The following is a 55,249-nucleotide window of genomic DNA, read 5'->3' on the forward strand; positions in this document are numbered from 1 at the left end:
GCATGAGCAGATTGTTCGCTGCCATCCCGCCCGCGACCCGCAACGACTGTGCCCGCAACCCGGCATCGGCGTTCATGGCCTCGACGACATCGCGGGTCTGCCAGGCGGTGGCCTCCAGCACCGCGCGGGCCAGGTGGCCCTTGGTGACGTACGAGGTCAGCCCGATCAGCAGCCCGCGCGCGTCACTGCGCCAGTGCGGCGCGTAGAGCCCGGAGAACGCGGGGACCAGGTAGCAGCCGCCGTTGTCGTCGACCGTGTTGGCGAGGGTCTCGATTTCGGGCGCGGTGGCGATCAGTCCGACGATGTCGCGCAGCCACTGCACCAGCGACCCGGTGACCGCGATCGGGCCTTCCAGCGCGTAGACCGGGTCGGGTCCGACCTGGTAGCCGATGGTGGTGAGCAGCCCGTGTTCGGATCGGATCAGGTCGGCGCCGGTGTTCATCATCAGGAATCCACCGGTGCCGTAGGTGCATTCGGTCTCGCCGGGCGCGAAACAGGTCTGGCCGAACAGTGCCGCGTGCTGGTCGCCGAGGGCAGCGCCGATCCGGACGCCGGGCGCGACCGTGCGCGCGGTCCCGAAGTCACCGGTCGACGGTTCGATGCGGGGCAGCATCGCGCGCGGAATATCGAAGAACCGCAACAGTTCCTCGTCCCACTGCCGGGTGGCCAGATTCATCAGCAGGGTGCGGCCCGCGTTGGTGACATCGGTGACATGGATGCCGGTGAGATTCCAGATCAGCCAGGACTCCATGGTCCCGAACAGCACCTCGCCGCGTTCGGCGCGCGCCCGCAACCCGTCGACATGGTCGAGCAGCCAGCGCATCCGCGGTGCGGCGAAGTAGGTGGCCAGCGGCAGCCCACTCAGCTCCGTGATCCGATGCGCGCCGGGCGCTTTCCGCAATCGCTCGACGAGCTCCTCGGTACGGATGTCCTGCCAGACGATGGCGGGCCGCACCGGCACTCCGGTCTCGCGATCCCACACCACGGTGGTCTCACGCTGATTGGCGATCCCGATCGCCGCCACCTGCGCGACCGTGATTCCGGCATCGTGCAGCGCGGCGGGCACGATCCGCTCGACGGTCCGCCAGATCTCGAGCGCGTCCTGCTCGACCCACCCCGACCTCGGATACCGCTGGCGGTGCGCGCGCTGAGCCAGCCCCACCAGCCGCGCGTGCCGGTCGAACACGATGCAGCGGGTCGAGGTGGTGCCCTGATCCAGGGCGAGCACATACCGTTGCGTCACCGGAGTCTCCCGTTGGTCGCGCCGCGCCGAGATCCCGATGGATCGCCAGCTGGCCCTTGCCTGTCCGCGGCAGCACTGACCGGCAAGGCCCGGTTCGGCACGGTGGCGCGGATCATCGTGCCGCGCCGAGATCGCGGTGCACGGCCGCAGCGGCGGCGCGCACCTGATCGACGGCGGCGGGCCGGATCTGTAACCGGTTGTCGCACAGTCGATCGGTCGGTCCCGAGATGCCGATGGCAGCCACCACCAGTCCTCCTCTGGCCCGGATCGGCGCGGCGACACCCGCCTCGCCGGTCCGATACTCCTCGACCTCGCTCGCCCAGCCGGTCCGCCTGACCTCGGCGATCGCGCGGTCCAGCGCTGTCGGGTCGACGATAGTGCGACGCGTGAAGGATTGCAGCGCACCGGGTTCCGTCGCCGCGTCGTAGGCGAGCAACACCTTGCCCAGCGCGGTCGCGTGCGCGGGCAGCACCTCACCGACGGCGAGTACCTGCTCGGTGTTGTCGGGCCGGAAGACGTGATGCACCACCGTCACTCCGGCAGGCCGCGCCACCGCCATCCGCACCGATTCACCGGTCCGCGCTGCCAGCGCGTCGGCCCGGTGGATCGCCCGCGAACGCAGCTCGTTGACATCGAGATGGTCGCTGCCGAGCTCGCCCAGCGCGGGCCCGAGCAGATACCGGCCCGTCGCCGGATCCTGGTCGACGAAGCCCACCCCGAGCAAGGTCCGCAGGATGCCGTGCGCGGTGGGTTTGGCCAGGTCGAGCGCGGCCGCGACCTCGCCGACAGCCATCGGCCCCGACCCGCGCGCGAGCAGCCGCAGCACGGCCGCGGCTCGCTCGATCGACTGGATCGGACCCGGCACCGCCCGAACCTATCAGCCAACCGTTCAGCATTGTCGAACGGCAGCCGTGGCGGCCGGGTCACGCCGTTCCTAGCGTGGGTTCCGGACTCGATGGTGAGTTCTCGAAAGGACCACGATGAATCGGTATGTGGGCGCGATCGACCAGGGCACGACCTCGACGCGTTTCATGGTTTTCGACCGGAACGGCGCCGTCGTCGCCCGGCATCAGCTCGAACACGAGCAGATCATGCCGCGCGCGGGCTGGGTCGAACACAATCCGGACGAGATCTGGGAACGCACGCGCACCGTCGTCAAGACCGCGCTCGCGACGGCCGATCTGACCGCCGCCGACCTGGCCGCGATCGGCGTCACCAATCAGCGCGAGACCACCATCGTGTGGAACCGCCGCACCGGCCGCCCGTACTACAACGCGATCGTCTGGCAGGACACCCGCACCGATCGCATCATCGCCGCACTCGAGGCGGCCGGGCACAGCGAGCGCATCCGCGACAAGACCGGACTCCCGCCCGCGCCCTACTTCTCGGGCGGCAAGCTGCGCTGGATCCTCGACAATGTCGAGGGTGTGCGCGCCGACGCCGAACGCGGTGACGCCCTGTTCGGCACCCTCGACACCTGGCTGATCTGGAATCTCACCGGCGGCATCCGGGGCGGCGTGCACGTCACCGACCCCACCAACGCCTCGCGCACCATGCTGATGGACCTGGAGACCCTGCGCTGGGACGACGAACTCCTGCGTATCTTCGACATCCCGCGCGCCATGCTGCCCGCCATCGCGCCGTCGTCGAACCCGGCCGGTTTCGGCACCACCAATCCCGACGGCCCGTTCAAGGGCGCGGTGCCGATCGCGGGCGTCCTCGGTGACCAGCAGGCCGCCGGCGTCGGGCAGGTCTGCTTCCAGCCGGGCGAGGCCAAGAACACCTACGGCACCGGCAATTTCCTGATGCTCAACACCGGCGCCGACATCGTGCGCTCCACGCACGGCCTGATCACCACCGTCGCTTACCAGTTCGGCGACGACAAGCCCGTCTACGCGCTGGAGGGCTCGATCGCGGTCACCGGCTCGGCCGTGCAGTGGCTGCGCGACCAGCTCGGCATCATCGCCGGCGCAGCGCAGATCGAGGACCTGGCCGAACAGGTCGACGACTCCGGCGGCGTGTACTTCGTGCCCGCCTTCTCCGGGCTGTTCGCGCCGTACTGGCGACCCGACGCGCGCGGGGCTGTCGTCGGCCTCTCGCGCTACAGCAACAATGCCCACTTGGCCAGGGCGACACTGGAATCCATCGCCTATCAGACCCGCGATGTGGTCGAAGCCATGCAGCGCGACTCCGGCGTGCAGCTGGCGACCCTGCGCGTCGACGGCGGCGTGACCATGAACAAACTGGCCATGCAGATCCAGGCCGACCTGCTCGGCGTCCCGGTCTCGCGGCCGGTCGTCGCCGAGACCACCGCGCTCGGCGCCGCCTACGCGGCAGGCCTGGCGGTCGGGGTCTGGAACTCCACCGACGAACTGCTCGCGAACTGGCACGAAGACGTCCGCTGGTTCCCCACCTGGTCCGACGAGCAGCGCGAACGCGGCTACCGCCGCTGGCTCAAGGCCGTCGAACGCACCCTCGACTGGGCCGAAATCGACTGATGAACCACAACAAGGAGCAAGTCGTGTCCGTTTCCCTGGACCCCACCTACCGCGCCAAGGCGATCGCGGCGCTCGGCGACAGCGAGATCGACGTGCTGGTGATCGGCGGCGGTGTCACCGGCGCCGGTGCCGCGCTCGATGCCGCCTCGCGCGGCCTGTCGGTGACCCTCGTCGAGGCCCGTGACTTCGCCGCCGGTACCTCGAGCCGCTCGTCCAAGCTCATCCACGGCGGCCTGCGCTACCTGGAGCAGATGGACTTCGCGCTGGTTCGGGAAGCGCTGAAAGAGCGTGGGCTGCTGCTGAATACGCTCGCCCCGCACCTGGTGCATCCGGTGCCGTTCCTGTTCCCGTTGCAGCACCGCGTGTGGGAGCGCGCCTACATCGGCGCGGGCATCGCCCTCTACGACACCCTCGGCGGCGCGCGCACCGTGCCCATGCACAAGCACCTGACCCGCACCGGCGCACTGGAACTCGCGCCCGCGCTGCGCTCCGACGCGATGACCGGCGCCATCCGCTACTACGACGCCCAGGTCGACGACGCCCGCCACACCATGATGATCGCCAGGACCGCCGCCGACCACGGCGCGACCGTGCTGACCCGCACCAAGGTCACCGGGCTCGTCCGTGACGGTGAGCAGGTCGTCGGCGCGCACGTGCTCGACCTGGAAACCGGTGCCGCCCACACGATCCGGGCACGCAGCGTGATCAGCGCGACCGGTGTGTGGACCGACGACATGATCAAGATGACCGGCGTCGACTTCCCGTTCCACGTCCAGATGTCGAAGGGCGTGCACATCCTGGTGCCGCGCGACCGGCTCGACCTGCACACCGGCCTGATCATGCGCACGGAGAAGTCGGTGCTGTTCGTGATCCCGTGGGCCGAGCACTGGATCATCGGCACCACCGACACCGCGTGGTCGCTGGACAAGAACCATCCCACGGCCACCGCCGCCGACGTGCAGTACATCCTCGACCACGTCAACGCGGTGCTGCGGGAGCCGCTGACCAGGGCCGACATCGTCGGCACCTACGCCGGACTGCGCCCGCTGATGACGGGTGCGACCAAGGAGACCGCCAAGCTCTCGCGCGAGCACGCCGTCGCCGAGCCCGCGCCCGGCCTGTACGTCATCGCGGGCGGCAAGTACACCACCTACCGGGTGATGGCCGCCGACGTGGTCGACGCCGTCACCGCCCGCCTCGGTGGCGACATCCCCGCCTCGGCCACCGCGCAGCTGCCGATCGTCGGCGCGGAGGGCTACCGCGAAATGCTGGCCGAGGCCGCCGAACTGGCCGCCACGGTGGGTCTGCCCGTCGATGTCGTCGAGCACCTGCTCGGCCGCTACGGCGCGCTGGCCACCGACATCTTCGCTCTCGTCGGCGCCGATCCCGCACTGCGCCAGCCGATTCCGGGTGCGCCGGACTACCTCGCCGCCGAGGCCGTCTACGCGGTCACCCACGAGGGCGCGCTGCACCTCGACGACCTGCTCACCCGCCGCACCCGCATCTCCATCGAGGTTCCCGATCGCGGCCTCGCCGCGGCGCCGGAGATCGCCCGCCTGATCGCGCCGCTGCTCGGCTGGGACGACGAGACCACCAACGCCGAGATCAACCGCTACTACGACCGGGTGCACGCCGAACTCGCCGCCAACGAGGCGAGCGACGACATCTCCGCGAACACCGCGCGCTTGGTCGCCGTTCGGTGACGGGCTGACCCGGTCTCGGGCGCGGAAGCCACGGTTTCCGGCGGGCGCGGCCACGACCTACCGCTTACCTTCAGGTCTGTATGTAAGAGGTAGGATCGGCCGATGACCAGCACCGCAGCCGACAAACCGCCGCGGCGGACGCAGGAGCAGCGCAGCAGCGAGATGCGCACGCGCCTGCTCGACGCGACCATCGACTGCCTGGTCGAATACGGATACGCGGGCACGACGACGCCGCGGGTCGCCGAACTCGCCGGCGTCACCCGCGGCGCGCAGGTGCACCACTTCGGCTCCAAACACGATCTGGTTGTCGCCGCGATCAAGCATCTGGCCGAGCGGCGGGTGGCGGCCGCTATGAGCGAGATGACGCAGGTCAGGGTCGGTGACGATCCGGTCGGCGCCGCGCTCGAGTTCCTGTGGGACCTGCATCAGGGGCCGCTGTTCATCGCGACGGTGGAGCTGTGGGTGGCCGGCCGGACCGATCCGGTGCTGGCCGCCGCCATGGAGGAGGTCGAACCGCTGGTCAACACCGCGGTGCTGCAAGCGGTCGCCGAGCTGATCCCGGACGATCTGCGCCGCAAGGGCGCCCGCGACTTCGCCTACACCGCGATGGACGCGCTGCGCGGCATCCTCGTCGCCAATTTCGTCGTCCCCGACCCCGAACGGGCGCACCGCCGTTGGCGTCGCGCCATGGTGGACCTGCGTGCCGCGGCGGCTGCCGTGATCGCCGCAGGTTCTCGCTGATCGCGAGCGCCGCGGGTCGATAGCGGCGGCAGATCCGGGGCACACGATGGGTGGTGTCGGCTCCGGGTTGGGCCGGTGGGCGCCCCAAGCGCCGCGGTCCGCTGCGCGTCGGCAGCGATCGGTTCCGCCGACGGGCGCCGGATGACTAGCGTGAGCCCATGGAATCGCACATCGAGCCCTCGCAGGCACCAGCGCCGGCGGTGGTGTCATGAGCCGGGGCACCATCGTGATCACCGGCGCCAGCTCCGGCCTCGGCGCGGAGATGGCCCGCCAGTTCGCCGCCATCGGCTATGACCTCGGATTGTGTGCCCGCCGCACCGAACGGCTCGAGGAACTGCGCGCGGAGATCCTCACCGAGCATCCCGATCGTGTCGTCTCGGTGCGACAGCTCGACGTCACCGACGACGCTGCCGTGTTCACCGTCTTCGACGAGTTCGCGGCCGAATTCGGCGTCATCGACCGCGTGGTGGTGAACGCGGGCCTGGGAAAGGGCGCGCCACTCGGCACCGGCAAGCACGCCGCCAACCGGGAGACCGCGGTCGTGAACTTCCTCGCCGCACTGGCCCAGACCGAGGCCGCGATGAAGATCTTCCGCGCCCAGGGCACAGGCCATCTGGTGATGATCTCCTCGATCTCCGGCCTGCGCGGCATGCCCAAAACGCTGACCACCTACGCCGCCACCAAGGCCGGAGTCGCCGCACTGGCCGAGGGCCTGCGCGCGGAAGCTGTTCCCGGCGTCGACGTCTCGGTGATCTACCCCGGCTACATCCGCTCGGAGATGAACGACCGGATCGAACACGCGCCGAAGCTCATGGTCGATACCGAAACCGGCGTCCGGTCCATGGTCGCCGCCATCGAGAAGCGCCGCGCCAAGGCCTACGTCCCGGACTGGCCCTGGATCCCGATCGGCTTCGCCTTGCGCACCCTCCCGCTGCCGCTGGTCCGCAAGCTTCTCTGACGGCAAACCCGGCGCCGCCACGACTGTCGCGCGGCTCGACGGTGACCTGAGTCACGAAATCCCATTGTGAAGATACATGCAGGGCTGTATGTTTATGGCCAAGCGTGAGGATGGGAGTTCAATGGTGAACAAGGTCTACGTGGTCGGCGTCGGGATGACGAAGTTCGAGAAGCCGGGCCGCAAGCAGGTCGAGGAGGCCGACGGGACCACCCGGGCCTGGGATTATCCGGACATGGCCCGCGAGGCGGGGACCAAGGCGCTGGCCGACGCGGGCATCGACTACGCCGAGGTGGAACAGGCCTACGTCGGCTACGTCTACGGCGAGTCGACCTCGGGACAGCGCGCGGTCTACGAGCTGGGTATGACCGGGATCCCGGTGGTCAATGTCAACAACAACTGCTCCACGGGTTCCACCGCGCTCTACCTCGCGGCACAGGCGATCCGGGGCGGGCTGGCCGAGTGCACGCTGGCGCTGGGCTTCGAGAAGATGCAGCCGGGCTCGCTCGGTTCCACCTGGGACGACCGTGAGCAGCCCATGAGCAAGCACGTGATGGCGCTCGCGGAGATCTCCGAGGTGCTGTTCCCGGTGGCGCCGTGGATGTTCGGCGCGGCAGGGCGCGAGCACATGAAGCGCTACGGCACCACCGCCGAGCACTTCGCCAAGATCGGCTACAAGAACCACAAGCACTCGGTGAACAACCCGTATTCACAGTTCCAGGACGAGTATTCGCTCGACGACATCCTCGGCTCGCGGATGATCTACGACCCGCTCACCAAACTGCAGTGCTCGCCGACCTCCGACGGCTCGGGCGCGGCGATCCTGGCGAGCGAGGCGTTCGTCGACCGGCACGACCTGTCGGCCCAGGCGGTCGAGATCGTCGGGCAGGCGATGACCACCGACTTCGCCTCGACCTTCGACGGCACCGCCAAGAACCTCATCGGCTACGACATGAATGTCATCGCGGCGCGGAAGGTCTACGAGCAGGCCGGGCTCGGCGCCGAGGACTTCCAGGTGATCGAGCTGCACGACTGCTTCTCCGCCAACGAACTGCTGCTCTACGAGGCGCTCGGCCTCTGCGGCGAGGGCGAGGCGGGAAAGCTGATCGACGATGGCCAGACCACCTACGGCGGCAAGTGGGTGGTCAACCCGTCGGGCGGGCTGATCTCCAAGGGGCATCCGCTCGGCGCGACCGGCCTGGCCCAGTGCTCCGAGCTCACCTGGCAGCTGCGCGGCACCGCGGGTAAACGCCAGGTCGACGACGTCACCGCTGCCCTGCAGCACAACATCGGCCTCGGCGGCGCCGCCGTGGTCACCGCCTACCAGCGCGCGGTGCGCTGACCCGCACGAGGAGTACCGCAATGGGACATATCGAAGCCACCAAGACCGTCACCGCCACTCCCGAAGCGCTCTGGGCCGTCGTCTCGGACCCGCAGACCTGGGACAAGTGGTTCACCATCCACGAGAAGTTCATGGAGGAGCCGCCCGCCGTGCTGGTCGAGGGCGCCGGGCTGGTCGCCAAGATCGTCATGCTCGGCATGGCGAACAAGATGGAATGGACGGTCAAGGCCGTCGAGGTGCCGAACCGGCTGACTCTCACCGGGGCCGGAATGGCCGGTGTGCGTACCGAATTCACCTTCGACATCAAGCCCGAGGGCTCCGGCAGCGTCATCCTGGTGTCCGGCGACTTCGAGGGCGCGCTGATCAAGGGCGCGCTGGGCAAGGCCGTGGAGAAGGACGGCCGCACCCAGCTCGACAAGTCCCTCGACCAGCTCGACGCGCTGGCCTCGGCGTAGGGCGGCGGGGATGACAGCGCAGGCATCGGGACGCGTCGTCGAGTTCGACGACGCGGGCCTGGAAAAATGGAGCGACGCGGAGCGATTCGCGGTGACCGCGGACCGGATCGCCGAATACGCCGCGGCGACCAATGATCCGATCGAGGCGCACCGCACCGGCGAGGTCGCGCCGCCGGTATTCGCCATCGTGCCGGTGTTCGAAGCCATGATGATGCCCGTCATCGACGTGGCGCCGATGGACATCTTCGGCCGCGTCGTGCACGGCGAGCAGGACTTCCACTTCCACCGGCCGATCCGGCCCGGCGAGGAACTGGTCTCGCGGGCCAAGGCGGTCGGCTACACCAGCAAGTCCACCGGAACGACCATCACCATCCTGGTCGAATGCCGCGACGCCGCGGGCGAACTGGTGAATGAGCAGTACCTCACCGCCTTCTTCCGCAACATCGACGCTGCCAAGTCGGTGGGGGAGCAGGCGCCGTCGCACCGGTTCGACGACAGTCTGCGGGCGAGTGCGCCGTCGGCGGTCGTCGACCACCACGTCGACGACGACCAGACCTTCCGGTACTCGCCCGCCTCGGGCGATCCGGTGCCGCTGCACCTCGACGAGCAGGTCGCCAAGGACGCCGGACTGCCCGGCATCATCGCGCACGGCCTGTGCACGATGGCCATGGCCTCCTGGGGCGTGCTCACCGCGACCGCCGGTTCGGATGTGCATCGGCTGCGGCGCTTCGCGGTGCGCTTCGCCAAGCTCGTGTTCCCCGGTGACGACCTGCAGACCCGGATCTGGCCCGTCACCAGCGCCGACGGCGTCACCACCTACGCGTTCGAGACGGTGCGCGGCGAGGATGTCGTGCTCAGCGACGGCCTCGCCGTGATCGCGGACTGAACCCCCTCACATACAGGAGTCACCCATGAGTTCCCTGGCAGGCAAGGTCGCCGTGATCACCGGCGCCGGCCGCGGCATCGGCCGCGAGCACGCGCTGTTGTTCGCGCGGGAAGGCGCGAAGATCGTCGTCAACGACCTCGGCGGCAGCAACGCCGGCGTCGGCGCCGACGTCGGTCCGGCGCAGCAGGTCGCCGACGAGATCCGGGCCGCGGGCGGCGACGCGGTCGCCAATACCGACAACATCGCGACCTGGGACGGCGCGCGGAACCTGATCGCCCAGGCGGTGTCGGAGTTCGGCGGGCTCGACATCGTGGTCAACAACGCGGGCATCCTGCGCGATGTCTTCGTCGCCGCGATGGACGAAGCCCAATGGGACGCGGTGATCGCCGTGCACCTCAAGGGGCACGCGGCCGTGCTGCATCACGCGGCCGCCTACTGGAAGGCGCAGAGCAAGGCGGGCAATCAGCCCAACGCGGCCGTCGTCAATACCGCGTCGGCCTCGGGTGTCACCCTGCCCAACGCGGGCCAGGCCAACTACGGCGCGGCCAAGGCGGGGATCGCCGCGCTGACCCAGGTAGCGGCCGAGGAACTGGGCCGCTACGGCGTGCGGGTCAACGCGATCGCGCCGATCGCCCGCACCCGGCTCACCCTGGCCACCCCCGGCATGGGTGAGATGTTCGCCGCCGAGGCCGCCGCGGCCGAGGAATCCGGCGGCTTCGACGCCTTCAGCCCGGCCAATATCTCGCCGCTGGTCGCCTACCTGGCCTCCGACAAGTGCCCCATTACCGGCAAGGTGTTCGCGGTGCAGGGCGGCGCCATCTCGGAGCTGGCCGGCTGGCACGACGTGAAGACCATCGAGACCGAAGGGCCGTGGGCGATCGACGACATCGCCGTGCGGCTGCCCTGAGCGGGAGACGACGATGATCGAATGGTCCGAAACCGATCTGATGATCCGCGACGCCGTGCGGACCTTCATCGACAAGGAGGTACGCCCGCATCTGGACGCCCTCGACAGCGGTGAGATGCTGCCGTACCCGATCCTGCGGAAGCTGTTCAGCCAGTTCGGGATCGATGCGATGGGTGAGGACGCCGTCGCCAAGATGCTCGCCAAGGAAGCGGCGGGCCCGCGGGAGAAGTCCGGTGGCGGCGGTGGATCGCCGTTCGCCGGGCAGCAGTCGATGATGGCGGTGCTGATCAGCGAACTGTCCGGTGTCTGTATGGGATTGGTGTCCGCGCTCGGTGTCAGCATCGGGCTCGGCGCCACCACCATCATGTCGCGGGGCACCCTGGCACAGAAGCAGCGCTGGCTCGCCGACATCGTCACCCTGCGCAAGGTGGCGTCCTGGGCGATCACCGAACCCGACTCGGGCTCGGACGCGTTCGGCGGCATGAAGACGCGCGTCGAACGCGACGGCGACGACTACATCCTCAACGGGCAGAAGACCTTCATCACCAACGGCCCGTGCGCCGACGTGATGATCGTCTACGCCAAGCTCGACGAGGGCGACGGCGCCGACAAGCGCCACCGCAAGGTGCTCACCTTCGTGCTGGACAAGGGCATGGAGGGCCTCACCCAGGGCAAGCCGTTCAAGAAGATGGGCCTGCATTCCTCGCCGACCGGCGAACTGTTCTTCGACAATGTCCGGCTCGGCCGCGACCGGCTGCTCGGCGAGACCGAGGAACACCGTGGCGGTGACGGACGGGAAAGCGCCAGAGCCAGTTTCACCGCCGAGCGGGTCGGCGTGGGGTTCATGGCGCTGGGGATCATCGAGGAATGTCACCGGCTCTGCGTCGACTACGCCCGCAACCGCACGCTGTGGGGTCAGGAGATCGGGCGCTTCCAGTTGATCCAGCTCAAGCTGGCGAAGATGGAGATCGCCAGGATCAATGTGCAGAACATGGTGTTCAACGTGCTCGAGCGGGGTAAGGCGGGCAAGCCGCCGAGCCTGGCCGAAGCGTCGGCGATGAAGCTCTACTGCTCCGAGGCGGCCACCGAGGTGGCGATGGAGGCGGTGCAGCTGTTCGGCGGCAACGGCTACATGAGCGAGTACCGGGTGGAGCAGCTCGCCCGCGACGCGAAGTCGCTGATGATCTACGCGGGCAGCAACGAGATCCAGGTGACCCACATCGCCAAGGGTCTGCTCGGCAAGTAGGCGCGACAGGGCCCGGCTGCGAATGCTGTTCGCGCGGCCGGGTTCTCGCGGGTTCAGATCGCGCGCAGGTGCCCGCGGCTGGCGTAGATGTGCTCGGCGATGAGCGTCGCGATCCGGTCGGGTGCCTCCAGCATCGGCACGTGGCCCACGCCGTGCACCAGGATGCGGTCGGCGGAGTCGGGGAGTTCGCGCAGGTAGCGGGTGGCGTAGACGCGGTTGGGGATGATCCGGTCGTACTCGGCGAGCAGCATGCGCACGGGGGTGGTGAGCTCGCCGAGGTCGTCCATCCCCGGGGCGCGGAGGCTGCCGAGGATCAGCGGGATCATCGCGTCGCAGTGCAACACCGCCGTGATGGTGGTCGCCAAGTCGCGGCGCGAGACGGCGCCGGTGTTCTTGGCCAGCAGTAACGCGGCCACGTACTGGATGAGCGGATTGTTGATCGCCACCCCGCCGAGCAGCTTGCCGATCTCGACGAACGGGATCATCGAGGCGAACTTCAAGCCGACCCTGACCTGGCTGATCGAGGGTGAGGCCCAGCCGCCCGCCGCGGCCACGGTGGTCAGGGTGCGGGCCCGGCCGCGTCTCGCCAGCTCGAGGCCCACCCAGCCGCCTAGCGAATTTCCGGCGATATGGCAGGTGCGCCAGCCCAGCGCGTCGAGCTGGTCCTCCATCTGATCGGCCAGCGCGTAGACGTCCAGAAACCAGCCCTCGACCTTGGGTCCACCCCAGTGCCCGGCGAAGGCAGGGGCATAAACCTCGCAATTCGACGACATTCGCCGCGCGACCTGCTCCCAACAGTGCGGCGACAACATGAACCCGTGCAACAGCAGGACCGGATCACCGGACCCGAGATGCAAGGCCTTGACAGGCGCGGCGGGGACAGTGGACTTGGCGGTGCGTGACGTCATCGTCATTCACCCCTTCCTGGACGACAGTGTCCGGGGGGAGCATTCCTGACTAGCCATTGTACGGTCGTTCGGTGCCGATAATCCTCTCGACTGTGAACGTCAACGGCGTGCGCGCCGCCGCGACCAAGGGCATGTTGTCGTGGCTGGACGCGACCGAAGCCGACATCGTGTGCCTGCAGGAGACCAGGGCGACCGACGCGCAGGTCGCTACCGCGCTGGCGCCCGCACTCGACGCGGGGTGGGTGCTCTCGCACGCGGAACCGGAGTCCAAGGGGCGGGCCGGTGTCGGGATTCTGTCGCGGCGCGCGCCCGACGCGGTACGGATCGGGTTCGGTAGCAGCGAGTTCGCCGACTCGGGGCGGTATATCGAGGCCGACTTCGATGACGTCACCGTGGCGAGCGTGTACGTGCACTCGGGCGAGGAGAACACCCCGAAGCAGGACGAGAAGTACCGGTTCATGGCCGAGCTGGGCGCCTACCTGAAGACCCGCACCGGGGAGTTCGTGGTGAGCGGGGACTGGAATATCGCACCCGCCGAGGTCGACCTCAAGAACTGGAAGGGCAACCAGAAGTCGGCGGGCTTCCTGCCCGAGGAACGCGCCTGGATCGCCGACCTGCTGGCCGCGGGCTACGTCGACGTGGTGCGCGCCCTGCATCCCGATGTCGCGGGCCCCTACAGCTGGTGGTCCTACCGCGGCCGCGCCTTCGACAACGACTCCGGATGGCGCATCGACTACCAGCTCGCCCTCGGCGACCTGCGTTCCCGCGCCAAGCAGGCCGTCGTCGAACGCGCCGACGCCTACGACCAGCGGTGGTCCGACCACGCTCCCGTGACGGTGCAGTACCGGTGAGCACGCAGCTTGCCCGGCTCCGGGTTGCTCAGATCAACCAATGGTCTGTTCAACCACCCAAGCTGCATACCCCGGGTGTGCGCCGGTAAGTGGCACAGCCAACACCTGGGGAGTGTCGTACGGGTGTTCGTCGTCGGCTCGGCGGATGATCGCGTCGACCAGTGATGCACGGGTGTGGATCAACACCAGGGCTTCGGCGTCGTCCTGGACCTCGCCGTTCCACGAGTAGATCGACCGCACCGCCGGGACGATGTTCCCGCACGCGGCCAGCCGGTCTGCCACCAGACGTCGGGTGAACTCGGCTAGCCACTCTGCGGTTTCAGCGGTAATCGTGACGGTGACTAGAGACTCTTCGGCCATGCGGTCAAGTTTCCATCAGTAGCCCTGAGTAGGTCTATCAACGGTTCCGCGAGCCGCTGGTGCCGAACGATCGCGCCCCATCCACGAATCACGAGCCCGGCAGCGGATTGGCCCACCCACGAACCGGCCAGCGCGAGCCCTTGCGGGTGCAGCGCGAAGTACAACGATCCTTTGGACCTCACCGCGCCCTCGGTCGCGACGTACCAACCCATCAGGGATTCGTTGTCCCACAACCGAAGCTCGCCACGCCAGGTGTACGAACCTTCGTCTACCGGACGGGCACGGGCTCCGTCCAGCTCGAGGAACGAACCGTCTTGCATCATCCCTAGTTCGTGTACGTCTATCCGCTCGCCGGTGTCTCCCCAGGTCTGCCAAGCGGCCCACCAATCGCCGGACAGGTCGAGCGTGCGGGATACACGTCCAGCTAGTTCGTTGACGGAGACACCGAGGACATCGGCAAGCTTGGTGCCGGTGATGAGGTCCGGCGTCAGCTCGCCGGACTCGTATCTACTGATCGTTTTCTGATCTACCCCAACAAGCCGCCCGAGAGCCGCTTGGGACATGTCCAGCTGCTTCCGGCGACGCCGGATCACATCGCCTGTCGTGTTCATGGTTCCAGCGTATTTCAGGCGCATATGTCTAGCGTAGGCGGTTTCGCCTTATACGGAGCAGAATCGTTGACAGCACCCCGGCGCACGGTGGCGGGCCCTGAGCGTCGGGTGTGCAGCCAAACAACGCACCGGAGGGAACCGTGCCACTACTCGGTAGCGGAGACGGCCAGGTCCACAGCGGCCCTGCTTCCGTCCATCCACGGGCGGCCATGACTTGCGTCCGTGCTCGAGCGGGCGCGCTGGTGACGTAGATTCGTCTGTCATGACTGACCACGCTCCCGTGACGGTGCGGTACCGGTGAATCTCTCGCGCAAAACCCTCGGGCTGCTCGGCGGCCTCGTGCTCATCGTCCTCGCGGTGGGTTTCACCCTGCTCACCGGACGCGGCGGCGACGGCACCACCACGGTGGCGACCACCACTCGCGCGGTCGCCGGGATCACCACCACCAAGGCCGCGCCGAAACCGGGCCCGCCCATCGGGAATGCCAGCGCGGCGCCGGGCAACGGGGCGGCGGGCGTGCCCGATCGCGCCTACACGACCCTCCTCGAGATCGATGGGGGCCGCTGGCCGGATTCGGCGAACGCGCCGGGGACCAAGGGCGGTGAGCAGTGGATGAACCGGGGAACCAAACTGCCGCCGAAGGATTCGGCGGGCAAGCCGGTGACCTACCAGGAGTGGGACGTCAATCCCAAGCAGCGCAACCGGGGTCGCGATGCCGAACGCATCGTCACCGGCAGCGACGGTACGGCCTGGTACACCGGTGATCACTACGAGACCTTCACGAGGATGCGCTGATGCGAATGACGTTGTCGCAGTTTCTTGCTCGTCCCACCACTGAGGCCCCGGCCGCGCCGCAGCCCGTGTTCGGCGCGCTGGCCGTCGACGCTGCCGCGTTCAGCGGCGTCCGCTACGACTCGCCCGCCGACTATCGCGTCCGCGAACTCCGCGGCCCCAAGATGCGCACCACCGCCGCACTCTTCGACGAATTCGCCGCGGCCTTCCAGTTCCCGTACTACTTCGGCGCGAACAAGGACGCCTTCGACGAATGCCTGCGTGACCTGGACGATTTCGTCGGCGACGCGCCCGGTTACGTCGCGGTGGTGCGCAATTCGGCCGACCTGCTCGCCGAGGAGCCCGCCGAGCGCGACTGGTTCGGCAGCGCCATGCGCGACTGCGCCGCCTACTGGTCCCGCCGCGACGTCGCCTTCCGGGTCGTCCTGCAGGGCGACCCGGAAACCTTCGGCGCCGTCGCTCTCACGGAGTGATCCAGAGCTTCCACTGCCACCTGAATTGGTGGCTGCCGGTGACCGATCGGTCTGGTTACCGTCGTCGCGGGAGCAGTCGCCCCGAGGCTGCCCGTGAGGAGAGACATCGATGAAGCAAGTACTGGTGAGCGCGAGCATCTTGACCGCGATCATGGCGGCGAGCACCGGAATGGCGACGGCCGAAGCCGATTCGGCGCCGGAAAGCTTCGGCCAGGCCGGCGTTGCGCGGATCGCCGATCCGTCCTCGGGCTCCAGCGATGTGCTCGGCAACCTGCTGCACGCGCTGTCGACCGGTTCCGCCGCAGACTGCGTTGTCATTCTCGACGGGTGCGTGCCGGTCTAGGTCACGCGGGTCGGCTGTCCGTCAGCGGTAGCGGCCTGCCAGATCGTCACCGAGGAGCACGAATACCTCGGTGACCTGGTCGATCAGTTCCGCGCGGGAGAGGTCGAGGTCGCCGGCCAGCCAGGTGGTCAGGGTCTGGGTCAAGCCGCCGATGAGGTAGATCGCGCGGAAGTCGACCAGGTTCTGCGGGACCTCGACCCCGTAGAAACCGGTGCCTTCCGCGGCGACGAGCCGGGCGAAGGCCCGCACCGTGCGGGCGGTGCGCGCCCGCAACTCCGGGGTCGCCATGCCCGCGATCAGCGCGGCCTGTGCCTTGCGCGGATCGTCGGTGAGCACCGAGATGCCCGCGTCGATCGCGGCGTGCGACTGCGACCGGCTGTCGGGGGGCGCGGTGGTCAACGCCGCCACGATCGCACCGGTCAGTTCCTCGGCGATGCGGTCGAGCAGGGCCTCCAGCACGCTTTCGCGATGCTCGAAATTCTCGTAGTAGTAGCGCTCGTTGAGACCGGCGCGGGCGCATAGCCCGGCGACGGTGAGCTTGGCCTGCCCCTCTTCGGCGACGATGTCGAGCGCCGCGTCCAGCAGGGCGGTACGGCGCTGGGCCTGTCGCTGTTGCGCCGAGACGCCGCCGTATGTCCGTTGTGCTGTCACAGCATCCATTCTGCGTGCTGCCCTCCGGCGCCGGTTTTCTGGTAGAGACTCTTGCCAGATTAACAAATCTGGTGGATTCTATTGCCAGATGCACTCGACGAGGAGGCGCAGCATGGCCGCACGGCAGGGCGAACCCGGATATTTCGCCGACGATTCGATGATCCGACGGGTGATGAGCAAGCGGGCGGTGGGTCTGACCTACGGCGTGCGGGCCCTGGTGATCGGCGCGGTCCATCCGCTGCTGTTCGTCGGCACCAGCGAGCACACCGCGCATCGCGCGACGCCCTACACCCGGCTGGCCGTTACCGGCGCCCTGTTCGAGGCGGTCTTCCTCGGCAGCAAGGCCGAAGCCGATCGCGCGCTGGCCTTCACCCGGCGCAAGCACGACAAGGTCGTCGGCGCCCTGCCCGAGGACGCGGGCGAACACCATCCCGCCGGCACCGCCTACGCGGCCCACGATCCGCACCTGATGTTCATGACCATGGCCTTCACCTTCGACTCGGCCGAGGCGATGTACGACCGGCTGGTGCGCGAACTCACCGCCACCGAACGCGAGGACCTCTACCAGGACTACGTCCGCTGGGGCGAGCTGTTCGGCATGCCACGCGACGCGGCACCCGCCGACTACCCGGCCTTCCGCCGGTACTTCGACGGCTACCTGAACTCCTCGGAGCTGTTCCTCACCGACGAGGCCCGCCTGGTCGGTTCCTACCTGGCAGGTCACCGCAAGGCCTACCGGCTGCGCCCGCCGGCCGAGCAGGTCGGTTCGGCGCTGTATCTGCTGGTCCAGGGCAGTCTCCCGGACCGGATCCGGCGGATGTACGGCATCGAGTGGGGGATCGCCGATCAGCTCGCCTACAGCACGCTGTGCCGGAGCCTGCGCACCGCGCACGTCGCCCCACCGCTGGCGCCCCGGGTCCTGGCCGGTGCGCTCGCCGGGCCGAGCACGCCCTCGTACCAGCTGCTCGCCCGTCGCGAACAGCGAATGGTCAAGGCGGGCAAGCCGAGCATGCCCGGCGTCGATCCGCGCAACTGGGTGCAGCGCAATTCCGCTTGAGGGCCATGGAAAGATCAGGGGCATGTCCAGTCCTGCCCCGGCCGCGACGGCCGAACGCAAGCAGCGGGTGCTGTCGGGCATCCAGCCCACCAGCGACTCCTTCCACCTCGGCAACTACCTGGGTGCGCTGCAGTACTGGGTGACCATGCAGGACGACTACGACGCGCTGTACTTCATCCCGGATATGCACGCCATCACCGTCAGCCAGGACCCCAAGGCGCTGCGGGCCCGCACCAAGGGCGCCGTCGCGCAGCTGCTCGCGCTCGGCGTCGACCCGGCCAAGTCCACCCTGTTCGTGCAGAGCCAGGTGCCCGAGCACGCCGAGCTGACCTGGGTCCTCAGCTGCATCACCGGTTTCGGTGAGGCGAGCCGGATGACCCAGTTCAAGGACAAGTCGGTCAAGCAGGGCGCGGAGAACGCGACCGTCGGCCTGTTCACCTACCCGGTACTGATGGCCGCCGACATCCTGCTCTACCGCCCGCACCAGGTGCCGGTCGGCGAGGATCAGCGCCAGCATCTGGAGCTGACCCGAAACCTGGCCCAGCGCTTCAACACCCGCTTCAAGAAGACCTTCGTGGTGCCGGAGCCGCACATCGTCAAGGGCACCGCGAAGATCTTCGACCTGCAGGATCCGACCGCGAAGATGAGCAAGTCGGCCTCCACCGACGCAGGCCTCATCAACCTGCTCGACGATCCGAAGGTCACCGCGAAGAAGGTCAAGTCGGCGGTCACCGACACCGAGCGCGAGATCCGCTACGACCCCGAGCACAAGGCGGGCGTGAGCAACCTGCTCGTCATCCTGAGCTCGCTCACCGAAACTCCGATCGTCACGCTGGAGGAGAATTTCGCGGGCAAGGGTTACGGTGATCTCAAGGCCGACGTGGCCGACGCGCTGGTCGAATTCGTCACCCCCGTCCAGAAGAAGGTGCAGGAGTACCTGTCCGATCAGGCCGAACTGGATCGGATTCTCGCCGCGGGGGCCGAGCGGGCGCGTGAGATCGCAGGCAACACACTGGCTCAGGTGTACGACCGGGTGGGCTTCCTGGCTCGCTGACCCGGTGCGCGCCTGAGGTTTTCGGCTGAAGGGGCGCGTGCCATGCAGGTCGTCGACAAGATCTCGGCCGCGGTCGAGAAGCAGATCGGGCGCAGGCCCTGGCTGGATCATCTGGTCAGGGCAGGCGGTCGATTTCAGCGTCAACGCGGTGACTACTACGCCGCGGGCATCACCTATTTCACTGTGCTGTCACTGTTTCCGCTGCTGATGGTGGCCTTCTCGGTGGCGGGGTTCATCCTGGCCGGTCAGCCCGACCTGCTGACCGAGCTCCAGGACAGTGTCAAGGAGAAGATCCCCGGGGCCTTCGGCACCCAGATCAACGACTTGATCGATCAGGCGATCCAATCGCGCGGCACCGTCGGTCTGCTTGGTCTGGTCGTCGGTCTCTACACCGGGCTCGGCTGGATGGCGAACCTGCGGGCGGCGCTCACCGAGCAGTGGGAGGTGCAGCACCCCGAAAGTCCTTGGTGGCGAAGCAAACTGTCCGACCTGGGCGCGCTCGTCGGCCTCGGTCTGGCGTTCATCGTCTCGCTCGGGCTGTCCGCGCTCGCGCAGAGTGATCTCGGCGCGCAACTGCTCGCGGCGATCGGGGCGGATCATCTGCCGGGGGCGACGCTGGTGCTGTCGGTGGTGTCGATCGCGCTCGGCCTGCTCGCCTCGTGGGCGGTGTTCGCCTGGATGATCGCGCGATTGCCGCGCGAGCCGGTCTCGCTGCGCAGTGCCGCGCGGGCGGCGGCGCTGGCGGCGATCGCGTTCGAGGTGTTCAAGGTCATCGCCGCGTTCTACCTGCAGATAGTGTTGCGCAGCCCGGCGGGCGCGACGTTCGGCTCGATCATCGGCCTGATGGTGTTCAGCTACATCACCTACCGGATCCTGCTGTTCGCCACCGCATGGGCGGCGACCTCGCGCGACAACGAGCGCAGCGCCGACATCGCGCCGCCGAACGCGGTGGTCATCCGGCCGCGCGTGGTGGAACAGGGCATGTCGACCGGTGCGGGCGCTGCCTACTTCGGTGCGGGCGCGATCGCGGCGCTGGCGCTGGTGCTGTTCGGCAGGCGCCGCTGACTCAGCGCCTGCGCCGGGAGGCCCGCCGGATCCAGAGCAGCACCACCATGACGAACAGCGGCGCGCCGATCAGGGTGACCACGCGGGCGGCCTCATGCGGCTGCCGGTCGGGCTCGGCCTGTGAGCCGTCGGCCCGCGGTGGGGGTGAGGCCAGCGGCACGCTGGGTTGCACTGCCTCGCTGCCCGCTTCGGGCAGCTTGCCGATGCGGTCGTCGGCGTCGAGCGCGAAGCCGTAGTCGAGCAGGCGGGCGGCCTGCTCCCACGGCCGGATCGGGCGCACGTCGGCCTTGAGCAGGGTGACGACCAGCCGGTGCCCGTCGCGTTCGGCGGCGGCGACGAAGGTCTGGCGGGCGTCGTCGGTGAAACCGGTCTTGCCGCCGATCGCGCCCTCGTAGTTGTAGAGCAGCTGGTTGTCGTTGGCGATCGGGAAGCCGGGGTGGTCGGAGTCGTCGGGGATCGCCGGGTTGGCCGGGTAGCCGGGGAAGTCGACCTGCTCGGTGTGGATGAGCTCGGCGAACAGCGGGATGTTCATCGCCTCGCGGAACAGCACCGACAGGTCGTAGGCCGAGGTGCTCATGCCGGGGCCGTCAAGCCCGGACGGGGTCGCCGCGCGAGTGTCCAACGCGCGCAACGACTTCGCCACGTCGTTCATCTTCGCCACGGCGGCCTTGTCGCCGCCGAGCTGGGTGGCGATGGCATGGGCGGCGTCGTTGCCCGAGCACATGATCAGCGCCTGCATGAGCTGGCGGTTGGTGTAGCGGCCGCCGGGCCCGATGCCGACCCTGGTGCCGTCGACGTCGGCGTCGGCCTGCGTGCCGATGACGACCGTGTTCAGGTCGAGGGTGCGCAGCGCGACGATGGCGAGCGCGACCTTGATGGTGCTGGCGGGCCGGTAGCGGCCGTGCGGGTCCTTGGCGGCGAGTACCCGGCCGGTGTCGAGGTCCGACACCATCCACGAGGTCGCCGAGATGTCGGCGGGCAGCGGGAGCGCCCCCTTGGGCAGGACGACACCGCACTCGCTCATCCGGTCACCGCCGATGGCGGGCGATGGCACCGGCAGCGCGCTCGGCGTCGGCTCGCCCGGCGCCGGTACCTCGGAGGTGTCGACCGGGGGCGGCGGCTGGGTCTTCTGCGGGCAGCCGTCGGTGTTCGGGGTGGTGAACGGGGGTGTGGTCGTCGTGCTCGAGCCGCTGCTCGGCGGTGCGTCGGTCGTCGGTACGGCGGAGGCGGTGGGAGCGCCTGCCATGACCGCGGCGATCGCGGCGGCGCCGAGGGTACAGGCGGCGCGCACGCCGAGTTCGCGGATCTTCATCGCATCAGAGCGTAGCGAGCCCTCGCGGCGACGGCGCGGCGACGGGCGACGGCTCTTGACATGAGCAATCAAATGAGAGTTACTAGCAAAAGAAAGTAACTCTCATTTTGGAGGAGATATGCGGACGGAATCCACCCGCCGCTGGCTCGCCCTCGGCGCACTCGCCATGGCGATGCTCACGATCGGGCTCGACGTCACGGTGCTCACTGTCGCGCTGCCGACCCTGGCGGTCGACCTGCACGCGAATACCGCTGCGCTGCAATGGTTCAGCAGCGCCTACACGCTCGCGCTCGCCGCGCTGATGCTGCCCGCGGGCGCGCTCGGCGACCGGTACGGGCGTAAGAAAGTCCTGCTCGCGGCGCTCGTGTTGTTCGGTGCGGCCTCGGTGGCCTGCGCGGTCGCCGCATCGGCCGGCCAGCTGATCGTGGCGCGGGTGGTGCTCGGCATCGCCGCCGCCGCGCTGATACCGCTGTCGATGTCGGTGCTGCCGGTGCTGTTCACCGACCCCGTCGAGCGGCAACGCGCGCTGACCATCTGGGTCACGTCGACCGCCATCGGCCTGCCGCTCGGCCCGATCCTCGGCGGCTGGCTGCTGCAGCACTTCTGGTGGGGATCGGTGTTCCTGATCAATGTGCCGCTGGTCGTCATCGGCGCGCTGGCCGTCGCAACCCTGGTGCCGGAATCGCGGAGCGACACCATTTTTCGCATCGATCTCCTCGGCGCACTGCTCTCGGCGGCAGGCATGCTCGGGCTGACCTACGGCTTCATCCGGATCGGTGAACGCGGCTGGGACGACCTGGCCGGCTGGCTCGTCGTCGCGGCAGGGGCGGCGACGCTCGCCGTGTTCCTGTGGTGGCAGCGCCGCACCGAGTATCCGCTGATCGACCTCGCGCTGTTCGCCGCGCCCGGCTTCCGGTGGGGCACCGCGATCTCGATCCTGGTCAGCTTCGCGATGTTCGGCATGTTCTTCACCGTCCCGCAGTACTTCCAGGCCGTGCTCGGCGTCGACGCGCTCGGCAGCGGGCTGCGGCTGCTGCCGTTGATCGGTGGACTCGTCATCGGCAGCAGACTGGTCGACCTGCTGCTGCCCCGGCTCGGCGTGCGGGTAGTGATCACCGCCGGACTGCTCGTGCTCGCCGGTGGCCTCGGCCTCGGCGCGTTCACCACGGTCGAGAGCGGTTACGGGCTGACAGCGTTGTGGACGACGGTGCTCGGCGCAGGGTTGGGCCTGGTCATGCCCGCCGCGGTCGGCCTGGCGATGGGTGAGCTGACCGCTGAACGTTCGGGCTCGGGTTCGGCACTGCTGCAAGCGCTTCGGCAGGCGGGCGGCACCATCGGCGTGGCTGTACTCGGCACCGTGCTGTCCACCCGGTACCGGGCCGACCTCGGCGCGCTCGACCGTGCGCCGATCTCCGACGGTGTCAACGCGGGCGTCGCGGTCGCGCGCGAGACCGGTGATCCGGCGATGCTGGGGCAGGTGCAGCAGGCTTTCGTCGCCGGCATGGACACGATGCTCGGGCTGTGCGCGGCGCTGTGTCTGGTCGCCGGACTCGTGACCGCGCTGGGGCTGCGGCGACCGACGGCACCGGTGACCGACTCGGATGCGGCAGAATCGATACATGTCGGTTGAGATGTCGCTACGCGAGCGGAAGAAGGAGCGGACCCGCCGAACCATCAGGGTCGAGGCGTTCCGGCTGTTCCGGGAACAGGGCTACACCGAGACGACGGTGGAGCAGATCGCGGCGGCGGCCGAGGTGTCCCCGAGTACCTTCTTCCGCTACTTTCCGACCAAGGAACAGCTGGTCGTCGCCGACGACCAGGACCCGGTGATGATCGAGGAGCTGGCCACGCTCCCGCGCGGCCTGAATCCGATCACCGCCATCCGCACCGCGACAGCGGCGGTGTTCGGGCGGATGTCGCCCGCCGACCTCGCCTTCGAGCAGGAACGGCAGGCGCTGCTGTTTCACGTGCCGGAACTACGCTCGGCGATCGGTTTGGAATTTCTGCGCAGTATCGAACTCGCCGCCCAGATGCTGGCCGACTACACGGGTCGGTCCGCGGACGATTTCGATGTGCGGGTAGCCGCGGGCGCGATGATCGGCTCCATGCTCGCCATCGCGCCCGCCACTCCGATGAATGTCACCAACGTCAGCGACGCCCTGACATTCCTGCAGGCAGGCCTGCCGTTCGACGATCAGGCCTGATCACTCCGACTTGCCGTGCTGCACAGGGCAGCCGTGGGCCAGCGGGCCGAGCAGCTTGTTGTTGTCGTAGAAGTGCTCCAGCTCGAGGATGCGCAGATCCTCGCTGACGCGGGCGATGGTCACGCCGAACATCTCGATCTGCTCGCCGGTGGGCTGGTGGCCCTTGTACTCGCCCTCGTACCTGCCCCAGTGCCGCCAGCGGAAGCTCACGGTCGGCGGGCCGGACAGCACCTCGATGACCTCCCAGAAGAAGCCGCCGGGGAACGCGGTGTGGAAGACCTTGTGCGAGGACTCGAAGGTCTCGTTCGCCGCCTCGTAGAACGGGTTGTCGCCGATCAGGATGTTGTAGCTGCCGATCCGCGCGAACTCCTCGGCGTCCTGCCACTCGCCGCCGTTGACCCGGCCGCGGTACTGCTCGGCGACCACCGACAGCCAGGTGGCCGGATCGCCCTTGTGCGAGACCTCCATCTCGAAGACCTTCACCAGGTCCTCGACGATCGCCTCGAGCGAGCCGGGCGCGTGGGAGGTGCTGCGCTCGCGGGGGATCACCTCGTGGCTCAGCTCGTAGTCGGGGACGTTGCCGCGCCATTCCTCCGGCGCCGCGGCGGCGATCACCGCTTCGCGGCCCTGCAGCCACAGCGGCGCTTCCGGCTCGGGGTTCTGATCGGCTTGCGTATCTGTCACATCCACAGTCATTTTCGGTCTACCCGACCCTTTCAAAAAGCTCGAAGAACCGGTCGAAAATAACAGCCGATCAGTCCGTCGCGCCTGTCAGATCTCAGTAGATGAGAATCGAAGAATGTCGAACTGTGTTCTGTAACAACGTTTTCGAATGGATCTATGCCACCGGGTGCGGGCGGTGCCCGAGTCTGGCCGGCGTCTCGTCGTCCATGGTCGCGAAGAATTCGCCGAGCACATCGACGATCTGATCCACCGAATCCGCGCAGAACAACACCGGCTGGTAGTGGGTGATGTCGTAGGTGATGGTGCCCATTTCGGCGACGTCGAGCGGGCGTAGCCGGGCGTGGCGGAACTCGTCGATCTCACCGTAGGAGGACAGCAATCCGGCGCCGTAACAGCGGATCTCGTCACCCTCGCGGACGACGCCGAACTCGAGCGAGAACCAGAACACGTCGGCCAGGAATTTGAGCGCGGTCTGGGTCTGCAAGCGGCCGACCGCCGCGCCGACCGTCTCGTACAGCGCGGCGAAGCGCGGGCTCGCGATCTGGCTGGCGTGGCCGATGATCTCGTGGATCGCGTCGGGTTCCGGGGTGTACAGCGGGGCCGAGTGGTGGCGGATGTACTGGGTCGAGTGGAAGGTGCGCTCGGCGAAGGAGCCGAAGAACTCGCGCAACGGAACAAGGCCTGCGGCAGGCACATAGCTGAAGCCGGTGAGCGGCCTGAGCAGCATGGAGACCTCGTCGAGCTGCGGGATGTGATCGTGCGGAAGGGCCAGGTTCGCCGCTGCCTCGCGCACTTCGCCGCATGCGTAGATCTCGTGCTTGCGGGCCAGTTCGGCCGAGGCGATCCGCCACACCTGCTGTTCCTCGTCGGTGTAGTCGACGTGCGGTATCGGGTTGCCCACCGTGTAGTCGAGTGCCATCGCGGCGATGGCGTTGCGCCGCGCGCGGTAGACCTCGTCGTTGACGCCGGGGTGATCCGAGCTCAGGTGCACGGTGACATCGCCGTCGCGCTCGCGCGTCACCGGCGAATACAGCTGTGCCTCGGAGAACATGCCTCCAGGCAAGCACCGCGCAGCCATGGCGACAACAACGACGCGCACAACTGTGCAAACTGCACAGTTCGGATGGGGCTCGACCGCTGATTCCGACGATCATCAGCGTTTTCTGTGCGCTTGCTGACGAGTGATCGACGCGGTTCCGCGCGGTTGCTGTGCGTACTTGCGAACGCGGTTATTCGGTAACGACGCGGTGAATCGGCGGACGCGCGCGGCGCGCATAACGCAAGATTGCGACCGACGAAGGAGGACGATTGCGATCCCTGCGGATAGATCTCGATCAGCACCTGCTGGCCGCGGCAGCCGACATCATGGGCACCGCCGACAGCAACGCGACCGTCAACGAGGCGTTGCGGCGCATCGTCGTGCACGAGCGCCAGCTTCGCAATCTGGAGCGGCTGATGGCCGATTCGATCTTCAGCGCACCACCGGCCGACTCGGTCGTCGGCGCCGAACCGGTGGCCGAAGGATAGCTGCGTCGCGAATCTGTCGGTACCTGCTGGGATCATCGTCATCGTCGCCGATCCGCAGGGGGAACGATGTCGGTACCGATCGCGAATCTGCCCGTCGCCCAGCGCCCGCGCGAGCGGCTGCTGCTACTCGGCCCGCACGCGCTGAGTGACGGTGAGTTGCTCGCGCTGTTGCTCGGACAGGGCACACGGGGACTTTCCGCGCTGGAGCTGGCGGCCCAACTGCTCTGCGAATATGGCGGATTGGCCGAGCTCGCCGCGGCGCGACCGGAGGAACTGGCCCGCAGAGCAGGCATCGGCCCTGCCAAGGCGGCCACCGTGATCGCCGCGTTCCACCTCGGCACACGCTCCCGCACCACCGAATCGGTGCCGCAACTGACCACCCCCGACCACATCGCCCGCGTCGCGGTACCCCTGTTCGCCGGCGCCAGAGTCGAGCGCCTGCTCGTCCTCATCTGCGACACCCAGAACCGTTTGCGCCACCGCGCTTTCGTCGCCGAAGGCGCCATCGACCACGTCGCTGTCCCCGTCCGCGAAATCCTCAACACCGTCCTGCGCCACGACGGCCGAGCCTTCGCCGTCGTCCACAACCACCCCTCCGGCGACCCGACCCCCAGCCCCGACGACCGCCGCGCCAGCACCCTGCTCACCCGAGCCGCCACCACCGTAGGCCTGCGCTACCTCGACCACCTCGTCATCGCAGGCGAAACCTGGTCAACCGCCCCGCCTCTGGAGTGAGCCCTACTGTTCGATGTCGGCGGCGACGAGGCGGGCGATGGCGGTGGAGTCGGGCCAGTGGCGGGCTTCGAAGCGGGTGGGCTCGAGGGTGGGGAGAGGGGTGAGGCCGAGGATTTCCACGACGGTGGGGAAGGGGACGGTGCACAGGAGTTCGACTTCGTTGTTGTCGTCGCGACGCAGGAAGCGGACGACATCGGTTTCGGGGAGCAGGTATTCGACGCCCTCGCCCCAGACGACCGAGGTGAAGGCGCCGTCGGTGGATTCCTCGTAGTTGACGGTGGCCGCGTAGGCGGGGTCGATGTCGAGGTCGGGCAGTTCCAGGAATTCTTCGAAGGTGTTGTTGAGGTAGTCGGTCTGGATGCTGTACTCGGTCGCGGCCAGGCCTGCGCGGGCCCGCAGCGCCAGCGGCATCGACGGGTGCTCGCCCGCCTCGTCGAACGGGACGACCGCGCCGTCCTCGTTCACCGTGTACGCCTGCGGCGACACCGGGCGCGCGGCGTCGCGGTACTGCTGCTCCACCATCTCGAACACCTCGACCAGCAGCTCCGGATCGTCGGGAACGACCAGCAGCGAATCGTTTTCGGCGATGAAGGCGACCGGGCGAAACTCTCCGCCCGCGTATCCGGCCAGCCAGCCGGGCACCAGCAGCCACGAGGCGAAGTAGGAATCCCCGTCGTCGACGAACCGCAGGATCTGCAGGTCGTCGGGCGAGCCGGGCTGCGACAGCGCCGCCAGATTGTTCCGCGCTTCGGCGAACACCTGCTCGGCGGTGACACCCCATGTCGCGGGCTGGTCGACGCAGACGAACGACCGGGTCCGTGGCAGATCGACGACGACCACCTCGTCGATGAACGGGAACGCCGCCCGATGCAGCGGCCGCGGTCCGTCCTGGCCGAGCGTCACCGGCCGCAGCACCGAGCGCAGCATCGGCCGGACCGAATCCCAGTCCTCCGGCACCTCGTCCGAACTGGTCATCGCCGCGACGAACGCGGTGATCCGTTCGCCGCTCTCCTCGGCGTCCAGGTGCTGGCACTCGCGAAAGATGTTGTCCAGGTAGATAACCCGTCCGTCGCTGTGATGCACGCTGAACTCGTCGGCGGAGTATTCGGCATCACCGACCCCGTGGGCCCGCACACTCGTCATCACGGTCTGCACGAACTGCTCGCGCTCCATCGCCAGTCACTCCCCGTCCCTCTCGGTTACCGCTCGATCTTGACCCACCGCACCGACAGAGTCGAGACGTCCGTGGCGATCGAACTCGCGACCAGGACTTTTCAGCCGGCGAAACCGGTGGTGCGGGCCAAGTCGGCGAGCATGGCGTCGAACATGACTTCCGGGTCGGCCAGGGGGATGGGGTAGTTGCCGAAGACCTCGAGGGTGACATGGCCGAACAGCCGGGCCCAGATCTGCACCATCAGGTACGTGACGCCGAGATCCAGCTTCTCGGCCGGGAACTTCTGCCCGGACTCCGAGAGCATGGCGAGCAGTTCGGTCTGGAAACCGATGAGGTCGTCGCGGAGTTCGGCAGGGATGGTCTCGCCCGGCGGGGTCGCGATCTCGAAGCCGGCCAGCAGCCTGCCCGCGGCGGCGAGGAAGATCCGGCCGAAGGGCTCGTCGAAGCGGCGCATCATCGACCGGCCCGAGGTGGGCGAGGCGAACACCAGGGTGAATTCCCTGGGATTCGCCAGCGCCCACCGCCGGAACCCCCGGCAGATGGCCAGGAACTGCACTGCGCCGTCGTCGGGCAGCGGTTCGATCTCGGCCGAGAGGTACTCGGCCAGATCGGCGCAGAACTCCACCCGCATCCGCTCGATCAACTCGTCGCGCGAGGCGTAGTGCCGGTACAGCGCGGGCGCGGTGACCCCGAGTTCGCGGGCGATCGCCCGCAGAGTGACCGCGTCCGGACCCTGCTCGGCCAGCAGCGCCCGCGAGACCCGCCGGATATCGGCATCGGTCACCACCGGCGCACGGCCACGCGCCTTGCCCGTCACCCGGCTACCCCCTCGATCACGTCTCGGTTCAAGCGTATTCGACTTCCCAGCGCTTGATGCCGTTGAGCCAGCCGCTGCGCAGCCGCACCGGATCGGCGACCTGGCGCAGATTCGGCATCGCGTCGGCGATGGCATTGAACATCAGGTCGATCTCGAGGCGGGCGAGATTGGCGCCGACACAGTAGTGCGTGCCGGTGCCGCCGAAGCCGACGTGCGGGTTGGGGTTGCGCAGCACATCGAATTCGAAGGGGTTGGCGAAGGCTTCCTCGTCGAAATTGGCCGAGCTGTAGAACAATCCGATCCGCTGGCCCTTCATGATCTGCTGACCGCCGAGTTCCAGGTCGCGGGTGGCGGTGCGCTGGAACGCGGTCACCGGTGTCGCCCAGCGCACGATCTCGTCCGGTGCGGTGCGCGGGCGCTGCTCCTTGTAGAGCTCCCACTGGTCGGGGTTGTCGACGAAGGCCTTCATGCCGTGGGTGATCGAGTTACGGGTGGTCTCGTTGCCCGCGACCGCGAGCAGGATGACGAAGAACGCGAACTCGTCCGAGCCGAGGTGCTCGCCGTCGACGTCGGCGTTGACCAGCTGGGTGACGATGTCGGACGCGGGACACCCGCGCCGCTGCTCGGCCATGTTCCAGGCGTAGCCCATGACCTCGGCCGTCGCGGTGTGGTGATTGCCCTCGAACTCCGGATCGTCGTAGGAGATCATCTGGTTGGTCCAGTCGAACAGCTTCATCCGGTCTTCCTGCGGCACGCCGATCAGCTCGGCGATGGCCTGCAGCGGCAGTTCGCACGCGACCTGCTCGACGAAGTCACCCCGCCCCGTCTTCTTGGCCTCCCACACGATCCGCTCGGCCCGCTCGGTGAGCGCCGCCCGCAGATTCTCCACCGAGCGCGGCGTGAATCCCTTGGACACGATCCGCCGGATCTTGGTGTGCTGCGGCGGATCCAGGTTCAGCATCAGCATGTTGCCGAGCATGTCGATCTGCTCGCGGGTGGTTTCCTCGTTGAACCGGATGATGGCGGTGTTCTCGTGCGAGGAGAAGTCGTCGGGATTCTTCGAGATCTCCTTGATGTCGGCCAGCTTGGACACCACCCAGTAGCCACCGTCGTCGAACCCGCTGGCCCGGTCCGGCTGCGCGCACCACCAGACCGGCGCTGTCCGCCGCAACTCGGCGAACTCCTCGATCGGCAATCGGGTGGCCAGCAGGTCTGGGTCGGTGAAATCGAATCCTGCCGGGATGTTGGGGCTGATCACGGGTGTCTCCTCCGGTCCGTCACGCCGCTCTCGCAGGTGATGTAGAACACGTTCCGAGACCATGAGACCACGCCGACCGGGTTTATGAACAGTGTTTAGTAATACCTGTTTACAAAAAGTGGTCGCGGCATTCGGGCGGTTCGCCGACCGTGCTCGCCGCCGGATGGGCAAGATGGCCGCGTGGACCTGCCGTTTCTGCGAGCGCACCCGGATCTGCTGCCGACCTTTCTCGCGCATCAGCGGCTGCGCACGACACCTGTCACGGGTGGCTCGATCTGTGTCGCCGAGCGGATCGTGCTCGACGACGGGACGCACCTGTTCCTCAAGACCTGGCCGGGTGGCGCTTCCGCCGCGCCGACGGCTGAGTCCACGGCTGCGCCCGCCGGTCTCTTCGCGGCAGAGGCGCAGGGTTTGCGCTGGCTGCGCGAGGCGGGCGGTGTCGCGGTGCCCGAGGTCTACGCGGTCACCGAAGAGCTCCTGCTGATGGAGTGGATCGACCACGCCGACCCGAGTCGCGCGGCCGCCGAACGATTCGGCGCGGCACTGGCGCACACCCACCGAGCGGGCGCCCCGGCCTTCGGCGCCACCACCGACGGCTTCCTCGGCGGCCTACCCCTGGACAACACTCCCGGCGACGACTGGCCGACCTGGTACCGCGAGCACCGCATCCTGCCGTACCTGAAACTCGCCGTCGACGCGGGCGCCCTCGACCCCGCCGACGCCGCCACCGTCGAATCGATCCACATCGAAGCCCCACCCGAACCCCCGTCCCGCATCCACGGTGACCTCTGGCCCGGCAACGTCCTCTGGGGCCCCGCCGACACCCCCTGGCTGATCGACCCCGCCACCCACGGCGGCCACCGCGAAACCGACCTCGCCACCCTCACCCTCTTCGGCGCCGCCCCCCACTTCCCCCGAATCATCGCCGCCTACAACGACATCCACCCCCTCGCCCCCGACTGGCAATCCCGCATCCCCCTCCACGCCCTCCCCCTCCTCCTTGCCCACGCCATCCTCTTCGGCCGCCCCTACCGCACCGCCGTCCTCGACGCCGCAGCCCCCTACATCTAGCGGTCTTCGCCTACCCGCTCGGCGAAGGCGCCGATGAGCCACCATCCGATCGTGCCGACGATCATCGTCGCGAGTCCGCCGACGAGTAGCACCGATCCGGGCAGGACGTCGATACCGTCGATCGACCCGGTGACCGCATGTTGCCCCTAGCGCTCTGCGGTTCTCGATGCCGCCGCTCGGTGTCGTCGGCCCGCACTGCGCACCAACACCCCCTGAATTGGGGATTACAAAGTTACGTTGCATGTAACGTTTTGATGTCGAGGATGCCGAGCGCTCGCCGGTGTAGTGATCGCATGATCAAAATGCCTCATGTTCAAACGCTTGATACTCGCCGTCCTGTGCGGCACCGCTGCGCTGCTGCACGTCGCCACACCCGCGGCCGCGGCGCCGAAAGCCGATCCGAAGATCGCTTCCTACAACGTGTTCATGCTTCCCGAAGCCCTCTACCCCAACTGGGGGCAGGAGCAGCGCGCCGACCTGGTTGCCCAGCAGAACGTCCTGGCCGGCCAGGACGTGGTGGTGCTCCAGGAGCTGTTCCACAACGAGGGTGGCGACCGGCTGCTGAACAATCTGAAGCAGACCTACCCGAACCAGACGCCCGTGGTCGGTCGATCCCGCTCCGGCTGGGATGCCACCCAGGGGTCGTACTCCGCTACCACGCCCGAGGACGGCGGCGTCGCCATCGTCAGCCGCTGGCCGATCAGCCGCAAGGTCCAGTTCGTGTACAAGGACGCGTGCGGCGCGGACTGGTTCTCCAACAAGGGCTTCGCCTACGTGAAACTGGCCGCGCCGAGCGGTCCGGTGCACGTGATCGGCACGCACATGCAGTCCGAAGACGACGGGTGCAGTTCGGGGCAACCCGGTCAGATGCGGGCCAAACAGCGCGCCCAGATCAAGGCCTTCCTCGCTTCGGAACGTATCCCCGCCACTGAGCCGGTGTATGTGGCGGGCGATATGAACGTGATCGAATCCAGCGCCGAATACCCGTCCATGCTCGCCGAACTCGGTGCCGTCGGCCCCGAGCATTCCGGTCACCCGTTCTCCTGGGACTGCCGCGACAACACTGTCTGTGTCGACCAATACAGTCCCGAATACGCCTCCGAGCACCTCGACTACGTCCTGCCCATCAACGGCCACCCGGTCCCCGGCCGCTACGTCAACGAAACCCGCCGAGCGAAGAGCCCGAGCTGGAGCGTCACCAGCGCAGGCACGACATATACCTATACCGACTACAGCGACCACTACCCGGTCTTCGGCTACGCAGGCTGAGTTACCTGGGCGAACGCCGAGAACACGGCGAAGGCCGCCTCCATCGAAAGATGAAGGCGGCCTTCGCCGGACCGGGGGAGGTCAGCGGGTGAAGAGCAGGGCCCGCTTGACTTCCTGGATGGCCTTGGTGACCTCGATGCCGCGGGGGCACGCGTCGGTGCAGTTGAAGGTGGTGCGGCAGCGCCACACGCCTTCGACGTCGTTGAGGATGTCGAGACGCTCGCGGGCGCCTTCGTCACGGCTGTCGAAGATGAAGCGGTGGGCGTTCACGATCGCGGCCGGGCCGAAGTAGCTGCCGTCGCTCCAGTACACGGGGCAGGAGGTGGTGCAGCAGGCGCACAGGATGCACTTGGTGGTGTCGTCGAAGCGGGCGCGGTCGTGCTGGGACTGGATGCGCTCGCGGGTCGGTTCGTTACCCGAGGTGATCAGGTACGGCTTGACGGCACGGAAGGCGTCGAAGAACGGCTCCATGTCGACGACGAGGTCCTTCTCCACCGGCAGGCCGCGGATCGGCTCGACGGTCATGGTGAGGTGCTTGTCGCCCTTGGGCAGCAGGTCCTTCATCAGCACCTTGCAGGCCAGCCGGTTCACACCGTTGATCCGCATCGCGTCCGAACCGCACACGCCGTGGGCGCAGGAGCGCCGGAAGGTGAGGGTGCCGTCCAGGTAGGACTTGATGTAGATCAGCACGTTGAGGAAGCGGTCGGTCGACAGGACCGGCACCTGGAACGAATCCCAGTACGCGCCCTTGTCGTTCTCGGTGCTGAACCGGGCCACCTTGACGGTGACCATGACCGAGCCCTCGGGAACGGGGGCCGGCTTCTGCGTGGTGGGTTCGGCTACAGCAGTCATCAGTACTTACGCTCCATCGGCTCGTAGCGGGTCTGCACCACCGGCTTGAAGTCGAGGCGGATCTCGGAGATGAGCTCCGGACCCTCCTTGTAGGCCATGGTGTGCCGCATGAAGTTCGTGTCGTCGCGGTCCGGGTAGTCGTCGCGAGCGTGGCCGCCACGCGATTCCTTGCGGTTGAGCGCGCCGACCACGGTCACCTCGGCCAGCTCGAGCAGGAAGCCCAGCTCGACGGCCTCGAGCAGGTCGCTGTTGTAGCGCTTGCCCTTGTCCTGCACCGTGATCCGGGTGTAGCGCTCCTTGAGCGCGTGGATGTCGGTGAGGGCCTGCTTGAGGGTGTCCTCGGTACGGAACACCGCGGCGTTCATGTCCATCGAATACTGCAGCTCGGTGCGGATGTCGGCCACCCGCTCGTTGCCGTGGTCGGACAGGATCAGCGACAGCCAGTCCTGCACCATCTGCGCCGGGTTCTCCGGCATCTCGACGAACTCGGTGCGCTGGGCGTACTCGGCGGCCGCGATACCCGCGCGCCGGCCGAACACGTTGATGTCCAGCAGCGAGTTGGTGCCGAGACGGTTGGCGCCGTGCACGGAGACGCACGCGCACTCACCGGCGGCGTAGAGGCCGGGGACCACGTCGGTGTTGTTGCGCAGCACCTCGCCACGGATGCGGGTGGGGATACCGCCCATCACGTAGTGGCAGGTCGGCATGACCGGCACGAGCTCCTTGACCGGGTCGACGCCCAGGTAGGTGCGCGCGAACTCGGTGATGTCGGGCAGCTTCTCCTCGAGCACGTCCTCGCCGAGGTGGGTCACGTCGATGTAGACGTAGTCCTTGTTCGGCCCGGCGCCACGGCCCTCGAGCACCTCGAGCACCATCGAGCGGGCGACGATGTCACGCGGCGCGAGGTCCTTGATGGTGGGGGCGTAGCGCTCCATGAAGCGCTCACCGGAGGCGTTGCGCAGGATGCCACCCTCACCACGAACAGCCTCGGAGATGAGGATGCCGAGGCCGGCGAGGCCTGTCGGGTGGAACTGGTGGAACTCCATGTCCTCGAGCGGCAGGCCCTTGCGGAACACGATCGCCATGCCGTCGCCGGTCAGCGTGTGCGCGTTCGAGGTGGTCTTGTACATGCGGCCCGAGCCGCCGGTGGCGAACACGATCGACTTCGCGTGGAAGACGTGGATCTCGCCGGTGGACAGCTCGTAGGCGACGACGCCGGTGGCGACGGGGCCACGCTCGGACTCGGTCATCACCAGGTCGAGCACGTAGAACTCGTTGTAGAACTCGACGTCGTGCTTGACGCAGTTCTGGTAGAGCGTCTGCAGGATCATGTGACCGGTGCGGTCGGCGGCATAACACGCGCGACGCACGGGCGCCTTGCCGTGGTCACGGGTGTGGCCACCGAAACGACGCTGGTCGATCTTGCCCTCGGGCGTGCGGTTGAACGGCAGGCCCATCTTCTCCAGGTCCATGACCGCGTCGATGGCCTCCTTGGCCATGATCTCCGCGGCGTCCTGGTCGACCAGGTAGTCACCACCCTTGACGGTGTCGAAGGTGTGCCATTCCCAGTTGTCTTCTTCGACGTTGGCCAGCGCGGCGCACATGCCACCCTGGGCAGCGCCGGTGTGGCTGCGGGTCGGGTACAGCTTGGTCAGGACCGCGGTGCGAGCCCGGGGGCCTGCCTCGATCGCCGCGCGCATACCCGCGCCACCGGCGCCGACGATGACGACGTCGTAGCGATGCTCCTGAATCGGACGGGATTCACTCATGCGAGGTGGCCTGTTCCTAACCGGTGATGTTGGGATCGAAGGTGAAGATGACGTACGTGCCGACGCTCACGATGAGGATCATCGAGACCACCAGGATGGTCTTGAGCCAGAATCGGGTGGAGTCCTTGCGGGAGTAGTCATCGATGATGGTGCGCAGGCCGTTGCCGCCGTGCAGCTGAGCCAACCACAGCATGGACAGGTCCCAGAACTGCCAGAACGGGCTGGACCAGCGACCGGCCACGAACGCGAAGTTCAGGCGGTTCACGCCACCATCGATCATCAGCATGATGAACATGTGGCCGAGCACCAGGATGATCAGGAACAGGCCCGAGATGCGCATGAACAGCCACGCGTACTTCTCGAAGTTGCCGTTCGAGTTCGCCCGAGGGGACCGGGGGGCGTCGAGGCTGGCGGGGCGATCGTAGGACTTGCCGAGGACAGGTGCAGACATATCAGTGCTCCGTCAGCAGGTAGAAGAACTGGCGGCCGATGCCGGCGGCAGAGACCAGAACCCAGATGGCCAGCACGATCCAGAGCATCTGCTTCTGGAAGCGGGGGCCCTGCGACCAGAAGTCGACCAGGATCACGCGGACGCCGTTGAGGGCGTGGAACAGGACCGCGACGACGAGCCCCATCTCCATCAACGCGACCACAGGGTTCTTGTAGATGGCGATGGAGTGGTCATAGGTATCCGGGTTGACCCGGACCAGCGCTGTGTCCAGTACATGCACGAAGAGGAAGAAGAACAGCGTGACACCGGTGATCCGGTGCAGCGCCCACGACCACATGCCGGGGTCGCCGCGGTACAGGCTCTTCCGCTTCGGCTGGGCCGGAGCCGGAGCTTCTATCGTGGTCATAGAGTGCGGTGCCTCCAACGTCGTTGATGGACCCGGTCACAGATCCGACGCCGGCGTGCGTGGAGAGGCAAATGCCCAGGTGGCTGCGCTGTGTTCTCGAGCGCTGGCCCGCCGCCGGGAACCTGAACCGATCTTTGGCTGACTCTAATCCTCTCTGTTTCGCGGAACTAATTCGGCGTGCCGTGCGTTGCGTGCGAATCAGCCGAGTTAGGTTTACCTTTCTCGATGCCGGATACTGGTGCGGAGGCCTGATTGCCGACGCGTTCGGCGGGATCGGCTGGAGGTTCGCGATGCGCGAAATCGACTGGAATACCTTGCATGACAAGGCAATTCACGCTATGGGCCTGGCGTATGCGCCGTACTCGGGTTTCCCGGTCGGTGCGGCAGCTCTCACGACGGCCGGTCGAATTGTGAGCGGTTGCAATGTGGAAAATGTCTCATATGGGCTAACCCTGTGCGCCGAATGTGTACTCGTCGGTAACTTATTCGCAACCGGTGGCGGGCGTCTCATTGCGGTCTCGGTGACCGATTCCCGAGGGGAAATCCTCATGCCGTGTGGGCGGTGCAGGCAGCTGTTGTTCGAGCACGGTGGGGGCGAGTTGCTCGTCGCGCACGCGGAGGGGCCGAAGGCGCTGAGCGAGCTGCTGCCGTACGCGTTCGGGCCGGACGATCTGGCGGCCGGTCAGACTGGCAAAGGCGCGTAGCCACTGATTTAGTGTGCACATGGGTAACTCGTCGGGGACGAACGAACGCTCCACGCACTTGCCGCCAGTCGCCGACGCGAGCCCGCCCGTGCCTGGGTCTGGCTTGAAGGCGCGGGGAGGCGGCCACAGCGCGGTATCGGTCATCAGGGTCAAGCGCGACGGCGGCGAGCTGTCGGATGCGCAGATCGACTGGGTGGTGGACGGGTTCACGCGGGGGATCGTGGCCGACGAGCAGATGTCGGCGCTGGCCATGGCGATCCTCTGGCGGGGGATGACCCGGCGCGAGACCGCCCGCTGGACCGCGGCGATGATCGCCTCCGGCAGCCGGATGGACTTCACCGACCTGCCTCGGCCCACCGTCGACAAGCATTCGACCGGCGGCGTCGGCGACAAGATCACCCTGCCGCTGGCCCCGCTGGTGGCGGCCTGCGGGGCGGCGGTGCCGCAGCTGTCGGGCCGCGGACTCGGCCACACCGGCGGCACGCTGGACAAACTCGAGTCGATCCCGGGCTGGCGGGCCGATGTCACGGTGCCAAGGATGCGCGAGATCCTGGCCGACCCGGCGATCGGCGCCGTGGTGTGCGCGGCGGGCGCGGATCTGGCCCCCGCCGACAAGCGGCTCTACGCGCTGCGCGACGTCACGGGCACGGTCGAGTCGATTCCGCTGATCGCCAGCTCGATCATGAGCAAGAAGATCGCCGAGGGCACGGCGGCGCTGGTCCTGGACGTGAAGGTCGGGTCCGGCGCGTTCCTCAAGACCCTCGACGGTGCGCGGGAACTGGCGTCCGCGATGGTCAAGCTGGGCCGCGACGCCGGCGTGCACACGGTCGCGCTGCTCACCGCGATGGACACCCCGCTCGGCCGGACCGCGGGCAACGCGCTCGAAGTCGCCGAGTCGGTGGAGGTGCTCGCGGGTGGGGGACCGGCCGACGTGGTGGAACTGACCCTCACCCTCGCCCGCGAAATGGTCGCCCAGGCCGGGCTGGACATCGACCCCGCCGACGCCCTCGCCGACGGCAGGGCCATGGACCACTGGCGCGCGATGATCCAGGCACAGGGTGGCGACCCGGACGCGGCGCTGCCGGTGGCGCGGTACACCGAGGTCGTCCGGGCCGAATCCACCGGCGTCCTCACCCGGCTCGACGCGATGGGCGTCGGCATCGCCGCCTGGCGGCTCGGCGCGGGCCGTGCCCGGCAGGGGGAACAGGTCCAGGCGGGTGCTGGCATCGAAATGCACGCCAAACCCGGCGATTCTGTGGTGGCGGGTCAGCCGTTGCTCACCCTGCACACCGATACCCCGGAGGCGTTCGAGGGGGCATTGGCGGCACTCGTCGACGCGGTAACCATTCAATCCGCTCCGGATGGAAAGCCCGGTGAGCTGGTACTCGGGCGGATCGGCTGACTGCGCCACCTCGTGTTCTGCCGGCCGCCGGCGAATCGACAGCGGCACTTAATCTGGCTGGAAGACGCGGGGAGGCGGACCAGCTACCGTCTAAACATGACTGGACCGGCGCCCCTTGACCTTGCTTCGATCCGACGCGCACCGAAGGCTTTGCTGCACGATCACCTCGACGGTGGTCTGCGGCCCGCGACGGTGCTGGAACTCGCCGCCGACTGCGGCTACGACGAATTACCCGCTTCCGACGCCGAGAGTTTGGGGGCGTGGTTCCGCGACGCCGCCGACAGCGGGTCGCTGGAGCGGTATCTGGAAACCTTCGACCACACGGTTGCCGTGATGCAGACCCCGGAGGGGCTGCGTCGGGTGGCGCGCGAGTGCGCGATCGACCTCGCTGCCGACGGTGTGGTCTATGCCGAGGTGCGGTTCGCGCCCGAGCAGCACCTGGAGAATGGGCTCACCCTCGACGAGGTCGTCGAGCACACCATCGAGGGGTTCCGCGAGGGTGAGGCGATCGCCGCCGCGCAGGGCAACATCGTCCGGGTGACGTGTCTGCTCACGGCGATGCGGCATGCGGCCAGGTCGAGGGAGATCGCCGAGCTGACGGTGCGGTTCCGGGATCGTGGCGTCGGAGGCTTCGACATCGCGGGCGCCGAGGCAGGCTTCCCGCCCACCCGGCACCTCGATGCCTTCGAGTATCTGCGAGCCAACCACGCGCACTTCACGATTCACGCGGGCGAGGCGTTCGGCCTGCCCTCCATCCACGAGGCGCTCGCGTTCTGCGGCTGCGATCGGCTCGGCCACGGCGTGCGCATCACCGACGACATCACCGTGCCCGGAAATATCGAGGACGCTCAGCTCGGCCTGGTCGCCAACTATGTGCGCGACATGCGGGTTCCGCTGGAACTGTGTCCGTCGTCGAATGTGCAGACCGGCGCTGTGCCCTCGCTGGACAAGCATCCGTTCGACCTGCTCGCCCGCCTGCGTTTCCGGGTCACCGTCAACACCGACAACCGGCTGATGAGCGACACCACCATGAGCGAGGAGATGCTCAAACTGGTCGACACCTTCGGCTACGGCTGGAGCGACCTGGAGCGGTTCACCATCAACGCCATGAAGTCGGCGTTCATCCCGTTCCCGGACCGGCTCAAGATCATCGACGAGGTGATCAAGCCGGGGTACGCGGTGCTGCTGGGATGAGGCGAGGACATGGGTAACTCACCGGGGACGGGCTGAAATGGCTCGGAGCGTTACCGGAAGCCGCGTCGCTACCGGTAACGCTCCTGAGTCTGGCCTGAAATCGCGGAGAGGCGGGACGGCTATTCGCTGACGAGCCGTGCCTCGAAAGCGCGCTGCAGGTCACGGAACTGCTGTGCCTCGGCGGCGAACGGCGGGTTCGGCGCCATCCGGTTCGGGTCGGGGTTGAGCAGGTAGGAGATGTACCAGCCGAGCGGAGTCGACGGTGCCAGCGCCTGTTCCACGCTGTCGTCGTCGGCGTAGTCGGCGGCGTCGCTGAACAGTTCGACGGCCAGGTCGAGCTGTTCGACGTCGACCGCTTCCGGGCCCTCGGCGAGATCGTCGACCAGACCGGTGAGCACGTAGACGTTCTCGTCGGTCACCTCGACCTCGAGCGAACCGTCGACCGCCGCGGTCTGCACCTCGGCGAAGGTGGAGACGCGGGCGAGCTCGTGCTCGTGATCGTCGGCCAGGTAGCGGGCCAGCGCGCGCTCCGAACCGAACACGGTGATGGTGCGGCCGTTGCCGAGGAAGATCGGTTCGTCGTCGAGGTAGCAGCGCAGGGTGTACTGCTCGCCGTCGGAGGTGACGATCTTGACCGGGTCGATGCCGACCTCGTGCCAGAACGACTCGTCCTCGTCTTCGTCGTCCTCGGCGTCGAGGTCGACGTTCTCGAACTCCTCGTCCTCCTCGGCGACGTCGTCGGCGTCGACCACGTTCTCCTCGGCGGCCAGCAGCTCGGCCTCGGCGACGGCGATCGCGGCCGCGTCGACCTCGGGCGTGCTGACGACGCTGTCGATCGCGTCGAGCACGTCGTCCCAGCCCTTGACGATCGCGGCGCCGACCTGATCCCACAGCTCCTCGCCGTCGCGGCCCGCGAACGTGTTCGCGCCGCTTGCCAGCGCGCCGAGCACCGGGTTGGAGCCGAAGAACTTGGTCACCACATCGAGCTCGCACACCTCGCCGATGTTGCGCACCATCGCCAGGGTGTCCTCGAGCTCGCCGACGACATCGACGTCAGGATCGCCGGCGGCGAGCTCGGGCACGGCGACCAGATCGAAGGTGAAGTTCTCCTCCGGCTCCAGTTCCGCGGCCGAGAGCCCGGCGATGATCGCCCAGGCGGGGTGGTCGACGAGGTCGTTGTCGGTGTTGGTGCGGATGAACGCCGCCAGCTCCGCAACGGACTCGAAACCGTAGAGGTCGTCCTCGTGACCGAGGAACGCCTCCCACTCGTCGTCACCGTCGCGCCAGCGCGGTGCCCACAGGGTGACGAGATCGCCATCGGTCAGACCGAGCTCGATCGGGACGATGTCTCCAGAAGCCATGACGCGAAGCCTATCGACCTTCAGCGCCGGGCACTATCCGGCCCGGGTGCTAATTGCTCAGACCCCTGCGGCGCGGACCCCGTGAGCGATTCGTTCAGTGTCGCAATGATGTTGGAACGTGCCGCACCGGCGCTCTCGGTGGCCTGTTTGCACGCCGTCAGGATCAGCTGCGCTGCCTCGGCGGGTGCCAGCGCCGTGATCCCCTCGTCCAGGGACAACGCGACCAGTGCGCCGTCGCTGTTCACCTCGGCGGTGACCAGTCCGTCCTCGGTGGTGAATCGCCCGTTGACCTGCTTCAACCCGTACAGCGCCGCCTCCAGCGCCTCGAGCTTGCCGGTGACACCGGCGACCAGGGCATCCATTTCCGCACTCACAGTGGCCTCATCCAACTCGTCTGACCGGTGTCGGCGTCGTCGATGCGATCGAGCTCGTCGACCGCCTGGCGCCGGGTGGGCAGGTTCATCCGGTCCAGCAGCTCGTCGGGGATCTGCGCCTGTTCGCTGTAGATCTCCCGCAGGCGGGCCGCGGCCGCGATGGTCGAGCGCCGGGTCAGGCGCAGGATCTCATCGGCGAGCGCCTGCGCACCGTACTGGTATTCGCTGCGCTCGAACTTGATCGCGATCGGCAGGCCCATGCTGGTCGCGCGGACCGAGATCGTGCCCGACCGGTTGGTGCTGACCGCGGACTCCACATTGGGAACCTCGGGGATCGGCGTGCCGGTCATGCGGTGGGCCTGTAGAAGCCGTAGAACTCCATGCCAATGTTCTCCGTTCGGATGTCACTGATCGAGACCGGGTCGCCTGCCTCGACGAGCTGCCCGTTGCCGACCACCATGGCGACGTGACCGTCCCACACGGCCAGATCGCCCGGCATCAGGTCACCGGGGGATACCTGAGGATGTCCGATGTGCTGTTCCTGCGCGAGCCGGGGCAGCTCGACCCCGGCCTCGCCGTAGGCGTATTGCGTGAGCCCGCTGCAGTCGATGCCGGAGCCTGGGCTGTTGCCACCCCACACGTACGGGGTGCCGACCGCGCTGATCGCGGAGCGGACCGCGGTCGCCGCCTCCTCGTTGGGCGCTTCGACGGTGCTGCCGTCGGGCAGGGTGATCTTGACGCCGGTTCCGTCGGACCCTGTCGACGATCCGGACGACGACCCCGTCGAGGTCTTGCCGCCGTTGTTGGTTGTGCCGTTGGTACCCGACTTCGAGCCGCTCGACGTGCTGCTCAGTGCGCTCGACAAGCCGGAGGAGACGGCGCTCAGCACCGAACCGCCGGTGCCGGACAGCAGGCTCGAGGCCGACGACGCGAGGCTGGTCGCGCCCGAGGACGCGCTCGCCAGCGAGGTGCTCGACGGGGCTGGGGTGAGTTCCTGGATCGACGCGGTCTGGGTGCTCAGCTCGTCCTGCACCCGGCTGACGACGCCGAGGCCCTGACCGATGTGGTCGATCGCCGAGCTCACCACGGCGGCCAGACCGACGGGGGTGCCGAGGGTGGGACTGAGCGCGGACACATCGCTGAGGAAGGAGTTCACGACGGTGTCGAGGTCCTTCTGCCCGGTCTCCACGTAGGCCGCGGCCTGATCGAGCACCGTCGCCATCTCGTTGCCCGTATCGGACAGGGAGGCCGAGGAGGTCTGCACGCGCAGCGCCTTGGAGGTGGCAGCGTCGACCGCCATGCCGTCCCACGCGGTGTTCACGTTGTTGATGGCGTTGCGGCCGAGGTCGTAGATCTGATCGAGGTTGGTCGAGGTCGAGCGCAGTCCGTCGGACGCGCCGCCGGTGCCGAGCACGCCGGTGCCGAAGCTGGACAGCAGGTCGAGGAGCGGTTGGGCCAATCCGCTGACGTCGATCATGCTTCGACACCGATGTCGCCGGCGGCCGAAGTGAGCGGGGCCGCGTTGTCGACGTCGGTGTCGACGAGGGTGGTAGCCGCGCTCGCGGTGGCCACGCCCATGCTCGCCATGACCGCCGACAGCTGGCCGATCGCGGCCACATGGCCCGCGTGCGCCGCCGCGTAGGCGGTGACGAAATCGCCACCGATCAGGCCCATGATCGGACCGAGGAGGGTGGGATCGGAGGCGACCGAACCGGCTGCCGCCGTTGCCAAATCGGTGGCCATGACCTCGGCGGTCGCGCTATAGGCGACGATACCTTCGGCATCGGCCGACATCTTGCGCATCGAACTTCCCCCAATCCTCGAGTTCCCGGGCAGAGTATGTCACTCACTTGCTTCGACGCACCGGGGCCGCATTCGGTTCCCACGACCGCAAAAAATATCCCCAGCAGTCGTACCCCGGAGCGCCTCGCGACCCTATCGTTTTTTCATGCGCACCGACACCGTCGACCATCCACTCGCCGCGACCCTGCTGAGCATCATGCGGGACGTCCGCACCGACAACGCCGCCTTCCGCACCGCATTGCGCGACCTCACCGGCATTCTCATGTACGAGGCGCTGCGTGACGCGCCGGTGGTGCGGGAATCGATCGACACGCCGGTGGCGGTCACCGAGGGCATCCGCCTCGCCGCTCCGCCGCTACTCGTTCCGGTGCTGCGCGCCGGCCTCGGGATGGTCTACGCCGCCGCCGAACTCGTGCCCCAGGCCAGGGTGGGCTTCGTCGGCATCGCCCGCGACGAGGAGACCCACCAGCCCGTGCCCTACCTGGAATCGCTGCCCGCCGACCTGACCGGCCTGCCCGTCTTCGTGCTCGACCCGATGCTCGCCACCGGCGGCTCGATGCGCTACACCCTCGAACTCCTTGTCGCCCGCGGCGCCACCGACATCACCGCGGTCTGCGTCGTCGCCGCCCCCGAAGGCGTTGCCGCCCTGGCCGACTCGGGCCTGCCGGTTCGCCTGGTCACCGCCGTCATCGACGAGAAACTCAACGAGAACGCCTACATCGTCCCCGGCCTCGGCGACGCGGGCGACCGCCAGTTCGGCCCGCGCTGAATTCTCAGCGGTCGCCGAGGGACCGGCAGTAGGCGGCCAGCTCGGCGAGGCGGTGGGCGGCCGTGGTGCGTGCCTGCGGGAGGGTGGTGGCGTCGGGAACCGGACCGAAGACTTCGAGGTAGCACTTGAGTTTTGGTTCGGTGCCCGATGGACGGACGACGATGCGGAAGTCGTCGGCGTCGAAGATCAGGGCGTCGGTGCGCAAGCGGCCGCGGACCTCGGCCTGGTCGGTGAATTTCACCGGGGTGCCCGCGATTTCGCTGGGCGGGTTCGCGCGCAGGGTGGCGGCGAGGGTGCTCGCTGCGGCCTGGTCGGGGAGGCGTAGGGACACCTGGTCGCCTGCGTGCAGGCCGAACTCGACCGCGTAGGAATCGAGTTCGTCCTGCAAGGTGCGGCCGTCGGCCTCCAGCAGGGCGACGAGGTCGGCGGCCGACACCGCGGCGGAGATCCCGTCCTTGTCGCGGACCGTGGCCGGGTCGACGCAGTGGCCGATGGCTTCCTCGTAGGCGTAGACGAGGCCATCGCCCGCCCTGGCCAGCCATTTGAAGCCGGTGAGGGTCTCGGCGTAGCGGGCCGATCGGGCCGCGGCCAGCTTCGAGAGCAGGCGCGAGGAGACGATGGTGGTGGCCACCAGGGGGTCGGCGGTCGCGGTGCGCAGGACGTAATCGGCCAGCAGGGCGCCGGTTTCGTCGCCGCGCAGCATGCGCCAGCCGTGCGGGCCGGGGATGCCGACGGCGCAGCGATCGGCATCGGGATCGAGTGCGATCGCGAGATCGGCGTCGACCCGCTCGGCGAGCGCCAGCAGCAGGTCGGCGGCGCCGGGCTCCTCGGGGTTCGGGAACGCGACGGTGGGGAAGTCGGGGTCGGGGGCGAACTGCTCGTCGACGACGTGCACGTCGGTGAACCCGGACGCGGCCAGCGCCCGCACCGCGAGCTCGCCACCGACGCCGTGCAGCGGGGTCAGCGCGATGCGCACCGGGGCCCGCTCGCCCTCGCCACCGAGGACACCGGGCAGCTCGGCGACCCGCGCGAGGTAGCGGTCGACCAGTTCTGCGCCGGAGGGGGAAACAGATTCCCGCGCAACAGGTTCGACGACCGCGTCGATGCACTGCTCGATCTCGGTGTCGGCGGGCGCGATGAGCTGGGAGCCGCCGTCCAGGTACACCTTGTAGCCGTTGTCGGCGGGCGGATTGTGCGAGGCGGTGATCTGCACCCCCGCCACCGCACCCAGCTGCCGGACGGCGAAGGCCACCACCGGTGTCGGCACCGGCTCGGGCAGCAGCGTCACGGGAAAGCCTGCCGCCGTGAAGATCTCGGCGGTCGCGGTCGCGAACTCGGCCGACCCGTGCCTGGCGTCGCGCCCGACGACCACCGCGCCGCCACCGAGGCACCGCTCGCGCAGCCAGGCCGCCACACCGGCCGTCGCCCGCGACACCGTGGTCACATTCATGCCGTCCGGGCCGTCGCGCAGTGGTCCGCGCAGGCCCGCGGTCCCGAAGCGCAGCATCTACACGCGCTCCAGGATCCCGCGCAGCAGCTTGCCGAGGCGGGGCGCGGCGGCCTGGCCCTCGGCGAGCACCTCCGCGTGCGACAGATGCTGACCGGTGACGCCTGCCGCCAGATTGGTGACCAGCGAGATGCCGAGCACCCTGGCCCCACGCGAGCGCGCCTCGATCGCCTCGAGCACCGTCGACATGCCGACCAGATCGGCACCGATCGTGGCCAGCATGCGGATCTCGGCGGGCGTCTCGTACTGCGGACCGGTCAGGCCCGCGTAGACACCCTCGGTCAAGCTGGGGTCGATCTCCCTGGCCAGGGTGCGCAGTTCCGGGTCCCAGGCGTCGACCAGGTCGACGAATCGGGCGCCTTCCAGCGGCGTGCGCGCGGTGAGATTGAGATGGTCGGCGATGAGCACCGGCTCACCGACCTGCAGACCGGGCCTGATCCCGCCCGCGGCATTGGTGAGCAGCACGATCTCGGCGCCTGCCGCGATCGCCGCGGTCACCGGGTGCACCACCTGCTGGGGCGTGTAGCCCTCGTACAGATGCTGACGACCCATCAGCAGTAGCACGTTGTTGTCGTTCACCGGCACCGAATGGACCATCCCACCGTGGCCCTGCGCGCTGGGTTTACCGAAGCCGGGTAACTCCGGCATGGCGATCGAGGCATGCGGCGCGCCGATCTCGGCCGCTGCCTCCTGCCACCCCGATCCCAGCACCACCGCCACGCGATGACGCGGCACTCCCGTACGTTCGGCGATCGCCTGAGCGGCCTGTTCGGCAAGCATGGCGCAAGTGTATGACCGCGGTCGTCCCCGCGTCGCGTCCGCGGTTACTACCCGCGAGTAGGTGACGCTGCCAGCTGCGGTTATTCTTCCCCGCATGCCGTATTTGGAGCGCTCCGGTGATGTGTTCGTCCTCTACCTCGGGAACGAGGGTGAGACCGACAACGAGAACCGTTTCTCGCCGGACTGGATCGATGCCTTCCACGCCGCACTCGACGAGGTCGAGGCGTCCGAGGGCGCTGCCGCGCTGGTCACCGTCGCGACCGGCAAGTTCTACAGCAATGGCCTCGACACCGACTGGCTGTTCGGCAACCTCGACAAGATCCACGGTTACCTGGACAGCGTGCACACCCTGTACACCCGGCTGCTGACGTTCCCGATGCCGACGGTCGCCGCCGTCAACGGCCACGCGTTCGGCGCGGGCGCGATGCTGGCCTCCTCGCACGACTTCCGGGTGATGCGCGGTGACCGCGGCTTCTGGTCGCTGCCCGAGGTGCACCTGGGCATGCCCTTCACCATCGGCATGAACGGGCTGCTCAAGGGTCGCCTCAGCAACCAGGTGTGCGTGCAGGCCATGACCACCGGCCACCGCTTCGGCGCCGACGAGGCGATCGCCGCGGGCATCGCCGACGCCAAGGCCGACGCCGACGAGGTGCTGCCCGCCGCCATCGCGCGCGCCGCCGCCCTGACGAGCCTGCGCAAGCCGATCACCCCGATCATCAAGACCGCGCTGCACGCCGAGACCCTCGCCGCGCTGGCCACCCCCGTCACCCCGGAGAACCTCCCCTTCGGCAACTGACCGCTCGCCGGTGCGCCGGTGACACCCCGGAATGCAAGACTGGGGGTATGGCACTCTCGCGCACCGGCGAATTCTCGGCCACCGCGTCCGATGCCGCGATCGACGCGGCATCGGCGGAGCTGATCGCCCTCTCGCACGCGATCCACGCCGAACCGGAGCTCGCGTTCGCCGAGACGCGCAGCGTCGCCAAGATCCTCGCGCCGCTGGTCGAGCGAGGTTTCGACATCACCCCCGGCATCGCGGGCCTGCCGACGGCGTTTCGCGCCGTCTACGGCAGCGGCCCGCTGACCGTCGGTATCTGCGCCGAATACGACGCCCTGCCCGAGATCGGGCACGCCTGCGGGCACAACATCATCGCCGCGTCCGCGGTCGGCGCCGCCGTCGGACTCGCCGAAGTCGCCGATGAGCTGGGTCTGACCGTCGTCGTCCTCGGCACGCCCGCGGAGGAGAGCGGCGGCGGCAAGGTGCTGATGCTCGACGCGGGCGCCTTCGACGACCTCGCGATGGCGATGATGGTCCACCCCGGCCCCGCCGACATCGTGGGCGCCCGCTCGCTGGCGCTGGCCGACCTGTCGATCGTCTTCCACGGCCGCGAGGCCCACGCCAGCGCCGCGCCCGAGCTCGGCCGCAACGCGGGCGACGCGGTGACCCTGACCCAGGTTGCCGTCGGCTTGCTACGGCAGCATTTACGCCCTGGCCAGCAACTCCACGGTATAGTCTCTGACGGTGGCGTAGCCCCCAACATCGTGCCCGGACGGGCGGAGTTGCTGTACTACCTCCGCGCGGCCGATTCCGCGTCACTCGACGACCTGATGCGACGAGCGAAAGCGTGTTTCGAGGCGGGCGCCCTGGCAACCGGCTGCACCCACGACATACGGACGCTCGCGCCCACCTATACCGAGCTCACCCCCGATCCGGTTCTTTCGGCTGTCTACCGCGCGCAGATCACCGGATTGGGCAGGGTGCCGATCGCACCCGAGCTCGAGGTGCTGCGTCCACTCGGGAGCACCGACATGGGCAACGTCACCAATGTGATCCCCGGTATCCACCCGGTGATCGGCATCGATGCCGGTGGCGCGGTGACCCATCAGCCGGACTTCGCCGCGGCCGCGGTGAACGCCTCGGCGGATCGGGCGGTACTCGACGGCGCGCTGGCGCTGGCACGTACCGCTGTCGCTATAGCACGCGATGAAGTACACAGAGACAGGTTGTTGCAACGGCTGGTCGACCGACAGGAGGACATTCGGTGAGCATTTCCGGCTATTCGGGCACCGCGCGCGCAGGCGCCGAGGCGCTATCGGTGGGCGTGGGCGCCCACTCGATGATGCGCGAGAACGCGGCGTGTCCGACCATGCCGGACGCCGGACGAATCGACATGTCAGGAACCGAGATCGTCGACGCGTGGCTGGCCGAGCACACGGCCGACCTCGTGCAATGGCGCAGGCACATCCACGCAAACCCCGAACTGTCGCGCGCGGAGTTCGCCACCACCGAGTTCGTCACGGGCTGGCTGAGCAAGGCCGGGCTGACCTGGCAGGTGCTGCCCGGTGGCACCGGCCTGATCTGCGACCTCGGCCCGTCCGACGGTCCGCGGATCGCCCTGCGCGCCGACATGGACGCGCTGCCCATGCAGGAGTTCACCGGCCTGAGCTTCGCCTCGACCGTGCCGGGCGTCTCGCATGCCTGCGGGCACGACGCGCACACCACGGTGCTGCTCGGCGCCGGGCTCGCGCTCGCCGAGGCGCAGGACACGCTGCCGGTCGGCGTGCGGCTGGTGTTCCAGCCCGCCGAGGAGGTGATGCCGGGCGGCGCGATCGACGTCGTCGCCGCGGGCGCGATGCAGGGTGTCGACCGGATCTTCGCGCTGCACTGCGATCCGCGGCTCGAGGTCGGCAAGGTCGGGCTGCGGACCGGCGCGATCACCTCGGCCGCCGACACCGTCGAGCTGGTGCTCGACTCGCCCGGCGGGCACACCTCGCGCCCGCACCTGACCAGCGATCTGGTCTACGCGATCGGCACCGTGATCACCGGGCTGCCCGGTCTGCTGAGCCGCCGGGTCGATCCGCGCACCAGCACCGTGATGGTGTGGGGCGCGGTGAGCGCGGGCAAGGCACCCAACGCCATCCCGCAGACCGGCATGCTCACCGGCACCGTCCGCACCGGCGACCACGCCACCTGGCTGCTGCTGGAACCCCTGGTCCGCGAGATCGTCGACGGCCTGCTTGCCCCGACCGGCGTGCGCTACCAGCTCAACTACAAGCGCGGCGTCCCGCCGGTGGTCAACGACCCTGCCTCGACCCTGCTGTTCGAGAACGCCGTCCTGGCGATGGGTCCCGACGCACTGGCCGACACGCCGCAGTCCGGCGGCGGCGAGGACTTCTCCTGGTACCTGGAGGAAGTCCCGGGCGCGATGGGCCGCCTCGGCGTCTGGTCGGGCACCGGCGACCAACTCGACCTGCACCAGCCCACGTTCGACATCGACGAACGCGCTCTGGCTGTGGGTGTCCGCACTCTCACGAACATCGTTCTTCAGGCCTAGCAGGACAGAAGTACATGGGTAACTCACCGGGTACGAGCTAACCCAAACACCACACGACCGCCAGCCGCCGACGCACAGTCAGCGGCTGGCGAGTCCGGCCAAAATTCGCGGGGAGGCGGGACTGCTAGGCGCCGGGGCCGACGTTTTTGCTGTTTCGGGTGCGCAGGGCGTGCACGTAATCCTCAGGGGCGCCTGCCTTTTCGGCGGCATCGGCGATGACACCGATGTAGCGCGCCGAGGGCAGCCCACCCTCGTAGGCGTCCAGCACATACAGCCAGGCCAGCCGGGACTCGCCCTGGGTGCCGGTGACGCGGAGCCGGATCTTCTTGTGGATCCCGAAGTCGGAGCCCTCCCATCGGTCGAGGCGCTCCTCGTCCTCGGGGGAGACGTCGTAGAGGACGACGAACACCCGGGAGCCCGGATCCTCGACGACGGTGGCCAACGGCCCTTCCCAGCCGATGTCGTCACCGGCGAAGGTCAGGCGCCAACCTTCCAGCCACCCGGTCCCGGACATGGGCGAATGCGGGCAGCGTTCCAGCATCTGCGTCGAGTCCATGTTGGACCCGTAAGCGGCATAGATCGGCACCTCACGAACTGTAGCCAATAACAGCAGCGGAATTCCTGTCTCCCACCCAGATCGGCTGACGGTCACAGTCGTGGCGTGGCCGAACACGCCGAACATGTTCACCGATCCGGCCCGGGCCTGTCACCGCGCACCTGAAAGGATGGGGCGACAGTACGGGCGGGTCCTCACAAGGGACGCGGCCGATCAGGCGAATACAGGGAGCGTGGCTGTGGCACGGATTGCGATCATCGGTGGCGGACCGGCGGGATACGAGGCGGCGCTGGTAGCGGCCCAGCACGGGGCGTCGGTAACCCTGGTGGACGCCGACGGTATCGGTGGCGCGTGTGTGCTGTGGGATTGCGTGCCGTCCAAGACCTTCATCGCCTCGACCGGTCTGCGTACCGATCTGCGCCGCGCGCGTGACCTGGGCATCACCCTCGACGCCGACCAGGCCAAGGTGCACCTGCCCGAGGTGAACGGCCGTGTGAAGGCGCTCGCGCTGGCGCAGTCCGCCGATATCCGGGCGAAGCTGCAGGCCGCGGGCGTGCAGCTGCTGTCGGGCCAGGGCGAATTGGTCGGTCCGGCCCCCGGTTTGGCGCACCGTGTCCGCGCCACGCTGGCCGACGGCAGCACCGAGGAGTTCGAGGCCGAGGTCGTGCTGATCGCGACCGGCGCCAGCCCGCGCGTGCTGGCCGGCGCCGAGCCCGACGGCGAGCGCATCCTGAACTGGCGTCAGCTCTACGACCTGCAGGAACTGCCGGAGACCCTGGTGGTGGTCGGTTCCGGCGTCACCGGCGCCGAGTTCGTCTCGGCGTACACCGAGATGGGCGTGCGGGTGAAGCTGGTCTCCAGCCGCGACCGGGTGCTGCCGGGCGAGGACGCCGACGCGGCGCTCGTGCTGGAGGAGGCGCTCGCCGAGCGCGGCGTGGAGCTGGTCAAACACGCCCGCGCCGATGCGGTGGAGCGCACCGCCGAGGGCATCGTGGTGAAGCTGTCCGACGGGCGCACCGTGACGGGCTCGCATGCGCTGATGACCGTCGGCTCCACCCCGAACACCCAGAACCTCGGCCTCGACCGGGTCGGCATCGAACTCGATCGCGGCGGATACCTTCGCGTGGACCGGGTTTCGCGCACCTCGGTGCCCGGCATCTACGCCGCGGGCGACTGCACGGGTCTGCTGCCGCTGGCCTCGGTGGCCGCGATGCAGGGCCGGATCGCGATGTACCACGCGCTGGGTGAGGGCGTGAGCCCGATCCGGTTGAAGACAGTGGCATCGGCGGTGTTCACCCGTCCGGAGATCGCGACGGTCGGTGTCAGCCAGACCGCCATCGACAACGGCGAGGTGCCTGCGCGCACGGTGATGCTGCCGTTGAACACCAACCCGCGCGCGAAGATGTCGGGGCTGCGGCGCGGCTTCGTGAAGATCTTCTGCCGCCCGGCGACCGGCGTGGTGATCGGCGGTGTCGTGGTCGCGCCGATCGCCTCGGAACTGATCCTGCCGATCGCGCTGGCGGTGCAGAACAACCTCACCGTCACCGATCTGGCGCAGACGTTCTCGGTGTATCCGTCGCTGACCGGTTCGGTCACCGAAGCGGGTCGTTTGCTGATGCGCCACGACGACCTGGACTGAGCGGTCCCCGCCGGAATGTGAGGCGGGTCACCGGCGCGGAAGGTTTCGAATTGTCTTGCTCGACAACGTTCGTCGTCGTTCCTCGGTGGTGATCTCCATGGGCGTTTGCGCAGGCGGCGCGAATCTTACTGCTGCGTTGCCTGTCCCGCGCTCATGTGGTTGACTCACGGCCGAGGCGCGATCAAGTTGTGATCGCGTGGTGGAGCAGTGGGGGATTCCCTCCGGGAAAGGGATAAGCGAAAAGTGAAGCATCGTAAGCCGAGTCGGGCGCAGCGAGCGATGGCAAGCACGTCGTTGCCCCTGGCTGCTGCAGCCGCCGTGGCAACCCTTCTTGCGGCTCCCGCCGGCGCGGTCCCCAGCGATCAGCCGACGACGCCGGCTACACCGGCTCCTGCGCAGCCGGGCACCGAGCAGCCTTCGAACGAGGCGCCGGAGACCGGCACCCCCGAGCAGACACAGCCGGAGACGCCGGAGAATGTGAAGCCGGGCGAGACCAAGCCGACCCCGGCCCAGCCGGGTGTCACCAGCCCCGCGCCGGGTCAGCCGGGCCAGGCCACGCCTGCCAAGCCGACCCCGAGCCAGCCGGGTGTCACCACCCCGCGTGTCGCACCGCTGCCGGTGCCGGGTCAGACCGGCCAGGGCAGCCAGGCGCAGCCTGCCGTGTCGCCGGAGCGCGCGGGCACCACGCCCGAGCAGGAGACCACCCCCGGTCAGCCGGGCACCGCAACCCCCGGTCAGCAGTCGCAGGGCCAGCCCGCGCAGCCGTCGCAGGCGCAGCCGACCGTGCCGTCCGGCCAGGGCGCGGGCGCCGATGTCGAGGACGAGGGTTCCGACAAGCTCGTCCAGACGCCGACCTGGCAGGCGCCGCACTTCTCGGACGCTCCGGCCGCGCCGGTCGTCGAGATGGAAGGCCCGCACCAGGAGCTCGGTCTCTCCGTCGACGGCGGCGGCGTGCTGCCCGGTGTCGTGAACACCCACCACTACAACAACGCCTCGGGCTACGTCGGCACCGTCGGCTACCGCACGCCGACCGGCTACGGTGACGCGGGCGTCTCGGTCGAGTACATCGGCGAGAACTCGGTCAAGGTCACCACCTACAACGGTGGCGACGGCCGTGCCGACAACACCACCGTGACCGTCCTCGACACCACCCAGGCCAACCTGGCCAAGGCGGCGGTCGAGAACTGGATCAAGGCGCAGCCGGGTGGCGTCGCCGCGATGGAAGCCGCTGCGAAGGCTACACTTCCGGTGCCGGGGGAGCTGCTTCAGACGGTGAACGTCGCAGGTGTCACCACGCAGTGGGGTGGCTCGCTCCAGTACTGACACGCGGTATGTCGTGTGGGGCGGTCGGGTGCGACCGCCCCACACGTGTGTCCTGGGGAAAGGATTGGACTTGGGCACCGACGGTGACGACAACGAGCGCGGTAGACAACGGCCCGCGGCCGGATTCGGTCCTCCCGTAAGCGATTTCGGGCCGCCGCTCGACGACGAGCCCACCGGTTTCGGTGGGCCGCTCGCCGCGGCACCGCCGCCTGCCCCGCCGGGTTCGATGCCGGAGATGGGCTGGCGTCCGGCCGGTCCGCCCGCGTCGGGCCCGCCTGCCGCGAGTCCGTTCGGCGCGCCGGTCGCCGGGACGCCGCCGGTGGCACCGCCGCCGGGGCCGCTCACCATGCCGCCGCGCGCTCCGGTCCAGCCGCCCCGCAACCACTCCGCACCGACGTCTGTCTTCGGCGATGCGGTGGCCACGCCGCCGCCTGTTCCGCCCCAGAGCCCGCCGCCACGTCCCGCGGGCGATGCCTCGCCGTTCGGTGCCCCCGACCCGAGGATCGGCGCGCCGTCGGAGGATCAGACCGTCCGATTCACCGGTGAGCCGCCGCAGCGCCGGGACAGCTCACCCTTCGGTGACTCGGTACCGGTGACCTCGGGTCGCGAACTCACCGAGGTGATCCGGCGCGGCAAGCCGGGACCGCGTGCGGAAGCTCCCGCCGAGCCCGCGTCCGAGACCGTGCGCATGTCCACGCCGGAGATGGTGCGCCAGCCCGCGCCCGAGACCACGCGCGCGCCGATCGCCGAGGAAGCCAAGGCCGAGGACAAGGCCTGGTGGAACAGTCCCGACGAGAGCGGCGGGGTGCCGAAGCCGCCCGCCGAGCAGGGGCTGTCCTGGGCCGATGATCCGATCGCCCGCAGGCTCGCGCCGAAGACCCCGATCGCGCCGGTCAGCGAGAAGAAGGAACCCGACCAGCGGATGCGCTGGATCATCGGCGGCGCGGCGGCAGCGGTGCTGCTCGTTGTCGCGCTGGTGCTCACGATCGGTCTGGTCAAGCGCGGTGGTGGCGAAGATCCTGGCGTGACCGCGGCCCCGATCCCGTCGATCACCTCGCCCACCGACTGCAAGGCCGTGGCCGAGCAGGCGGTCACCGTCGGCAACGGTCCCGGTGACACGTCGACGGGCGCCAAGGCGATCCTCGGCTTCCAGTACGCCTTCTACGTCGACCGGTCCGGCGCCAAGGTCCGCGAGTATGTCGCGCCCGACGCGGAGAACATCTCCCCGGCCGAGACGATCCAGAAGGCGATCGACGACCTGATCCCGGCCGGTTCCAAGCATTGCGTGAAAATGCGCGAGACCACCACAGGCAGGTACGACGTGGAACTGCGCGAGTGGCATCCCGACGGCTCGGCGATCGTCTACAAGCAGGAGATCGTCACCACCAACACCGAGGGAAAGTGGCAGGTCAAGTCGATCACTGCTCGGTAGGGTCTCACTATCCGGGACGCTAATTTCACATTCTGGTGAGCGATATGCAATCGTAGGATGATTGCTTCCCTTGGTGTACCCGGAGGTTTCCATGTCGCTGACCACTCCATTGGCGGGCAAGCTCGCCGGCCTGCAGAGCTCGGCGATCAGGGACCTGCTCAAACTCACCGCGCGCGCCGACGTCATCAGCCTGGCGGGCGGGCTGCCCGACGCGGCGCTGATGCCGCGCGAGCGGATCGCCGTCGCCACCGAGTCGGCGCTGGCCGACGCCGCGGTCCTGCAGTACACCGAGTCGCCCGGCCTGCCCGCGCTGCGCGCGGTGATCGCGGCCAGGGAGACCGCCAGGATCGGCCGCGCCGTGCCGGTGGACGAGGTGTTCATCACCCACGGTTCCCAGCAGGCGCTGTCGCTGCTAGCCGAGGTCCTGCTCGATCCCGGTGCGCTGGTGATCGTCGAGGATCCGGCGTATGTCGGTGCGCTGCAGGTGTTCCGGGCGGCGGGCGCGCGCATCGTCGCCGTGCCGCTGGACTCCGACGGCATGCGCGTCGACATCCTGGAGGACCTGCTGGCCGCGGGCGACCGCCCGGCGGTCGTGCACACGGTCTCCAATTTCCACAACCCCGGCGGCGTCACCCTCGCGCCCGAACGCCGCCGCCGTCTCGCGGAACTCGCTGAGGCACACGGCTTCTGGGTCATCGAGGACGACCCGTACGGCGAACTCTGGTTCGACCAGCCCGCCCCCGACCCGGTCGCCACCTACTCGCCCCAGGTGATCCGCCTCTCCAGCGTCTCCAAGATCCTCGCCCCCGCCCTGCGCGTCGGCTGGATGGTCGCCCCCGACCGCGTCTGTCGCGCGGTCGAACTCCTCAAACAGGGTGCCGACCTGTGCGGCTCCGCCCTCACCCACCAGATCGCCACCGACCTGCTGACCGACACCGAATGGCTCGCCGCCCACGTCGATTCGGTCCGCCAGGCCTACCGCACCCGCGCCAACGCCCTAGTCGACGCCGTCCGCACCACCTTCGCCGACCGCGTCCGCTGCACCGACGCCGCGGGCGGCATGTTCGTCTGGGCCGACTTCACCGACGGCACCGACACCTCCGCCCTCCTCCCCAAGGCCCTCGAAGCCGGCGTCGCCTACGTGCCCGGCGCCGCCTTCGCCGTCTCGGACGCCTACCGCAACTCGATGCGCCTGTGCTTCACCACCTCCGACGAGGCGACGCTGATCGAGGCGATCGAGCGACTGGCGTCGACTGTTCGCTAGCGAGTCCGCGCGCGTGACCTGAATGCGAGCAGGGACTGGCCTCGGCGGAGTCGACTGGAATCTTCGCTGGTCAGGGGCTATTTTTCCGATCTACGCTGAGGGCAAATACGAGTTGGCGGCGGGCTGTTCCGCGCCG

57 protein-coding genes (1 of these 57 only partly in view) are annotated in these 55,249 nt (G+C 68.4%); 33 read left to right on the forward strand and 24 right to left on the reverse strand.

Annotated features, from left to right (window positions below; genetic code table 11):
* Together glpK (ACWF9G_RS01535) and ACWF9G_RS01540 are read right to left on the reverse strand one after the other, a co-directional pair.
* Positions 1-1,243 carry the 5' portion of a glycerol kinase GlpK gene (gene glpK / locus ACWF9G_RS01535; protein ID WP_452512844.1) on the reverse strand. It extends 260 nt beyond the left edge of the window, so 1,243 of the gene's 1,503 nt are visible here — the first part of the coding sequence; the start codon lies at positions 1,241-1,243; its stop codon lies beyond the left edge, outside the window.
* Positions 1,244-1,355: 112 nt separating this feature from the next.
* The gene (locus ACWF9G_RS01540; RefSeq protein WP_452512846.1) at positions 1,356-2,108 is read right to left on the reverse strand and encodes an IclR family transcriptional regulator; all 753 of its coding nucleotides are present in this window, start codon (positions 2,106-2,108) and stop codon (positions 1,356-1,358) included.
* Positions 2,109-2,223: 115 nt separating this feature from the next.
* Between ACWF9G_RS01540 and glpK (ACWF9G_RS01545) the strand changes: the two genes are divergently transcribed.
* From glpK (ACWF9G_RS01545) to ACWF9G_RS01585, 9 genes are all read left to right on the forward strand, one after another.
* Complete coding sequence (gene glpK / locus ACWF9G_RS01545) at positions 2,224-3,741, forward strand: glycerol kinase GlpK (RefSeq protein ID WP_379303455.1); 1,518 nt, start codon at positions 2,224-2,226, stop codon at positions 3,739-3,741.
* A 23-nt stretch (positions 3,742-3,764) separates the two neighbouring features.
* Positions 3,765-5,444 carry a glycerol-3-phosphate dehydrogenase/oxidase gene (locus ACWF9G_RS01550; protein ID WP_452512849.1) on the forward strand — a complete coding sequence of 560 codons (1,680 nt, stop codon included), beginning with the start codon at positions 3,765-3,767 and terminating at the stop codon, positions 5,442-5,444.
* A gap of 102 nt (positions 5,445-5,546) precedes the next feature.
* The gene (locus ACWF9G_RS01555) at positions 5,547-6,185 is read left to right on the forward strand and encodes a TetR/AcrR family transcriptional regulator (RefSeq protein ID WP_379303451.1); all 639 of its coding nucleotides are present in this window, start codon (positions 5,547-5,549) and stop codon (positions 6,183-6,185) included.
* Between the two features lie 208 nt (positions 6,186-6,393).
* Positions 6,394-7,143: an SDR family oxidoreductase gene (locus ACWF9G_RS01560; protein WP_379303450.1), complete on the forward strand. Its 750-nt coding sequence runs from the start codon at positions 6,394-6,396 to the stop codon at positions 7,141-7,143.
* Between the two features lie 121 nt (positions 7,144-7,264).
* Positions 7,265-8,482 (forward strand): lipid-transfer protein, encoded by a 1,218-nt coding sequence (locus ACWF9G_RS01565; protein ID WP_452512852.1) that lies wholly within the window; start codon positions 7,265-7,267, stop codon positions 8,480-8,482.
* Between the two features lie 20 nt (positions 8,483-8,502).
* On the forward strand, positions 8,503-8,937 hold the full coding sequence (locus tag ACWF9G_RS01570; RefSeq protein WP_378855100.1) for a type II toxin-antitoxin system Rv0910 family toxin: 435 nt from the start codon (positions 8,503-8,505) through the stop codon (positions 8,935-8,937).
* Positions 8,938-8,947: 10 nt separating this feature from the next.
* Positions 8,948-9,823 (forward strand): MaoC/PaaZ C-terminal domain-containing protein, encoded by an 876-nt coding sequence (locus ACWF9G_RS01575; protein WP_452512854.1) that lies wholly within the window; start codon positions 8,948-8,950, stop codon positions 9,821-9,823.
* A 25-nt stretch (positions 9,824-9,848) separates the two neighbouring features.
* Entirely contained in the window at positions 9,849-10,730 is an 882-nt protein-coding gene (locus ACWF9G_RS01580; RefSeq protein WP_452512856.1) for an SDR family oxidoreductase, read from the forward strand.
* A gap of 13 nt (positions 10,731-10,743) precedes the next feature.
* Complete coding sequence (locus ACWF9G_RS01585) at positions 10,744-11,976, forward strand: acyl-CoA dehydrogenase family protein (RefSeq protein WP_452512858.1); 1,233 nt, start codon at positions 10,744-10,746, stop codon at positions 11,974-11,976.
* A 53-nt stretch (positions 11,977-12,029) separates the two neighbouring features.
* On the opposite strand, the gene ACWF9G_RS01590 is transcribed toward ACWF9G_RS01585, so the two are convergent.
* Positions 12,030-12,884: an alpha/beta fold hydrolase gene (locus tag ACWF9G_RS01590; RefSeq protein ID WP_452512861.1), complete on the reverse strand. Its 855-nt coding sequence runs from the start codon at positions 12,882-12,884 to the stop codon at positions 12,030-12,032.
* Positions 12,885-12,955: 71 nt separating this feature from the next.
* Between ACWF9G_RS01590 and ACWF9G_RS01595 the strand changes: the two genes are divergently transcribed.
* Positions 12,956-13,735, forward strand: a complete 780-nt coding sequence (locus tag ACWF9G_RS01595; RefSeq protein ID WP_452512863.1) for an exodeoxyribonuclease III — start codon at positions 12,956-12,958, stop codon at positions 13,733-13,735.
* 33 nt (positions 13,736-13,768) lie between these two features.
* On the opposite strand, the gene cutA is transcribed toward ACWF9G_RS01595, so the two are convergent.
* Both cutA and ACWF9G_RS01605 read right to left on the reverse strand, forming a co-directional pair.
* Positions 13,769-14,095 carry a divalent-cation tolerance protein CutA gene (gene cutA / locus ACWF9G_RS01600; protein WP_189030812.1) on the reverse strand — a complete coding sequence of 109 codons (327 nt, stop codon included), beginning with the start codon at positions 14,093-14,095 and terminating at the stop codon, positions 13,769-13,771.
* On the reverse strand, positions 14,077-14,706 hold the full coding sequence (locus tag ACWF9G_RS01605) for a helix-turn-helix transcriptional regulator (RefSeq protein WP_452512865.1): 630 nt from the start codon (positions 14,704-14,706) through the stop codon (positions 14,077-14,079). The genes cutA and ACWF9G_RS01605 overlap by 19 nt, the downstream gene beginning before the upstream one ends.
* Before the next feature lie 297 nt (positions 14,707-15,003).
* Here ACWF9G_RS01605 and ACWF9G_RS01610 point away from each other — a divergent pair, with 297 nt between their 5' ends.
* From ACWF9G_RS01610 to ACWF9G_RS01620, 3 genes are all read left to right on the forward strand, one after another.
* A complete protein-coding gene (locus ACWF9G_RS01610) occupies positions 15,004-15,501 on the forward strand; it encodes a ribonuclease domain-containing protein (protein WP_452512867.1) in 498 nt (165 codons plus the stop codon).
* Positions 15,501-15,971, forward strand: coding sequence for a barstar family protein (locus ACWF9G_RS01615; RefSeq protein WP_452512869.1), 471 nt, complete (start codon positions 15,501-15,503; stop codon positions 15,969-15,971). Before ACWF9G_RS01610 ends, ACWF9G_RS01615 begins: the two co-directional genes overlap by 1 nt.
* Positions 15,972-16,080: 109 nt before the next feature.
* Positions 16,081-16,314 carry a hypothetical protein gene (locus ACWF9G_RS01620; protein WP_452512871.1) on the forward strand — a complete coding sequence of 78 codons (234 nt, stop codon included), beginning with the start codon at positions 16,081-16,083 and terminating at the stop codon, positions 16,312-16,314.
* Positions 16,315-16,335: 21 nt separating this feature from the next.
* On the opposite strand, the gene ACWF9G_RS01625 is transcribed toward ACWF9G_RS01620, so the two are convergent.
* The gene (locus ACWF9G_RS01625) at positions 16,336-16,974 is read right to left on the reverse strand and encodes a TetR/AcrR family transcriptional regulator (protein WP_452512873.1); all 639 of its coding nucleotides are present in this window, start codon (positions 16,972-16,974) and stop codon (positions 16,336-16,338) included.
* A 103-nt stretch (positions 16,975-17,077) separates the two neighbouring features.
* On the opposite strand from ACWF9G_RS01625, the gene ACWF9G_RS01630 reads away from it, so the two are divergent.
* From ACWF9G_RS01630 to yhjD, 3 genes are read left to right on the forward strand one after another with little or no spacing between them, the layout of a single operon-like run.
* Positions 17,078-18,022 (forward strand): oxygenase MpaB family protein, encoded by a 945-nt coding sequence (locus tag ACWF9G_RS01630; RefSeq protein ID WP_379303429.1) that lies wholly within the window; start codon positions 17,078-17,080, stop codon positions 18,020-18,022.
* Between the two features lie 22 nt (positions 18,023-18,044).
* Positions 18,045-19,076: a tryptophan--tRNA ligase gene (gene trpS, locus ACWF9G_RS01635; protein ID WP_379303427.1), complete on the forward strand. Its 1,032-nt coding sequence runs from the start codon at positions 18,045-18,047 to the stop codon at positions 19,074-19,076.
* Positions 19,077-19,118: 42 nt separating this feature from the next.
* Positions 19,119-20,141 (forward strand): inner membrane protein YhjD, encoded by a 1,023-nt coding sequence (yhjD, locus tag ACWF9G_RS01640; protein WP_379303425.1) that lies wholly within the window; start codon positions 19,119-19,121, stop codon positions 20,139-20,141.
* Position 20,142: 1 nt separating this feature from the next.
* Here the strand turns inward: yhjD and ACWF9G_RS01645 are convergent, their stop codons facing one another.
* Positions 20,143-21,453 (reverse strand): D-alanyl-D-alanine carboxypeptidase family protein, encoded by a 1,311-nt coding sequence (locus ACWF9G_RS01645; protein ID WP_452512876.1) that lies wholly within the window; start codon positions 21,451-21,453, stop codon positions 20,143-20,145.
* 118 nt (positions 21,454-21,571) lie between these two features.
* Between ACWF9G_RS01645 and ACWF9G_RS01650 the strand changes: the two genes are divergently transcribed.
* Together ACWF9G_RS01650 and ACWF9G_RS01655 are read left to right on the forward strand one after the other, a co-directional pair.
* On the forward strand, positions 21,572-23,083 hold the full coding sequence (locus ACWF9G_RS01650; protein ID WP_379303421.1) for an MFS transporter: 1,512 nt from the start codon (positions 21,572-21,574) through the stop codon (positions 23,081-23,083).
* The gene (locus tag ACWF9G_RS01655) at positions 23,073-23,657 is read left to right on the forward strand and encodes a TetR family transcriptional regulator (RefSeq protein WP_452512878.1); all 585 of its coding nucleotides are present in this window, start codon (positions 23,073-23,075) and stop codon (positions 23,655-23,657) included. Before ACWF9G_RS01650 ends, ACWF9G_RS01655 begins: the two co-directional genes overlap by 11 nt.
* On the opposite strand, the gene ACWF9G_RS01660 is transcribed toward ACWF9G_RS01655, so the two are convergent.
* Both ACWF9G_RS01660 and ACWF9G_RS01665 read right to left on the reverse strand, forming a co-directional pair.
* A complete protein-coding gene (locus ACWF9G_RS01660; protein ID WP_452512880.1) occupies positions 23,658-24,341 on the reverse strand; it encodes a SnoaL-like polyketide cyclase in 684 nt (227 codons plus the stop codon).
* A gap of 154 nt (positions 24,342-24,495) precedes the next feature.
* Entirely contained in the window at positions 24,496-25,392 is an 897-nt protein-coding gene (locus ACWF9G_RS01665) for a phenylalanine 4-monooxygenase (RefSeq protein ID WP_452512881.1), read from the reverse strand.
* Positions 25,393-25,649: 257 nt separating this feature from the next.
* Between ACWF9G_RS01665 and ACWF9G_RS01670 the strand changes: the two genes are divergently transcribed.
* Both ACWF9G_RS01670 and ACWF9G_RS01675 read left to right on the forward strand, forming a co-directional pair.
* Complete coding sequence (locus ACWF9G_RS01670; protein WP_189030839.1) at positions 25,650-25,868, forward strand: type II toxin-antitoxin system VapB family antitoxin; 219 nt, start codon at positions 25,650-25,652, stop codon at positions 25,866-25,868.
* Positions 25,869-25,934: 66 nt separating this feature from the next.
* Positions 25,935-26,603, forward strand: a complete 669-nt coding sequence (locus ACWF9G_RS01675; protein WP_379303413.1) for a JAB domain-containing protein — start codon at positions 25,935-25,937, stop codon at positions 26,601-26,603.
* A gap of 3 nt (positions 26,604-26,606) precedes the next feature.
* On the opposite strand, the gene ACWF9G_RS01680 is transcribed toward ACWF9G_RS01675, so the two are convergent.
* The 3 genes from ACWF9G_RS01680 to ACWF9G_RS01690 all read right to left on the reverse strand — a co-directional run bounded on the left by ACWF9G_RS01680 (position 26,607) and on the right by ACWF9G_RS01690 (position 29,852).
* The gene (locus ACWF9G_RS01680) at positions 26,607-27,776 is read right to left on the reverse strand and encodes a hypothetical protein (protein WP_452512884.1); all 1,170 of its coding nucleotides are present in this window, start codon (positions 27,774-27,776) and stop codon (positions 26,607-26,609) included.
* Positions 27,777-27,877: 101 nt separating this feature from the next.
* Complete coding sequence (locus ACWF9G_RS01685; RefSeq protein ID WP_379303409.1) at positions 27,878-28,594, reverse strand: TetR/AcrR family transcriptional regulator; 717 nt, start codon at positions 28,592-28,594, stop codon at positions 27,878-27,880.
* A gap of 28 nt (positions 28,595-28,622) precedes the next feature.
* Complete coding sequence (locus ACWF9G_RS01690; RefSeq protein WP_452512885.1) at positions 28,623-29,852, reverse strand: cytochrome P450; 1,230 nt, start codon at positions 29,850-29,852, stop codon at positions 28,623-28,625.
* Positions 29,853-30,032: 180 nt separating this feature from the next.
* Between ACWF9G_RS01690 and ACWF9G_RS01695 the strand changes: the two genes are divergently transcribed.
* Positions 30,033-30,923: a fructosamine kinase family protein gene (locus tag ACWF9G_RS01695; protein WP_452512887.1), complete on the forward strand. Its 891-nt coding sequence runs from the start codon at positions 30,033-30,035 to the stop codon at positions 30,921-30,923.
* Positions 30,924-31,232: 309 nt separating this feature from the next.
* Positions 31,233-32,192 carry a sphingomyelin phosphodiesterase gene (gene sph, locus ACWF9G_RS01700; RefSeq protein ID WP_452512889.1) on the forward strand — a complete coding sequence of 320 codons (960 nt, stop codon included), beginning with the start codon at positions 31,233-31,235 and terminating at the stop codon, positions 32,190-32,192.
* Positions 32,193-32,273: 81 nt separating this feature from the next.
* On the opposite strand, the gene ACWF9G_RS01705 is transcribed toward sph, so the two are convergent.
* From ACWF9G_RS01705 to sdhC, 4 genes are read right to left on the reverse strand one after another with little or no spacing between them, the layout of a single operon-like run.
* Entirely contained in the window at positions 32,274-33,044 is a 771-nt protein-coding gene (locus tag ACWF9G_RS01705; protein ID WP_379303395.1) for a succinate dehydrogenase iron-sulfur subunit, read from the reverse strand.
* The gene (gene sdhA, locus ACWF9G_RS01710; RefSeq protein ID WP_379303393.1) at positions 33,044-34,813 is read right to left on the reverse strand and encodes a succinate dehydrogenase flavoprotein subunit; all 1,770 of its coding nucleotides are present in this window, start codon (positions 34,811-34,813) and stop codon (positions 33,044-33,046) included. The genes ACWF9G_RS01705 and sdhA overlap by 1 nt, the downstream gene beginning before the upstream one ends.
* A 16-nt stretch (positions 34,814-34,829) precedes the next feature.
* Complete coding sequence (locus ACWF9G_RS01715) at positions 34,830-35,264, reverse strand: succinate dehydrogenase hydrophobic membrane anchor subunit (RefSeq protein ID WP_379303391.1); 435 nt, start codon at positions 35,262-35,264, stop codon at positions 34,830-34,832.
* Between the two features lies 1 nt (position 35,265).
* Positions 35,266-35,670 carry a succinate dehydrogenase, cytochrome b556 subunit gene (gene sdhC, locus ACWF9G_RS01720; protein ID WP_379303389.1) on the reverse strand — a complete coding sequence of 135 codons (405 nt, stop codon included), beginning with the start codon at positions 35,668-35,670 and terminating at the stop codon, positions 35,266-35,268.
* Between the two features lie 290 nt (positions 35,671-35,960).
* On the opposite strand from sdhC, the gene ACWF9G_RS01725 reads away from it, so the two are divergent.
* From ACWF9G_RS01725 to ACWF9G_RS01735, 3 genes are all read left to right on the forward strand, one after another.
* Positions 35,961-36,374: a cytidine deaminase gene (locus ACWF9G_RS01725; protein ID WP_379303387.1), complete on the forward strand. Its 414-nt coding sequence runs from the start codon at positions 35,961-35,963 to the stop codon at positions 36,372-36,374.
* Between the two features lie 19 nt (positions 36,375-36,393).
* A complete protein-coding gene (locus ACWF9G_RS01730; RefSeq protein ID WP_452512892.1) occupies positions 36,394-37,776 on the forward strand; it encodes a thymidine phosphorylase in 1,383 nt (460 codons plus the stop codon).
* Between the two features lie 96 nt (positions 37,777-37,872).
* Positions 37,873-38,970: an adenosine deaminase gene (locus tag ACWF9G_RS01735; protein ID WP_452512893.1), complete on the forward strand. Its 1,098-nt coding sequence runs from the start codon at positions 37,873-37,875 to the stop codon at positions 38,968-38,970.
* Positions 38,971-39,089: 119 nt separating this feature from the next.
* On the opposite strand, the gene ACWF9G_RS01740 is transcribed toward ACWF9G_RS01735, so the two are convergent.
* Genes ACWF9G_RS01740 through ACWF9G_RS01760 form a run of 5 tightly spaced genes read right to left on the reverse strand, consistent with a single transcriptional unit; the run spans position 39,090 to position 42,508 of the window.
* On the reverse strand, positions 39,090-40,331 hold the full coding sequence (locus ACWF9G_RS01740; protein WP_379303381.1) for a primosomal protein: 1,242 nt from the start codon (positions 40,329-40,331) through the stop codon (positions 39,090-39,092).
* 20 nt (positions 40,332-40,351) lie between these two features.
* Entirely contained in the window at positions 40,352-40,693 is a 342-nt protein-coding gene (locus ACWF9G_RS01745) for a YbaB/EbfC family nucleoid-associated protein (protein ID WP_452512896.1), read from the reverse strand.
* Between the two features lie 8 nt (positions 40,694-40,701).
* A complete protein-coding gene (locus ACWF9G_RS01750; RefSeq protein ID WP_379303377.1) occupies positions 40,702-41,055 on the reverse strand; it encodes a hypothetical protein in 354 nt (117 codons plus the stop codon).
* Positions 41,052-42,182 (reverse strand): C40 family peptidase, encoded by a 1,131-nt coding sequence (locus tag ACWF9G_RS01755; RefSeq protein ID WP_452512898.1) that lies wholly within the window; start codon positions 42,180-42,182, stop codon positions 41,052-41,054. The genes ACWF9G_RS01750 and ACWF9G_RS01755 overlap by 4 nt, the downstream gene beginning before the upstream one ends.
* On the reverse strand, positions 42,179-42,508 hold the full coding sequence (locus ACWF9G_RS01760) for a type VII secretion target (RefSeq protein WP_379303374.1): 330 nt from the start codon (positions 42,506-42,508) through the stop codon (positions 42,179-42,181). Before ACWF9G_RS01760 ends, ACWF9G_RS01755 begins: the two co-directional genes overlap by 4 nt.
* Positions 42,509-42,653: 145 nt before the next feature.
* Between ACWF9G_RS01760 and upp the strand changes: the two genes are divergently transcribed.
* A complete protein-coding gene (upp, locus tag ACWF9G_RS01765) occupies positions 42,654-43,277 on the forward strand; it encodes a uracil phosphoribosyltransferase (protein ID WP_379303372.1) in 624 nt (207 codons plus the stop codon).
* A 4-nt stretch (positions 43,278-43,281) separates the two neighbouring features.
* Here the strand turns inward: upp and ACWF9G_RS01770 are convergent, their stop codons facing one another.
* Together ACWF9G_RS01770 and ACWF9G_RS01775 are read right to left on the reverse strand one after the other, a co-directional pair.
* A complete protein-coding gene (locus tag ACWF9G_RS01770; RefSeq protein ID WP_452512901.1) occupies positions 43,282-44,784 on the reverse strand; it encodes a phospho-sugar mutase in 1,503 nt (500 codons plus the stop codon).
* Entirely contained in the window at positions 44,785-45,564 is a 780-nt protein-coding gene (locus ACWF9G_RS01775) for a purine-nucleoside phosphorylase (protein ID WP_452512902.1), read from the reverse strand.
* A 94-nt stretch (positions 45,565-45,658) separates the two neighbouring features.
* Between ACWF9G_RS01775 and ACWF9G_RS01780 the strand changes: the two genes are divergently transcribed.
* From ACWF9G_RS01780 to ACWF9G_RS01790, 3 genes are all read left to right on the forward strand, one after another.
* The gene (locus tag ACWF9G_RS01780; protein WP_379303364.1) at positions 45,659-46,360 is read left to right on the forward strand and encodes an enoyl-CoA hydratase-related protein; all 702 of its coding nucleotides are present in this window, start codon (positions 45,659-45,661) and stop codon (positions 46,358-46,360) included.
* A gap of 47 nt (positions 46,361-46,407) precedes the next feature.
* Positions 46,408-47,610: a M20 family metallopeptidase gene (locus ACWF9G_RS01785; RefSeq protein WP_452512905.1), complete on the forward strand. Its 1,203-nt coding sequence runs from the start codon at positions 46,408-46,410 to the stop codon at positions 47,608-47,610.
* Positions 47,611-47,735: 125 nt separating this feature from the next.
* On the forward strand, positions 47,736-48,899 hold the full coding sequence (locus ACWF9G_RS01790; RefSeq protein ID WP_452512939.1) for a M20 family metallopeptidase: 1,164 nt from the start codon (positions 47,736-47,738) through the stop codon (positions 48,897-48,899).
* Between the two features lie 124 nt (positions 48,900-49,023).
* Here the strand turns inward: ACWF9G_RS01790 and ACWF9G_RS01795 are convergent, their stop codons facing one another.
* Positions 49,024-49,485 (reverse strand): gamma-glutamylcyclotransferase, encoded by a 462-nt coding sequence (locus ACWF9G_RS01795; protein WP_189030880.1) that lies wholly within the window; start codon positions 49,483-49,485, stop codon positions 49,024-49,026.
* Between the two features lie 208 nt (positions 49,486-49,693).
* On the opposite strand from ACWF9G_RS01795, the gene ACWF9G_RS01800 reads away from it, so the two are divergent.
* The 4 genes from ACWF9G_RS01800 (at position 49,694) to ACWF9G_RS01815 (ending at position 55,113) form a co-directional block, all read left to right on the forward strand.
* Positions 49,694-51,094, forward strand: coding sequence for an NAD(P)H-quinone dehydrogenase (locus ACWF9G_RS01800; RefSeq protein WP_379303360.1), 1,401 nt, complete (start codon positions 49,694-49,696; stop codon positions 51,092-51,094).
* A gap of 318 nt (positions 51,095-51,412) precedes the next feature.
* Complete coding sequence (locus ACWF9G_RS01805) at positions 51,413-52,417, forward strand: hypothetical protein (RefSeq protein WP_379303358.1); 1,005 nt, start codon at positions 51,413-51,415, stop codon at positions 52,415-52,417.
* Positions 52,418-52,487: 70 nt separating this feature from the next.
* Positions 52,488-53,849 (forward strand): hypothetical protein, encoded by a 1,362-nt coding sequence (locus ACWF9G_RS01810; protein WP_379303356.1) that lies wholly within the window; start codon positions 52,488-52,490, stop codon positions 53,847-53,849.
* 91 nt (positions 53,850-53,940) lie between these two features.
* Positions 53,941-55,113, forward strand: coding sequence for an aminotransferase-like domain-containing protein (locus ACWF9G_RS01815; protein ID WP_452512907.1), 1,173 nt, complete (start codon positions 53,941-53,943; stop codon positions 55,111-55,113).
* The last annotated feature ends 136 nt before the right edge of the window (positions 55,114-55,249 follow it).

This window comes from Nocardia sp. NPDC055029, assembly GCF_053608525.1.

Bases quoted from the DNA above. Each gene is read 5' to 3' on its own strand.
- ACWF9G_RS01745 (WP_452512896.1), bottom strand. From the start codon at position 40,693: ATGGATGCCCTGGTCGCCGGTGTCACCGGCAAGCTCGAGGCGCTGGAG.
- ACWF9G_RS01725 (WP_379303387.1), top strand. From the start codon at position 35,961: ATGCGCGAAATCGACTGGAATACCTTGCATGACAAGGCAATTCACGCT.
- ACWF9G_RS01715 (WP_379303391.1), bottom strand. From the start codon at position 35,264: ATGTCTGCACCTGTCCTCGGCAAGTCCTACGATCGCCCCGCCAGCCTC.
- ACWF9G_RS01775 (WP_452512902.1), bottom strand. From the start codon at position 45,564: ATGCTTGCCGAACAGGCCGCTCAGGCGATCGCCGAACGTACGGGAGTG.
- ACWF9G_RS01560 (WP_379303450.1), top strand. From the start codon at position 6,394: ATGAGCCGGGGCACCATCGTGATCACCGGCGCCAGCTCCGGCCTCGGC.
- ACWF9G_RS01760 (WP_379303374.1), bottom strand. From the start codon at position 42,508: ATGCGCAAGATGTCGGCCGATGCCGAAGGTATCGTCGCCTATAGCGCG.
- ACWF9G_RS01590 (WP_452512861.1), bottom strand. From the start codon at position 12,884: ATGACGTCACGCACCGCCAAGTCCACTGTCCCCGCCGCGCCTGTCAAG.
- ACWF9G_RS01780 (WP_379303364.1), top strand. From the start codon at position 45,659: ATGCCGTATTTGGAGCGCTCCGGTGATGTGTTCGTCCTCTACCTCGGG.
- ACWF9G_RS01680 (WP_452512884.1), bottom strand. From the start codon at position 27,776: ATGGAGCGCGAGCAGTTCGTGCAGACCGTGATGACGAGTGTGCGGGCC.
- ACWF9G_RS01675 (WP_379303413.1), top strand. From the start codon at position 25,935: ATGTCGGTACCGATCGCGAATCTGCCCGTCGCCCAGCGCCCGCGCGAG.
- sdhA (WP_379303393.1), bottom strand. From the start codon at position 34,813: ATGAGTGAATCCCGTCCGATTCAGGAGCATCGCTACGACGTCGTCATC.
- sph (WP_452512889.1), top strand. From the start codon at position 31,233: ATGTTCAAACGCTTGATACTCGCCGTCCTGTGCGGCACCGCTGCGCTG.
- ACWF9G_RS01740 (WP_379303381.1), bottom strand. From the start codon at position 40,331: ATGGCTTCTGGAGACATCGTCCCGATCGAGCTCGGTCTGACCGATGGC.
- ACWF9G_RS01580 (WP_452512856.1), top strand. From the start codon at position 9,849: ATGAGTTCCCTGGCAGGCAAGGTCGCCGTGATCACCGGCGCCGGCCGC.
- ACWF9G_RS01755 (WP_452512898.1), bottom strand. From the start codon at position 42,182: ATGATCGACGTCAGCGGATTGGCCCAACCGCTCCTCGACCTGCTGTCC.
- ACWF9G_RS01585 (WP_452512858.1), top strand. From the start codon at position 10,744: ATGATCGAATGGTCCGAAACCGATCTGATGATCCGCGACGCCGTGCGG.
- ACWF9G_RS01735 (WP_452512893.1), top strand. From the start codon at position 37,873: ATGACTGGACCGGCGCCCCTTGACCTTGCTTCGATCCGACGCGCACCG.
- ACWF9G_RS01605 (WP_452512865.1), bottom strand. From the start codon at position 14,706: ATGAACACGACAGGCGATGTGATCCGGCGTCGCCGGAAGCAGCTGGAC.
- ACWF9G_RS01655 (WP_452512878.1), top strand. From the start codon at position 23,073: ATGTCGGTTGAGATGTCGCTACGCGAGCGGAAGAAGGAGCGGACCCGC.
- ACWF9G_RS01650 (WP_379303421.1), top strand. From the start codon at position 21,572: ATGCGGACGGAATCCACCCGCCGCTGGCTCGCCCTCGGCGCACTCGCC.
- ACWF9G_RS01620 (WP_452512871.1), top strand. From the start codon at position 16,081: ATGAAGCAAGTACTGGTGAGCGCGAGCATCTTGACCGCGATCATGGCG.
- ACWF9G_RS01770 (WP_452512901.1), bottom strand. From the start codon at position 44,784: ATGCTGCGCTTCGGGACCGCGGGCCTGCGCGGACCACTGCGCGACGGC.
- glpK (WP_379303455.1), top strand. From the start codon at position 2,224: ATGAATCGGTATGTGGGCGCGATCGACCAGGGCACGACCTCGACGCGT.
- cutA (WP_189030812.1), bottom strand. From the start codon at position 14,095: ATGGCCGAAGAGTCTCTAGTCACCGTCACGATTACCGCTGAAACCGCA.
- trpS (WP_379303427.1), top strand. From the start codon at position 18,045: ATGTCCAGTCCTGCCCCGGCCGCGACGGCCGAACGCAAGCAGCGGGTG.
- ACWF9G_RS01790 (WP_452512939.1), top strand. From the start codon at position 47,736: ATGTCAGGAACCGAGATCGTCGACGCGTGGCTGGCCGAGCACACGGCC.
- yhjD (WP_379303425.1), top strand. From the start codon at position 19,119: ATGCAGGTCGTCGACAAGATCTCGGCCGCGGTCGAGAAGCAGATCGGG.
- ACWF9G_RS01665 (WP_452512881.1), bottom strand. From the start codon at position 25,392: ATGTTCTCCGAGGCACAGCTGTATTCGCCGGTGACGCGCGAGCGCGAC.
- sdhC (WP_379303389.1), bottom strand. From the start codon at position 35,670: ATGACCACGATAGAAGCTCCGGCTCCGGCCCAGCCGAAGCGGAAGAGC.
- ACWF9G_RS01625 (WP_452512873.1), bottom strand. From the start codon at position 16,974: ATGGATGCTGTGACAGCACAACGGACATACGGCGGCGTCTCGGCGCAA.
- ACWF9G_RS01570 (WP_378855100.1), top strand. From the start codon at position 8,503: ATGGGACATATCGAAGCCACCAAGACCGTCACCGCCACTCCCGAAGCG.
- ACWF9G_RS01730 (WP_452512892.1), top strand. From the start codon at position 36,394: ATGGGTAACTCGTCGGGGACGAACGAACGCTCCACGCACTTGCCGCCA.
- ACWF9G_RS01630 (WP_379303429.1), top strand. From the start codon at position 17,078: ATGGCCGCACGGCAGGGCGAACCCGGATATTTCGCCGACGATTCGATG.
- ACWF9G_RS01565 (WP_452512852.1), top strand. From the start codon at position 7,265: ATGGTGAACAAGGTCTACGTGGTCGGCGTCGGGATGACGAAGTTCGAG.
- ACWF9G_RS01750 (WP_379303377.1), bottom strand. From the start codon at position 41,055: ATGACCGGCACGCCGATCCCCGAGGTTCCCAATGTGGAGTCCGCGGTC.
- ACWF9G_RS01615 (WP_452512869.1), top strand. From the start codon at position 15,501: ATGCGAATGACGTTGTCGCAGTTTCTTGCTCGTCCCACCACTGAGGCC.
- ACWF9G_RS01705 (WP_379303395.1), bottom strand. From the start codon at position 33,044: ATGACTGCTGTAGCCGAACCCACCACGCAGAAGCCGGCCCCCGTTCCC.
- ACWF9G_RS01555 (WP_379303451.1), top strand. From the start codon at position 5,547: ATGACCAGCACCGCAGCCGACAAACCGCCGCGGCGGACGCAGGAGCAG.
- ACWF9G_RS01645 (WP_452512876.1), bottom strand. From the start codon at position 21,453: ATGAAGATCCGCGAACTCGGCGTGCGCGCCGCCTGTACCCTCGGCGCC.
- upp (WP_379303372.1), top strand. From the start codon at position 42,654: ATGCGCACCGACACCGTCGACCATCCACTCGCCGCGACCCTGCTGAGC.
- ACWF9G_RS01785 (WP_452512905.1), top strand. From the start codon at position 46,408: ATGGCACTCTCGCGCACCGGCGAATTCTCGGCCACCGCGTCCGATGCC.
- ACWF9G_RS01815 (WP_452512907.1), top strand. From the start codon at position 53,941: ATGTCGCTGACCACTCCATTGGCGGGCAAGCTCGCCGGCCTGCAGAGC.
- ACWF9G_RS01575 (WP_452512854.1), top strand. From the start codon at position 8,948: ATGACAGCGCAGGCATCGGGACGCGTCGTCGAGTTCGACGACGCGGGC.